52 protein-coding genes and 1 pseudogene (1 of these 53 running past the window's edge) are annotated in these 55712 nt (G+C 66.9%); 20 read left to right on the top strand and 33 right to left on the bottom strand.

All coding sequences use genetic code 11. The features are described from left to right. From ACP7AX_RS13245 to ACP7AX_RS13235, 3 genes are all read left to right on the top strand, one after another. Nucleotides 1–155, top strand: partial view of a metallopeptidase family protein gene (locus ACP7AX_RS13245; RefSeq protein ID WP_131684647.1) — the end only. 274 nt of this gene lie to the left of the window's left edge; 155 of the gene's 429 nt are visible here — the last part of the coding sequence; the start codon falls outside the window, past its left edge; it ends in the stop codon at nt 153–155. 10 nt (nt 156–165) lie between these two features. Next, nucleotides 166–1086 carry a cation diffusion facilitator family transporter gene (locus tag ACP7AX_RS13240; protein WP_131684648.1) on the top strand — a complete coding sequence of 307 codons (921 nt, stop codon included), beginning with the start codon at nt 166–168 and terminating at the stop codon, nt 1084–1086. A 205-nt stretch (nt 1087–1291) separates the two neighbouring features. Continuing rightward, entirely contained in the window at nt 1292–2779 is a 1488-nt protein-coding gene (locus ACP7AX_RS13235; protein WP_426226896.1) for a C40 family peptidase, read from the top strand. A gap of 27 nt (nt 2780–2806) precedes the next feature. On the opposite strand, the gene ACP7AX_RS13230 is transcribed toward ACP7AX_RS13235, so the two are convergent. The 5 genes from ACP7AX_RS13230 to ACP7AX_RS13210 form a co-directional block, all read right to left on the bottom strand. Beyond that, on the bottom strand, nt 2807–3604 hold the full coding sequence (locus tag ACP7AX_RS13230; RefSeq protein ID WP_426227051.1) for an ABC transporter permease: 798 nt from the start codon (nt 3602–3604) through the stop codon (nt 2807–2809). Between the two features lie 193 nt (nt 3605–3797). Next, nucleotides 3798–4766: an ATP-binding cassette domain-containing protein gene (locus ACP7AX_RS13225; protein ID WP_131684650.1), complete on the bottom strand. Its 969-nt coding sequence runs from the start codon at nt 4764–4766 to the stop codon at nt 3798–3800. Continuing rightward, on the bottom strand, nt 4763–5956 hold the full coding sequence (locus ACP7AX_RS13220; RefSeq protein ID WP_426226894.1) for a hypothetical protein: 1194 nt from the start codon (nt 5954–5956) through the stop codon (nt 4763–4765). The genes ACP7AX_RS13225 and ACP7AX_RS13220 overlap by 4 nt, the downstream gene beginning before the upstream one ends. 97 nt (nt 5957–6053) lie before the next feature. After that, on the bottom strand, nt 6054–8846 hold the full coding sequence (locus tag ACP7AX_RS13215; RefSeq protein ID WP_426226892.1) for a PEP/pyruvate-binding domain-containing protein: 2793 nt from the start codon (nt 8844–8846) through the stop codon (nt 6054–6056). Between the two features lie 21 nt (nt 8847–8867). Continuing rightward, nucleotides 8868–9905 (bottom strand): universal stress protein, encoded by a 1038-nt coding sequence (locus tag ACP7AX_RS13210; protein WP_426226890.1) that lies wholly within the window; start codon nt 9903–9905, stop codon nt 8868–8870. A gap of 419 nt (nt 9906–10324) precedes the next feature. Here ACP7AX_RS13210 and ACP7AX_RS13205 point away from each other — a divergent pair, with 419 nt between their 5' ends. After that, entirely contained in the window at nt 10325–10963 is a 639-nt protein-coding gene (locus ACP7AX_RS13205) for an FAD-binding protein (RefSeq protein WP_426227049.1), read from the top strand. 6 nt (nt 10964–10969) lie between these two features. Here ACP7AX_RS13205 and ACP7AX_RS13200 read toward each other — a convergent pair whose 3' ends face one another. The 4 genes from ACP7AX_RS13200 to ACP7AX_RS13185 form a co-directional block, all read right to left on the bottom strand. Next, nucleotides 10970–11623 carry a copper resistance protein CopC gene (locus ACP7AX_RS13200; protein ID WP_426226888.1) on the bottom strand — a complete coding sequence of 218 codons (654 nt, stop codon included), beginning with the start codon at nt 11621–11623 and terminating at the stop codon, nt 10970–10972. A 70-nt stretch (nt 11624–11693) separates the two neighbouring features. After that, a complete protein-coding gene (locus tag ACP7AX_RS13195) occupies nt 11694–14084 on the bottom strand; it encodes an ATP-binding cassette domain-containing protein (protein WP_426226886.1) in 2391 nt (796 codons plus the stop codon). After that, nucleotides 14081–14491: a VOC family protein gene (locus ACP7AX_RS13190; RefSeq protein WP_131684656.1), complete on the bottom strand. Its 411-nt coding sequence runs from the start codon at nt 14489–14491 to the stop codon at nt 14081–14083. Before ACP7AX_RS13190 ends, ACP7AX_RS13195 begins: the two co-directional genes overlap by 4 nt. 9 nt (nt 14492–14500) lie before the next feature. Next, nucleotides 14501–14944 carry a helix-turn-helix transcriptional regulator gene (locus ACP7AX_RS13185; RefSeq protein ID WP_426226883.1) on the bottom strand — a complete coding sequence of 148 codons (444 nt, stop codon included), beginning with the start codon at nt 14942–14944 and terminating at the stop codon, nt 14501–14503. A 164-nt stretch (nt 14945–15108) separates the two neighbouring features. Here ACP7AX_RS13185 and ACP7AX_RS13180 point away from each other — a divergent pair, with 164 nt between their 5' ends. Next, nucleotides 15109–16551 carry an NCS2 family permease gene (locus tag ACP7AX_RS13180; protein ID WP_426226881.1) on the top strand — a complete coding sequence of 481 codons (1443 nt, stop codon included), beginning with the start codon at nt 15109–15111 and terminating at the stop codon, nt 16549–16551. Nucleotides 16552–16626: 75 nt separating this feature from the next. Here the strand turns inward: ACP7AX_RS13180 and ACP7AX_RS13175 are convergent, their stop codons facing one another. Then, nucleotides 16627–17931, bottom strand: coding sequence for a cation:proton antiporter (locus ACP7AX_RS13175; protein WP_426227047.1), 1305 nt, complete (start codon nt 17929–17931; stop codon nt 16627–16629). A 176-nt stretch (nt 17932–18107) separates the two neighbouring features. Between ACP7AX_RS13175 and hutG the strand changes: the two genes are divergently transcribed. Next, a complete protein-coding gene (gene hutG, locus ACP7AX_RS13170) occupies nt 18108–19082 on the top strand; it encodes a formimidoylglutamase (protein ID WP_426226879.1) in 975 nt (324 codons plus the stop codon). Here the strand turns inward: hutG and ACP7AX_RS13165 are convergent. Both ACP7AX_RS13165 and ACP7AX_RS13160 read right to left on the bottom strand, forming a co-directional pair. Beyond that, nucleotides 19079–19744: a response regulator gene (locus tag ACP7AX_RS13165; RefSeq protein WP_131684660.1), complete on the bottom strand. Its 666-nt coding sequence runs from the start codon at nt 19742–19744 to the stop codon at nt 19079–19081. The genes hutG and ACP7AX_RS13165 overlap by 4 nt on opposite strands. Next, complete coding sequence (locus tag ACP7AX_RS13160; protein ID WP_426226877.1) at nt 19741–21333, bottom strand: sensor histidine kinase; 1593 nt, start codon at nt 21331–21333, stop codon at nt 19741–19743. Before ACP7AX_RS13160 ends, ACP7AX_RS13165 begins: the two co-directional genes overlap by 4 nt. 249 nt (nt 21334–21582) lie before the next feature. On the opposite strand from ACP7AX_RS13160, the gene ACP7AX_RS13155 reads away from it, so the two are divergent. From ACP7AX_RS13155 to ACP7AX_RS13135, 5 genes are all read left to right on the top strand, one after another. Beyond that, nucleotides 21583–22593 (top strand): tripartite tricarboxylate transporter substrate-binding protein, encoded by a 1011-nt coding sequence (locus ACP7AX_RS13155; protein ID WP_131684662.1) that lies wholly within the window; start codon nt 21583–21585, stop codon nt 22591–22593. Beyond that, nucleotides 22590–23102 (top strand): tripartite tricarboxylate transporter TctB family protein, encoded by a 513-nt coding sequence (locus tag ACP7AX_RS13150; RefSeq protein WP_131684663.1) that lies wholly within the window; start codon nt 22590–22592, stop codon nt 23100–23102. The genes ACP7AX_RS13155 and ACP7AX_RS13150 overlap by 4 nt, the downstream gene beginning before the upstream one ends. Further along, the gene (locus ACP7AX_RS13145) at nt 23102–24712 is read left to right on the top strand and encodes a tripartite tricarboxylate transporter permease (RefSeq protein WP_426226874.1); all 1611 of its coding nucleotides are present in this window, start codon (nt 23102–23104) and stop codon (nt 24710–24712) included. The genes ACP7AX_RS13150 and ACP7AX_RS13145 overlap by 1 nt, the downstream gene beginning before the upstream one ends. A gap of 123 nt (nt 24713–24835) precedes the next feature. Continuing rightward, nucleotides 24836–25237: a universal stress protein gene (locus ACP7AX_RS13140; protein ID WP_131684665.1), complete on the top strand. Its 402-nt coding sequence runs from the start codon at nt 24836–24838 to the stop codon at nt 25235–25237. A gap of 96 nt (nt 25238–25333) precedes the next feature. Further along, entirely contained in the window at nt 25334–25591 is a 258-nt protein-coding gene (locus ACP7AX_RS13135; protein ID WP_426226872.1) for a hypothetical protein, read from the top strand. 124 nt (nt 25592–25715) lie between these two features. On the opposite strand, the gene ACP7AX_RS13130 is transcribed toward ACP7AX_RS13135, so the two are convergent. From ACP7AX_RS13130 to ACP7AX_RS13115, 4 genes are all read right to left on the bottom strand, one after another. Next, nucleotides 25716–25952, bottom strand: coding sequence for a hypothetical protein (locus ACP7AX_RS13130; protein ID WP_426226870.1), 237 nt, complete (start codon nt 25950–25952; stop codon nt 25716–25718). A gap of 162 nt (nt 25953–26114) precedes the next feature. Further along, nucleotides 26115–27761, bottom strand: a complete 1647-nt coding sequence (gene hutH, locus ACP7AX_RS13125) for a histidine ammonia-lyase (protein WP_426226868.1) — start codon at nt 27759–27761, stop codon at nt 26115–26117. A 5-nt stretch (nt 27762–27766) separates the two neighbouring features. Next, entirely contained in the window at nt 27767–29461 is a 1695-nt protein-coding gene (locus ACP7AX_RS13120; protein ID WP_426226866.1) for a urocanate hydratase, read from the bottom strand. A 198-nt stretch (nt 29462–29659) separates the two neighbouring features. Next, the gene (locus ACP7AX_RS13115) at nt 29660–30481 is read right to left on the bottom strand and encodes an IclR family transcriptional regulator (RefSeq protein WP_426226864.1); all 822 of its coding nucleotides are present in this window, start codon (nt 30479–30481) and stop codon (nt 29660–29662) included. Nucleotides 30482–30642: 161 nt separating this feature from the next. On the opposite strand from ACP7AX_RS13115, the gene ACP7AX_RS13110 reads away from it, so the two are divergent. Further along, a complete protein-coding gene (locus ACP7AX_RS13110; protein WP_426226862.1) occupies nt 30643–30897 on the top strand; it encodes a DUF664 domain-containing protein in 255 nt (84 codons plus the stop codon). A gap of 73 nt (nt 30898–30970) precedes the next feature. Here the strand turns inward: ACP7AX_RS13110 and ACP7AX_RS13105 are convergent, their stop codons facing one another. Continuing rightward, nucleotides 30971–32464: a DUF222 domain-containing protein gene (locus ACP7AX_RS13105; RefSeq protein ID WP_426226860.1), complete on the bottom strand. Its 1494-nt coding sequence runs from the start codon at nt 32462–32464 to the stop codon at nt 30971–30973. Between the two features lie 98 nt (nt 32465–32562). Further along, nucleotides 32563–33543, bottom strand: coding sequence for an NAD(P)-dependent alcohol dehydrogenase (locus ACP7AX_RS13100; RefSeq protein ID WP_426226858.1), 981 nt, complete (start codon nt 33541–33543; stop codon nt 32563–32565). A gap of 242 nt (nt 33544–33785) precedes the next feature. Here ACP7AX_RS13100 and ACP7AX_RS13095 point away from each other — a divergent pair, with 242 nt between their 5' ends. After that, nucleotides 33786–34058: a LysE family translocator gene (locus ACP7AX_RS13095; protein WP_426226856.1), complete on the top strand. Its 273-nt coding sequence runs from the start codon at nt 33786–33788 to the stop codon at nt 34056–34058. A gap of 143 nt (nt 34059–34201) precedes the next feature. Here the strand turns inward: ACP7AX_RS13095 and ACP7AX_RS13090 are convergent, their stop codons facing one another. Next, a complete protein-coding gene (locus ACP7AX_RS13090) occupies nt 34202–35068 on the bottom strand; it encodes an SDR family oxidoreductase (RefSeq protein ID WP_426226854.1) in 867 nt (288 codons plus the stop codon). A gap of 141 nt (nt 35069–35209) precedes the next feature. Here ACP7AX_RS13090 and ACP7AX_RS13085 point away from each other — a divergent pair, with 141 nt between their 5' ends. Both ACP7AX_RS13085 and ACP7AX_RS13080 read left to right on the top strand, forming a co-directional pair. Next, nucleotides 35210–35602, top strand: a complete 393-nt coding sequence (locus ACP7AX_RS13085; protein ID WP_426226852.1) for a winged helix-turn-helix transcriptional regulator — start codon at nt 35210–35212, stop codon at nt 35600–35602. A gap of 208 nt (nt 35603–35810) precedes the next feature. Next, nucleotides 35811–36086 (top strand): hypothetical protein, encoded by a 276-nt coding sequence (locus ACP7AX_RS13080; RefSeq protein WP_426226850.1) that lies wholly within the window; start codon nt 35811–35813, stop codon nt 36084–36086. 57 nt (nt 36087–36143) lie between these two features. Here the strand turns inward: ACP7AX_RS13080 and ACP7AX_RS13075 are convergent, their stop codons facing one another. Both ACP7AX_RS13075 and ACP7AX_RS13070 read right to left on the bottom strand, forming a co-directional pair. After that, nucleotides 36144–36893 carry a 3-hydroxybutyrate dehydrogenase gene (locus ACP7AX_RS13075; RefSeq protein ID WP_131685239.1) on the bottom strand — a complete coding sequence of 250 codons (750 nt, stop codon included), beginning with the start codon at nt 36891–36893 and terminating at the stop codon, nt 36144–36146. A 57-nt stretch (nt 36894–36950) separates the two neighbouring features. Then, nucleotides 36951–38333, bottom strand: a complete 1383-nt coding sequence (locus ACP7AX_RS13070; protein ID WP_426226848.1) for an MFS transporter — start codon at nt 38331–38333, stop codon at nt 36951–36953. A 130-nt stretch (nt 38334–38463) separates the two neighbouring features. Between ACP7AX_RS13070 and ACP7AX_RS13065 the strand changes: the two genes are divergently transcribed. Beyond that, nucleotides 38464–39381, top strand: a complete 918-nt coding sequence (locus ACP7AX_RS13065) for a LysR substrate-binding domain-containing protein (protein WP_131685241.1) — start codon at nt 38464–38466, stop codon at nt 39379–39381. 28 nt (nt 39382–39409) lie between these two features. On the opposite strand, the gene ACP7AX_RS13060 is transcribed toward ACP7AX_RS13065, so the two are convergent. The 3 genes from ACP7AX_RS13060 to ACP7AX_RS13050 are packed head-to-tail and all read right to left on the bottom strand — an operon-like array spanning nt 39410 to nt 43379. Further along, entirely contained in the window at nt 39410–40348 is a 939-nt protein-coding gene (locus ACP7AX_RS13060; RefSeq protein ID WP_426226845.1) for a spermidine synthase, read from the bottom strand. A gap of 59 nt (nt 40349–40407) precedes the next feature. Then, nucleotides 40408–41961, bottom strand: a complete 1554-nt coding sequence (gene rfaE2, locus ACP7AX_RS13055) for a D-glycero-beta-D-manno-heptose 1-phosphate adenylyltransferase (protein WP_426226843.1) — start codon at nt 41959–41961, stop codon at nt 40408–40410. After that, nucleotides 41958–43379: an aldehyde dehydrogenase family protein gene (locus ACP7AX_RS13050; protein WP_426226841.1), complete on the bottom strand. Its 1422-nt coding sequence runs from the start codon at nt 43377–43379 to the stop codon at nt 41958–41960. Before ACP7AX_RS13050 ends, rfaE2 (ACP7AX_RS13055) begins: the two co-directional genes overlap by 4 nt. Before the next feature lie 124 nt (nt 43380–43503). On the opposite strand from ACP7AX_RS13050, the gene ACP7AX_RS13045 reads away from it, so the two are divergent. Beyond that, nucleotides 43504–44661 carry a glycosyltransferase family 9 protein gene (locus ACP7AX_RS13045; RefSeq protein WP_426226839.1) on the top strand — a complete coding sequence of 386 codons (1158 nt, stop codon included), beginning with the start codon at nt 43504–43506 and terminating at the stop codon, nt 44659–44661. A gap of 4 nt (nt 44662–44665) precedes the next feature. Here the strand turns inward: ACP7AX_RS13045 and ACP7AX_RS13040 are convergent, their stop codons facing one another. The 7 genes from ACP7AX_RS13040 to ACP7AX_RS13010 all read right to left on the bottom strand — a co-directional run bounded on the left by ACP7AX_RS13040 (nt 44666) and on the right by ACP7AX_RS13010 (nt 51495). Continuing rightward, nucleotides 44666–45391 carry an SDR family oxidoreductase gene (locus ACP7AX_RS13040; protein ID WP_426227045.1) on the bottom strand — a complete coding sequence of 242 codons (726 nt, stop codon included), beginning with the start codon at nt 45389–45391 and terminating at the stop codon, nt 44666–44668. A gap of 66 nt (nt 45392–45457) precedes the next feature. Further along, entirely contained in the window at nt 45458–46837 is a 1380-nt protein-coding gene (rfaE2, locus tag ACP7AX_RS13035; RefSeq protein WP_426226837.1) for a D-glycero-beta-D-manno-heptose 1-phosphate adenylyltransferase, read from the bottom strand. Then, the gene (locus ACP7AX_RS13030; RefSeq protein ID WP_426226835.1) at nt 46834–47550 is read right to left on the bottom strand and encodes a D-sedoheptulose-7-phosphate isomerase; all 717 of its coding nucleotides are present in this window, start codon (nt 47548–47550) and stop codon (nt 46834–46836) included. Before ACP7AX_RS13030 ends, rfaE2 (ACP7AX_RS13035) begins: the two co-directional genes overlap by 4 nt. Continuing rightward, a complete protein-coding gene (locus ACP7AX_RS13025; protein WP_426226833.1) occupies nt 47547–48800 on the bottom strand; it encodes a glycosyltransferase in 1254 nt (417 codons plus the stop codon). The genes ACP7AX_RS13030 and ACP7AX_RS13025 overlap by 4 nt, the downstream gene beginning before the upstream one ends. 51 nt (nt 48801–48851) lie before the next feature. Then, entirely contained in the window at nt 48852–49874 is a 1023-nt protein-coding gene (locus ACP7AX_RS13020) for a glycosyltransferase (RefSeq protein WP_426226831.1), read from the bottom strand. Further along, complete coding sequence (locus ACP7AX_RS13015) at nt 49871–50959, bottom strand: glycosyltransferase family 9 protein (protein ID WP_426226830.1); 1089 nt, start codon at nt 50957–50959, stop codon at nt 49871–49873. Before ACP7AX_RS13015 ends, ACP7AX_RS13020 begins: the two co-directional genes overlap by 4 nt. After that, a complete protein-coding gene (locus ACP7AX_RS13010; RefSeq protein ID WP_426226827.1) occupies nt 50956–51495 on the bottom strand; it encodes a D-glycero-alpha-D-manno-heptose-1,7-bisphosphate 7-phosphatase in 540 nt (179 codons plus the stop codon). Before ACP7AX_RS13010 ends, ACP7AX_RS13015 begins: the two co-directional genes overlap by 4 nt. A gap of 96 nt (nt 51496–51591) precedes the next feature. On the opposite strand from ACP7AX_RS13010, the gene ACP7AX_RS13005 reads away from it, so the two are divergent. Further along, nucleotides 51592–52563: a glycosyltransferase family 9 protein gene (locus ACP7AX_RS13005; RefSeq protein WP_426226825.1), complete on the top strand. Its 972-nt coding sequence runs from the start codon at nt 51592–51594 to the stop codon at nt 52561–52563. Between the two features lie 71 nt (nt 52564–52634). On the opposite strand, the pseudogene ACP7AX_RS13000 reads toward ACP7AX_RS13005, so the two are convergent. Beyond that, nucleotides 52635–53276: pseudogene (locus ACP7AX_RS13000) on the bottom strand (sigma-70 family RNA polymerase sigma factor); the annotation flags it as partial. Nucleotides 53277–53671: 395 nt separating this feature from the next. Continuing rightward, nucleotides 53672–54349 (bottom strand): hypothetical protein, encoded by a 678-nt coding sequence (locus ACP7AX_RS12995; RefSeq protein WP_426226823.1) that lies wholly within the window; start codon nt 54347–54349, stop codon nt 53672–53674. Nucleotides 54350–54538: 189 nt separating this feature from the next. Here ACP7AX_RS12995 and ACP7AX_RS12990 point away from each other — a divergent pair, with 189 nt between their 5' ends. Next, nucleotides 54539–55507, top strand: a complete 969-nt coding sequence (locus tag ACP7AX_RS12990) for a hypothetical protein (RefSeq protein WP_426226821.1) — start codon at nt 54539–54541, stop codon at nt 55505–55507. Further along, a partial coding sequence (locus tag ACP7AX_RS12985; protein ID WP_426226819.1) for a phage holin family protein occupies nt 55507–55712 on the top strand: 206 nt, incomplete at its 3' end. The genes ACP7AX_RS12990 and ACP7AX_RS12985, both read left to right, overlap by 1 nt.

The raw sequence follows: 55712 nt of genomic DNA, 5'->3' as shown, positions 1-55712 counted from the left end.
TGCCGGACCGGATCACCATCTTCCGGCAGCCCATCCTGGACATCTGCACCTCCCGCGATGAAGTGATCCACGAGGTGGCGGTGACGGTGGTGCACGAGGTTGCCCACCATTTCGGCATCGACGACGAGCGGCTGCACGAGCTCGGCTGGGGCTAGCCTTGTAGGCATGGGACACGACCACAGCCATACTCACGGGATCACGGCAACCGGCCGGCACCGCAAGCGTCTCGTCGCCGTCCTGGCCATCACGCTGGTGGTGGTGGTTGTGCAGCTAATTGGTGCGGCGCTTTCCGGATCGCTGGCGCTGCTGGCCGATGCGGGGCACATGCTCTCCGATGCCGCAGGCGTGACCATTGCACTCCTGGCCGCGTGGATCGCGGGCCGCCCGGCGAGTGACCAGCGGACCTACGGCTACCAGCGGGCAGAAGTCTTGGCAGCCCTGGCCAACGCGCTGATCCTGGTGGTCATCTCCGTGGTGATCTTCACCGAGGCGATCCGGCGGATAGGTGATGCGCCCGAGGTCCACACGGACATCATGCTCGCTGCCGCAATCCTGGGCGCTGTTGCCAACCTGGTCTCACTCCTGATCTTGCGCGGCGCACACCAGGACAGCCTGAACGTCCGCGGCGCCTACCTCGAGGTCCTCGGTGACCTTCTTGGCTCGTTCGCCGTGATTGTGGCTGCCGTAGTCATCCTGTTCACCGGCTACCAGGCCGCCGATACGATTGCGTCGGTGCTGATCGCGCTGATGATCCTGCCGCGCGCATGGAACCTGCTGCGTGATGTGGTGGACGTCCTGCTGGAGGCCACCCCCAAAGGCGTGGAGGTGCAGATGATCCGCGAACACATCCTCAGCGTTGACGGCGTGGTGGACGTGCACGATATTCACATCTGGACCATCACCTCCGGCGTCCCGGTCTTTTCGGCCCACGTGGTGGTGGAGGACGGTGTTCTGAACGCCCGCGGCGCAGACCAGCTGCTGGACAAACTCACCACCTGCCTCGGCTCCCATTTCGACACGGAGCACTGCACGTTCCAGCTGGAGCCCGCCAGCCATTCAGAACACGAGTCGCGCCAGCACGCCTAATGCCTCCGCCGTGGCGCCCCTTCGCATTCCAGACACGCCGTTTCAGATGTGTCGGAATCACACTCTTGTTGTTTATGTTATTGATGTGACCAGTGTTGCTAAAGTGCAGACGGTCACGTAGCCTCGGACTGCTGGGAGATCAGTAGAGGGGCTTTGTGCCGCCACCGGACCTCGCTCCCCAGCCTTACCGTGCGAGGTTCTGCGAATGCGTTTGACTGGATCAGGCCTGACGGCGGCCGTGCTGTGCTCCGCCGTCGTACTGTCCGGAACCCTTGCACTACCCGCCCAGGCGGATCCCGCTCCCCAGCTTCCCGGTGTCATCGCAACGGCCGTCCAGCGGCCGGCGTCGCCGGAGGTTCCCTCGGCGGAAGACATCGCGGCCGCGAAATCCAGTGAAAGCGCGACGGCGGATCAGGTCACCTCCATCGAGCGCCTCCTGGCCGATGCCGCCAGTGCCCAGCAAGCCACCTTCGCGCTGACCATGCAGGCAAACAACGCCTACGGCGAATCCCTGGTGGAACTGCAGGACCGCCGACTGGCAGCGGACGTTGCCTCCGCCAAAGCGAAGACCGCCGCGGACCTGCAGGACAAGACCCGCAAACAGGTGGGCCAACTGGCAGGCGATCTGTACCGCAACGGCGGGCTGAACCCCACCCTGACCACCTTCGTCAGCGGCAACGGCGAAGCGCTGCAGCAGGCCGCGACGCTGGAAGCCATCTCGGCCAGCCGCAGCCGCGCTTTTGAATCGGCGGACACAGCGGCTGTTGCAGCCCGGTCCTTGACTGCTGCCGCCGAGGACGCCAACCGGGCCGCAGACGAAGCCGCTCGAACGGCCGAGGCCCGCAAAGCCGACGCGGAAAGGGCCAACGCCACACAGGTGAAGGCCGTGGCCGAAGCGCAGGCACAGCGGACCGTCCTGGTGGACCAGCTGGCGCAGCTGAGGAACACCACCGTTGCGCTGGAATCGGCCCGGGTGGATGGGCTGGACCGGCAGCGCGAAGAAGCGCGGCTCGCCGCCATCACAGCGTCTGTGGACCGGGCAGCTTCCAGCCAAGGTGGAACAGCTCCCGCAGGAAGTGCACCTGCAGCGGTCGCTCCGCCTGCGCTTCCTCCTGCCGGCCAAGGGACGGGAACCGCCGCCGCACCTGCCGCTCCGGCTGCTCCGCCGGCTGCCGCACCGGCTCCAGCGCCTGCGCCGGCACCCGTTCCTGCTCCTGCCCCAGCCCCCGCGCCCGCTCCCGCGCCGGCACCTGCTCCGGCTCCCGCACCCGCTCCCGCACCCGCTCCCGCACCGGCACCTGCCCCCGCGCCGGCACCCGGCGGGTCCAATGAGACCGCCATTTCCGTGGCCATGTCCAAGGTGGGCGCCCCGTTCTTCTACCAGTACGGCGGTACCGGCGCCTACGGTTTTGACTGCTCCGGCCTGGTGCAGACGGCATTTGCAGCCGCCGGCAAGTACCTGCCCCGGACCGCGGCGCAGCAGTATGCGGCCGCCCCTGTCCATGTGCCAATTTCGCAGGCCCAGCGGGGCGACCTGCTGGTCTGGGGTTCGGCTCCGGGTTTCTACCACGTGGCCATTTACCTGGGTAACGGCCAGGTGGTCCAGGCGTTGAACCCGGACGAGGGAATTGGCATCACGCAGCTCAGCCGAATGGCCGGGATGCAGCTCCACCCCTACGCCGCCCGCTACTGACCTGGATCGTGGCCCAAGGTCAAAATCTCAGGACAGGACGTCTTTGGTGACGAACCTGCCGTACGCGAGCGCTCCGAACACGGCGATGTAGCCGGCCTGCAGCAGTGCATTATTGACGAACGAATCCCACAGCACCGGCTGGCGGAGGACATCGGCAAAACCGAACCAATAGTGGGTGAACAGCCAGGGATGCAGCCACTCAAGCTGGGGCAGCTGGTCCGCGATCTGTGAGGCCACCGAGACGACCACCGTGGCCGCCATAGCGCCCACCGGAACCACTGTCAGCGTGGAAATGAACAGCCCGATCGCCGACAGCCCCGCGAGTGATACCGCAAGGTACGCAGCGATCAGGACCAGCCGCAGTGCAGCCTCCGGAGGCTGCACCACATCCCCTGACAGGAGCGTCACGGGCCCGATAGGGAACAGCGCCGCTCCGATGGCCGCCCCGGCGAGGGCCACGGTGATGGGCGCGGCCAGGCAAAAAGCCAAGGCCCCTGCGTACTTGACCAGCAGCAGCCGGACCCTCCCGGCGGGCGCCACCAGCAGGTAGCGGAGGGTGCCCAGGCTTGCCTCGCCGGCAATGGTGTCGCCGGCCACCACTCCGATGGTGAGAGGCAGGAAAAGCGGCACGGCCACCAGCAGCGCCGTGACGGCCACGAACAGCCCGTTCTGCGTGATCCTGTCCAGGAACGCCGGCCCCCTCCCCGGCGGCACAGCTGACGAAAGCCGGACCGCGACGGCGATCAGCACCGGTATCGCGGCCAGCGCCAGCAGCATGGCCAGCGTCCGCCGGCGCCGGAAAAGAGTCTTCAGTTCAGATGCCAGGAGGGACAGGCTCGATCCGCGGCCAAGGGCACCCACGAGGCCGGACGCACCTGCCTCACCAGGGGCACTTGCTTCGCCGGGAGCACTTGCTTCGCCGGCACCATTCACGGCACCGTTGGCATTTACGGCACCTGGAGCATTCACCGCACCGGGGGCACGGCCCGGTTCCGGAGCTTCTGCTGTTTCAGGACCGCTACTGGGCAACGTCGAACCCCTCCCCCGTCAAGGCAACAAAGCGTTCCTCAAGGCTTTCCCGTTCCACTGCAAAGCCACGGACCCGCACCCCTGCCGCCACGAGCTCGGCCACGATGTCCTCCGGGGCGTCAAGCCGGGCAGCAGCCGCAACGGCGGTCAGCACCTGCCCGTCCGCCTCCGGGTGGGCAGCGCCTGGGGTCAGGCCCAACCGCAGCAGAACTGCGGAGGCCGTCCCGGCGTCGGGCGTTATCAGGCGGATCCGCGTCTCGCCCGCCTGGCGAAGCTCGGCCAGCGGACCCTGGGCCACCAGCCTGCCCGCGCTCATGATGGCCGCATGCGTGCAGATCTGCTCCACCTCCGCCAGCAGGTGGCTGGAGACGAAGACCGTGGCGCCGTCTGCGGCGAGGGACCGGACCAGGCTCCGCACCTCGCGCGTCCCCTGCGGATCCAGTCCGTTGGTTGGCTCATCCAGCACCAACAGGTCCCGTGGTGACAGCAGCGCGTTGGCGATTCCCAGCCGCTGCTTCATCCCCAGGGAATACGCATGCACCCTTTTGCCGGCCGCGTGCGCGAGTCCCACCCGCTCGAGTGCGGCCGCCACCCGTGCGTTCCGGGTGGCAGGCGCCGCATGCCGGCTGGCGGCGTCGAGCCGGTGCAGATTGGCCGTGCCGGACAGAAAGGGATAAAAAGCCGGCCCTTCCACCAGAGCACCGACGCGCGGGAGGACATCGTCCAGCCGCTGCGGCATCTGATGGCCCAGGACGTTGACTGTCCCGGCGGTCGCCGCGGCGAGGCCCAGGAGCATCCGGATGGTGGTGGTTTTGCCTGAACCGTTGGGGCCCAGGAAGCCGAACACGGCGCCGTGCGGCACCGAGAGGTCCACACCATCAACTGCCAACTGCTGGCCGAACCGTTTGGTCAGGCCGCGCGTTTCTATGCTCAGGCCGGGTGCCCCGGCGGCCCTCACGCCGCGCCGGCGGCGGCCTGAAGCCGCTCGGCCGGAACCATCCCCACAAAGATCCTGCCGTCGTCGGTCAGCAGGACGTTGACCAGCGAGGTGGACAGGAGCCGCCCGCCGGGTACGACGACGGCGGCCTGGGACAGGAGCGGATCCTTCAGTAAGGCCTCAGTCAGCTGCGCCCCCTGGCCGTCCGGCGGTGCAGGGAACCCGATCACCGATTCCCAGCCCTTTCCGGTCACCGTGGGCTTGGGCGCACCGGCATCCCGCTGGTGAACTGCACTTCCGGGTACATAATCCGGCGGGAGCATTCCCGGGGTTGCCGGCTCACCCTGGAAGCCAGGCGTGCTTTGCTGGTGCGGCATCATGGGACCCTGCGGCAGCGGAAGCTCCTTGACCGTGGCACCCGGAGGTGCCGTGAAGTTGAACATCGCATCCTCCGGCGCCGCCAGGGTCAGGCTGGTGAACCCTGCCTCGAATGCCGGTTCCTGCTGGCCTCGGGCTGAAACAGTTACCTTGAGCGGCATTCCGGTCGCGCCGTCAACTGCGATCACCGCCCTCTCCACCAAGGTTCCCTCCGTCCGCGGCGCCAGCACCAGGCTGTACGCGGACCGTCCGGCCACTTGGACATCGGGGCCAACCGTCACCGACGTGGAACTGTCGGCTGCGTCAAGGAACCGCTTGGCGAGTTCTTCGGGGGTGGGAATGGCATGGGTGGAGGGAACGGGGGCGTCCGGCGCCGGAAGGGGCAGGTCGCTCGCTTTGGCCGGCAGGGTCAGGTGCGCCGCGCTGTTGTCCCTGGAGTTGTAGAACCACACATCGCTGTCCCGGCGGATGACATCGCGTTCGGCGAGCCTGTCCACCACCTGGATACGGACCTTCGTAGGCCCGTCCATGAAGATCCGGGCTGTGTGTTCGCCGGTCAGAAGCTCAGCGATGGAGGCGGCTCCACCGGCAGATGCCGGCCCTGATGTGGGACCCACCGCGGGCAGATCCGGCAGTCCCAGCTCGGAGGACTGCTCCAGGGTGCCGGAGAATGACCTGGTGCTGTGCTGGCCCAACAGGGTCAGGACCTCGGCGGCGGATTTCTGGGGCAACGGATCGCCCGCGCGCGCCGGAATGGATCCCACCAGAACACCGGCGGCTATCACTGCAGGTACAGCTGCTGCGGGAACCCAGCGCAGCCATGTGCGTTTCATGCCCAACCCGCTTCATCCTTGGAGCCCATAAGTTCAGATTACGCCTGGCGGCCGCCCCGCACACCCCTGACGGTGCATCAACCGGAGCCCCGCCCGGTTATGCGGGCAGCACGGTGCCCGCGCCGCCGTCGACCGTGATTTTCTGGCCGGTGGAAAGCCGCAGGGTGGCATCCGGAACGCCCACCACTGCCGGGATGCCGTACTCCCGTGCCACTACGGCCCCGTGTGAATTGGGCCCGCCCATCTCCATTACCAGGCCACCCGCCGTCAGGAACAGCGGGGTCCAGCCGGGATCGGTGGACGGCGCCACCAGGATCTCGCCCGGTTCCAGGTGCGCTCCCACCGGGTCCAGGATGACCCGGGCAGCCGCGGTGACCGTTCCCGCCGAGGCAGGACTCCCCGCGAGCGCGCCCGGCACTGCCGGCACCCCCTGTGTTCCGGCCGGCTGCAGCGTTTCCGGTTCCGTACCGTCGGAGAGGAGCACCCGCGGGATGTGGCGCCGCTCCAGTTCCTGCGCGTACGCGGCCCGCCGCCGGGCCACCAGGGCACGCAGGTCAGCCGGCCGCGCTCCCTCACCACCTGCGGGCGCACCACCGCCAGGCGTACCACCGGCAGGCGCACCGACGGTGTGCAGGACACCGTGCGCCAAGCCGGCCCTGGCTTCCACCAGGTCCAGGAAGAAGACGTCGTCCGCCTCGGCCACCACCCCGGCCTCAACCAGTGCCGCGCCCACCACAGCCAGTTCCTTCCGCACTTCGGCAAGCCCCACCACCAGCAGATACTTCGGCAACTCGCGGAGCCCGGCAAACAGCCGCGCCCGCCGCAACGCCGCACGCACCACGAGGGCCCGGAGCCGGCCCCGGGCGCGTGCCTCAGCCACCAGGCGGTCCACACACGCCTCCGCCTCCTCGGCGGCATTGCTGAACTGGACGTCCGGAGCTACGGACAAATCTTCGAGCCGAAGGTAGTTGGCGAGGACGCCAATAATGTGGGTGGGGTCATCCGACCAACGGGGCATGCCGACGTCGATCTCCGCCACCGCGCGGTGCCCGTACCGGCCCATAAATCTCGCCAGGCCGGCCTGCAGCTCCGCCGGAAGCTCACCGGAGCGGTAGTCTGCGGCAACCTCTGCCGGTCCCCGGCCCACCACGGCGGCGCGGGATCCGCCGTCGTTCCTGATGACCTGGGCGAGGCGCCAGAGTTCAAGGTCCATTTCGGTGGTCACGTTGTTCGGCAGCCCGCGGAGCACCACCTGCAGGTCATCCCAGCGGCCGCCACCCAGCAGTTTCCCCGCCAGGGCCAGCGCGGCGAAGCCGAGGGCAGGAAGCGGCAGGATGGCCGGAACCACAGAGAAGATCCGGCCGCCGAGCAGGTGTTCAGCATGGTCCAGGCGTTGCAGCGGCGTGGCGTCGGCCGGCGGTTCAAGGGTGTCGCCGAAGCCGCGCGCGAGACGGTTCGCCCGCCGCAGCGCGGCTGCCGGGCGGAATACTGCCCGGAGCAGCGTCTCCGGAACCCGTGCGTGCACCGCTGCCGGCACCACGTGGCGCAGCAGGCCCAGCGGGGTCCGGCGGGTCACGGAGAACCGGGGGTCCTCGAACACCTTCCGCAGGACCGTGGCAGAGCGGGCTTCCATCACGTCGAAGACCCGCGGAATGATGCGCCGGCCCGTGGTGCTGCGGACCACCGCGGTCAGGTCGAAGTAGAGGCGCTGGGCAGCCTCCGCATACGGTGAGGGGCCGTTGCGCGGCTCGGGAACGTCGAAACGGGCTGCGCGGGCCACCGAGGACGCCAGCACCCTGAACGTTGCCAGTCCCATCGGCGTGATGGGCCGGGTCAGGCCCTGCGCCAGGCTGAAACAGAGGTAGACCCGGGTGCCCGGCCGGGTTGCCGCGCGCTCGGGAATGGGGAAAAGGGTGGTGATGGGCCGGGACTGGACGAGCCACACCCGGCCGTCCCCGGCGATGGCCCACTCAATGTCCTGCGGCGCTCCGAAGTGGTTCTCCACCCGCAGGCCAAGGGCGGCCAGTTCGGCGGCCTGCGGATCCGTGAGGCAGGCCGCTGCACCGCCATTGGAGGCAGCCACCGTGCGGGTTCCGCCGCCGGAGATCGGCCGGACGGCGATGCGCTTGTCACCGAGCCGCCGTTCCAGGACTGCCCCCGTGGCCGGGTCCACCACAAAGTGGTCCGGGTTGACCGCCCCGGACACCACGGCCTCCCCCAGGCCCGGGCTGGCATCGATCACAGCCTGCTGGCGGCGGCCGGTGAGCGGGTTGGCCGTGAACAGGACACCCGCGGCAGTAGCGTCAACCATCCGCTGGACCACCACGGCAAGTGCCACGGCGGTTGGATCAATCCGCCGGGTTGCCCGGTAGCTGACGGCGCGGTCGGTCCAGAGCGAGGCCCAGCAGCTGCGGACAGCATCCACAACGGCGGCGGCCCCCACCACATTGAGGTAGGTGTCCTGCTGCCCGGCGAAACTTGCCGACGGAAGGTCTTCGGCGGTGGCGGACGAGCGCACCGCAACGGGAACATCGTTCCCCAACGCCGCATAGGCCCGTTCGATCGCCTCAACAGTCTCCGCCGGAACAGGAGCGCTGAGGATCACCTCACGGGCCCGGGCGGCCAGCGCTGCCAGGGCGGCGAGATCGTCCTCAGCTGTGCTTTGCAGAGCCGTGTGGATTCCCTCCAGCTGGCCCTGTACGTGTGCGTCCCCGGCTGTTGCGCGGCGGTAGGCCTCCGTGGTGAGGCAAAAGCCGTCCGGGACAGGGAAGCCTGCTGCGATCAGCACCCCGAGGTTCGCTGCCTTGCCTCCCGCCAGGGGCAGCATGCCCGGCCCGATGTCCGCCAATCCCAGGATTGGCGGTGAACCTCCCGTGCCAGGCATTTCCATGCCTCCTGCTGCGGAACCTACTCAGGCCGCGCCCAGGATGGGCCCAAAGTTCGCCCGGTCCGCCAGGCGTGGGTCCTCCCGGTCCGGAACAACCAGCACCGGGCTTTTGGCGTGGTGCAGGACGCCCGCGGAGGTGGAACCCAGGAGCATTCCGGTGAAGCCGCCACGGCCACGGGTGCCCACCACCACAAGTTCCACCTGCCGGCTGGCCTCCACCAACGCATCCACGGGTGATCCGTCCTTGAGCTCCGCTTCCATCGGCAGGACGGGGTAGTGGCTCCTCAGCCAGGCCATCCCGGCGTCGAGCTGTACCTGGATGTCGGCCAGGAGGGCCTTCCGGTCCATGGGCGCCGGCACCCAGGCCAGGGATCCACTGTACTGCGGCACCGCGCAGAGCACCCGCAGTTTTGCCCCGAGCCGCTCGGCCTGGGCCGCTGCCTCGAGCACGGCGATGCGCGCCTGCTCGGATCCGTCAACGCCGACCACCACCGCGTTCTCCACGGGGTGGTGCCCGGCTTTGGCCTGTTCAGCCCTGATGCGTTTGTCATCGGTGGTTTCGCCCAGCCGGTCCGCGCAGATCAAAGGCACCGTGACGGTGGGGCATTTGGCGTGGGCGGGCAACGCGCTGCTGACTGAACCCAGCAGGCGTCCCACAAACCCGCCGCGCCCACGGGTGCCCACCACCAGCAGTTCGGCGGTCTCGGACAGCTCCAGCAGCACGCCCGAGGCGTCACCGTTCTCCACGGAGGCATCGACTTCGATGTTGTAGCCGGAAACCTTGTCCAACGCCTGCTGGACCACTGCCTCGGCGCCCTCACGGATCACTGAATCGTCCACGGTTGCGTAGCCGCCATCCAGCCCGGACGCGGCAAAGATCGGTACAGAGTAGGCCGTGACAATATGCAACGGCCGACGGCGGCGCTCGGCTTCCCGGGCCGCCCACACCAGTGCGCACTGGCCGTGATCGGACCCGTCCACGCCCACAACGATTCCACCCGGGTGGGCCGGCGTTCCGGCGCTGCCCCGTTCCGGATCCGGATGCATCTCCTGTGCGCCCATTGGGCCGCCTCCTCGCGATACTGCCTGATGTTGCGGCTATTCTGCCAGAAGCGGGGCGCTCCTCCTGCACCAGGGTAAGTGTCACCGCCCGGACCGGGAATTCCCTGCTTCCGCTTCTCACTATTCTCGGTCCGTGAACACTTAGCAAGCTATCCGCAGCTCCCGGGCGCACGTTATCCACAACCCGCCCCTGACCGGGTGGAAAGCGCATTCAACGCGGGCGGGAATGTTTGGGTTTGGGCTACCCATGGGCGCAAATGTTCTGTAGTCTTCGAGGCACTGCCGGTCCGGGGCGCCCTTGAGTGAGGAAGCATCCCGGGCCGGTTCTGCGGCCGGACTTTGGGGGTAAGGTGGCGCATGCGGGCGACGACGCCCGCGCCAGCCGAAATCTTCGAAGGAGGGAAACTGTAGTGTCAAGCATGCCTGTGAATGGCGGGACCGAACGGACCACCACGGTGATCATCGGCACGGGGCTTTCGGGCCTGGCCGTTGGAGCCGAACTGCGCCGGCGCGGCGTGGACGCGATCGTGGTGGACGGACTCGACATCCTGGGCGCCGGGCAGCCGGCCAATACAGCTTCACTGCAGCGCTGCGACGCCGCGGATTCAGACTCCCTCCGGGAACGCAACGAAATCCTCCGCCACCTGCGCAACTACGCAGCGAGCCACGACATGGACGTCCGCAACACCACCCGGGCAGTCCAGCTGACCATGGTGGGCGGAACCGCCGGCGGCGGGCATGACGGCACCACAGAACCCTTCGTTCCCCGCCAGTGGGAGGTGCACACCCCCAACGGCATCCTGCTGGCCGACAACATTGTGCTGACCCGCTGCGCCCACAGCCAGCTGCGGCGCATGCTCAGCGACTTCGGCATCACCGTCCGCAGCAACCTGGTGGCTGCCATGCGGACCATCGGCATTTACCTCGTGGGCGTGGGCGAGCTCATCACGCCGTCACCCAAGGAGGTGCTGCGCCAGGCCAAGACCGTGGGGCAGGCCATCTCCGCGAAGGTGCAGCCGGACGCCGGTCCGGCCGCCCTGACCGGCTTCGCCGTCTAGGAGCGCCTAACCCCGATCGCCATCACTGCCTGTGTCATCGGTGCCTGTGGCGAGCCTGCGTTTCGCCAGAACACCGATGGCCACCAGCAGTCCCAGCGCCACCGCGGCAAAGACCACCAGGCTCCAGGGGAACGGTTCAGACGCGCCAACGGCCGGCAGCGGGGTCGCTGTGGCTCCCGGCTGGGGGGTTCCCATGGTGGGGCCGGCAGCCGCCGTCGTCGTACTGGTTCCGGATGACGCGGCCGACGGCGATCCCGCGGGCGGTGCTCCCGCCGCACCGGCGGTGGCGGTGAACCCGAATGTCCCCTCGATGGGGTGCGAATCCGAGCTGACAACGCGCCACGCCACAGTGTAGGCGCCCGCCGGAGCCCCGGCCTTGAGCTTCTGGGACGCCACGTTGTCGACGATTTCGACGTTCCCCTCCGCCCACTCGGCGCCGGCTGAATCCTTGACGGAGAACTGCGCGCCGATGCCCAGCGGGTTTTTGTTGAAGGAGACGGACACCGTCTCAGGCGGGGTGGCCAGCGTTGCGCCCTGGGCAGGGCTGCTGGACTCGGCGGCGTCGTGCGCCGATGCGGGAGCGGAGGCGCCCAGGAGCACGGCGGCAAAAAGCACAGCCCCGAGTAGAGCACTCAGCAGCTGACGGCAGGTGGATCGCATGGGTGGACTGCTCCCTAGAATTGGCGTCCTTCCAGCCTAGGCGAACTTCCGGCGCAGCCCTGCCCGCCCCCTAGGCACCCACGTAGGCCGCCAGATGCTTGCCCGTGAGGGTGGACCGCCCGGCCACGAGGTCAGCCGGCGGGCCCTCGAAAACGATCTTGCCGCCGTCGTGTCCGGCGCCGGGACCCAGATCGATGATCCAGTCAGCGTGCGCCATGACCGCCTGGTGGTGTTCGATGACGATCACTGACTTTCCGGAGTCCACCAGCCGGTCAAGGAGGCCCAGCAGGTTCTCCACATCGGCGAGGTGGAGGCCTGTGGTGGGTTCGTCGAGGACGTAGACATCCCCCTTTTCCGCCATCTGGGTGGCCAGTTTGACGCGCTGCCGTTCGCCGCCGGACAGCGTGGTGAGCGGCTGGCCGAGGGTGAGGTAGCCCAGCCCGACGTCCACCAGCCGGTCCAAGATTTTGTGGGCGGCCGGCGTCCGGGCCTCACCTTCGCTGAAGAACTCCTCGGCCTCAGTCATGGACATCGCCAGGACCTCGGCAATGTTGCGGCCGCCCAGCGTGTATTCCAGCACCGATGCCTGGAAGCGCCGGCCCTCACAGTCCTCGCAGGTGGATTCGACTGTTGCCATGACACCCAGTTCGGTGAAGATGACACCGGCGCCGTTGCAGGTGGGGCAGGCACCTTCGGAGTTTGAGCTGAACAGTGCCGGCTTGACGTTGTTGGCCTTCGCGAACGCCTTGCGGATGGGTTCCAGCAGCCCGGTGTACGTGGCGGGGTTGCTGCGGCGCGAGCCTTTGATGGCGCCCTGGTCGATGACCACCACACCGTCCTGGCCGGCCACCGAACCGTGGATCAGCGAACTCTTCCCCGAGCCGGCCACCCCGGTGACGACGCAGAGCACACCCAGCGGGATATCGACGTCGACGTGCTGGAGGTTGTGCTTGGAGGCGCCACGGACCTCCAGCTTCCTGGCTGAGGAACGTACTTTGTCTTTCAGGGCCGCCCGGTCGTCGAGGTGGTGCCCGGTGATGGTGCCGCTGGCCCGCAGGCCCTCGACGGTTCCTTCGAAGCAGACGGCCCCGCCTTTGGTGCCGGCGCCGGGGCCGAGGTCAACCACGTGGTCAGCGATGGTGATGGTCTCGGGCTTGTGCTCCACCACCAGCACGGTGTTGCCCTTGTCCCGGAGCTGCAGCAGGAGCTGGTTCATCCGCTCGATATCGTGCGGATGCAGTCCGATGGAGGGTTCGTCGAACACGTAGGTGACGTCGGTGAGGGAGGATCCGAGGTGGCGGATCATCTTGGTGCGCTGCGCCTCCCCGCCGGACAGCGTTCCGGCCGGCCGGTCCAGGGAGAGGTAGCCGAGCCCGATTTCGGCGAACGAGTCGAGCAGGTGCTGCAGGCCCTTGAGAAGCGGTGCCACCGAGGGCTCCTTGAAGTCACGGATCCAATCGGCGAGGTCGCTGATCTGCATTTCGCACAGATCGGCGATGTTCTTGCCCCTGATCTTCGCGCTCCTGGCCTCGGGGCTTAGCCGCGTTCCGTCACACTCCGGGCAGGACTGGAACGTGATGGCGCGCTCCACGAAGGCCCGGATGTGGGGCTGCATGGCGTCGACGTCCTTGGAAAGCATCGACTTCTGGATCTTCGGAATCAGGCCCTCGTACGTGAGGTTGATTCCCTCCACCTTGATTTTGGTGGGCTCCTTGTAGAGGAGGTCGTCCATCTCCTTCTTGGTGAACTTCGCGATCGGCTTGTCCATGTTCAGGCCGGCGCCGGCGAAGATGCGGCCGTACCAGCCGTCCATGCTGTACCCGGGGACGGTCAGGGCGCCCTCGGCGAGCGACTTGCTGCTGTCATACAGGGCAGTGAGATCGAAATCGGAGACCGAACCCATGCCCTCGCAGCGCGGGCACATGCCGCCGAGGTAGACGGCGTTCTGGACCACGCTCTTTTCAACCCTGCCGCCCTTCTCGGTGCTCATCACCCCGCTGGCTTTCCGCGTGGGGACGTTGAAGGAGAAAGCGGTGGGCGGGCCGACATACGGCTGTCCCAGCCGGCTGAACAGGATCCGGAGCATCGCATTGGCGTCGGTGGCGGTGCCCACCGTGGAGCGGGGGTTCGCACCCATCCGCTCCTGGTCGACAATGATGGCCGTGGTCAGGCCTTCGAGCATGTCGACGTCGGGCCGGGCCAGTGAGGGCATGAACCCCTGCAGGAAGGCGCTGTAGGTCTCGTTGATCATCCGCTGCGACTCAGCGGCGATGGTGGCGAAGACCAGCGAGCTCTTGCCTGACCCCGATACCCCGGTGAACACCGTCAGGCGGCGCTTCGGGATCTCCAGGCTGATGTCCTTGAGGTTGTTCTCGCGCGCACCCTGGACGCGGATCAGGTCATGGGTATCGGCAGCGTGGACCGCGGGTGGCTGGAGGTCCGTGGTGGTGTCCGCAGTCATCGTGCCTCGTTAATGCGGATCATGTTTCCGGCGGGATCGCGGAACGCGCAGTCCCGGATGCCGTAGGCCTGTTCGATGGGCTCCTGGACCACTTCGGCGCCGCTTGCCTGCAGCTTCTCGAAGGTTCCATCCAGGTCAGGGGTGGCGAGCACGATCCGCGCGTAGCTGCCTTTGGCCATCAGTTCGGTGATGGTCCGCCGTTCGTCTTCGGTGAGGCCAGGGTCCGCCGTCGGGGGTTCAAGGACGATGGAGGTCTGGGGCTGGCCCGCCGGCCCGACTGTCAGCCAGCGCATTCCGCCGTAGCCGACGTCGTTGCGCACCTCGAAACCCAGGGTGTCCCGGTAGAACGCCAGGGACGCCTCCGGATCGGTATGGGGGAGGAATGTCCAATGAATTGTGAGTTCCATGACGCCAGTCTAGGCGCGGCTCTGAGCCCGCGCTTCTCTATTCCTGATCGGTCTGGTGACCTGTTTGACGACGCAGGAAGGCATGCCCGCCGCGTGGCCGCCGGCCACGCGGCGGTAACTGCTCGGCGACATCCCCACCAGTTCCGTAAAGCGGGTGCTGAAGGTACCCAGGGATGAGCATCCGACGGCGAAGCAGACGTCCGTGACGCTGAGGTCTCCGCGGCGAAGCAGGGCCATCGCGCGCTCGATCCGCCGGGTCATCAGGTAGCCGTAAGGCGGCTCGCCGTACGCCAGGCGAAACTGCCTGCTAAGGTGCCCGGCGGACATGTTCACGCCCCGTGCGAGCGCCTCGACGTCGAGGGGTTGAGCGTACTCGCGGTCAATCCTGTCCCGGACGCGCCGCAGCAGCGCGAGGTCGCGAAGATGCTGCTGTTGGGCCGGATTGCTGTTCATTTGCGTGATAGTGCCACGCCCCGGCAGGGATGTCCAGCACTTTTCGGACCGCCCACAGGACCGCAGGTAGCGAAGTTCACAGTGTGTTTGGGCTGCTGTGGTCCGGGAGCCGGGCCGCCGCCAATTAGGATCAAGTATCCCCAAAAGACTCCCCCGGAGGACTAATGCTTAAGCAAGGCTCTGCCCTGGACCGGTACTTCAAGATCACCGAGCGGGGGTCCAACCTCTCCCGCGAGATCCGCGGCGGGTTCGCCACCTTCTTCGCGATGAGCTACATCGTGGTCCTCAACCCGCTCATCCTCTCCGGCCCGGACTCCAGCGGAAACACACTCGGGTTCACCGCCGTGGCCGCCGTCACCGCCTTCGTGGCAGGCATCCTCACCATCCTGATGGGCGCCTGGGCCAAACACCCCTTCGCCCTGGCCACCGGCCTGGGCGTCAACGCGTTTGTGGCCGTGACCGTGGCAACCAACCCGGGCCTGACCTGGCCGGACATGATGGGCCTGGTGGTCATCTCCGGTGTGACCATGCTGATCCTGGTCCTGACCGGATTCCGCACAGCGGTCTTCAAGGCCGTTCCCGATGGGCTCAAGACCGCGATCGTGGTGGGCATCGGCCTCTTCATCGCCCTGATCGGCCTGGTCAATGCCGGCTTCGTGCGGCGCATCCCGGACGTAGCCGGCACCACCGTTCCCGTGGGCCTGGGGTTCGACGGCAAGCTCCTGGGCTGGCCGACGGCCGTGTTCGTCTTCGGCCTGATCCTGACCATCGCCCTGGTGGTCCGCAAGGTCAAAGGCGCCATCCTGATCGGCATCATCACCTCGACGGTCATCTCGGTCATCCTTGAGATGACCCTGCACATCGGCCCCAGCTTCGACGGCAAGGTCTCCAACCCACAGGGCTGGTCGCTGGTGGCCCCCACGTTCTCTAAGTGGTCGGCTCCGGACCTGTCCCTGATCGGCAAGGCCAACCCGTTCGGTGCGTTTGAGCACCTCGGCTTTGTGGCCGCGACGCTGCTTGCCTTCGTGATCCTCCTCAGCATCTTCTTTGACGCCATGGGCACGATGGTGGGCCTCGCGACCGAAGCCGGGAACATCGACGAGCACGGCAACATCCCCAACGTTGACCGGGTGCTGCAGGTGGACGCCCTCGGCGCCATCGTAGGCGGCGGCGCGTCAGTCTCCTCGAACCAGATCTACGTGGAGGCGGGTGCCGGAATCGGCGAAGGCGCGCGGACCGGCGTGGCTTCGATCGTGACCGGCCTGCTGTTCCTGGTGGCAATGTTCTTCACCCCGCTGATCAACCTGGTGCCGTTTGAAGCAGTGGCGCCTGCCCTGGTGGTGGTGGGCTTCATGATGGTCTCCCAGGTGGGCAAGATCGACTGGCAGGACTGGGGCATCGCGATCCCGGCCTTCCTGACGTTCACCCTGATGCCGTTCACCTACTCGATCGCCAACGGCCTGGGCGCAGGCTTCATTGCGTTCGTCCTGATCCGCACCGTCCAGGGCCGGGTCAAGGAAATCCACCCGCTGATGTGGGCCGTGGCCGCGGCCTTCCTGCTCTTCTTCGCAGTAGGGCCCATCGAGGCCGCGCTGGGCATGCTGTAACAGCACTCCGCATGCTGTAACGGCACTGGGGCTGCCGTAACAGCTGGTCCGCCGCAACCTCCCGGTGGATGGCCCCTACACGGGAGTGTTGGGGGCCATCCCCTCGTCGCCGGTTTCCGCCAAGGCCCTGCGCTCACGCAGCTTGTCCAGGCGGTTCATCAGCGGCGAGGTGGTGGCGCCGTGAATGACGATGGACAGCGCCACCACCAGCCCCACAAAGCCCCACAGCCATTCCGCCTGGTCCGAGAATTCGCCTTTCCCCAATGCGTAGGCGAGGTAGTACAGGGAGCCGATCCCGCGGATTCCGAAAAAGGACAGGGCAATCCTTTCCCGCGGCCCGGTTTTGCCGCCCATGAGCCCCACCCAGCCGGCAAGCGGGCGGACCAGCAGCAGGAACGCCAGGGCCACCAGAACCTCAACCCAGCCCATCCGGTCAAGCAGTCCACGCGCGATGGCGCCGCCCAGAAGGACAAGGATCACCACAGTCATCAGGCGTTCCAATTGCTCCACATAGGAGTGCAGGATCTTGTGGTAGCCATGCGTATGTTCCGCGGAGCGGATGGTGACGGCGCAGACAAACACGGCGATGAACCCGTATCCCTCGATCATCTCGGTGAGGCCGTAGGCCAGGAATGTTGCCGCCAGGGCGACGAAGCCTTCTGCGTGGTTGGACAGGCGGAGGCTTTCCTTCCGGGCAGAAAAGAAGAGCCGGGCCAGGACTTTGCCGATCAGGAATCCGACCAGGAGGCCGGCCGCCAGCCGCCACACGACGTCCACGCCGAACCATTCGGGGAACCATGCAAGGGGTGAGGACCCCACGATGCTGATGGCGATGGCGAGGTACACGAACGGGAAGGCCAGGCCGTCATTCAGGCCGGCTTCGGAGGTCAGGCCGAACCGGACTTCGTCCTCGTTCTCACTGCCCTCATCCTCATCCGCAGGCTCCCCCACCTGGACTTCCGAGGCCAGGACCGGGTCCGTGGGGGCCAGGCTGGATGCCACCAGCAGCGCCGCGCCCAACCCGAGCCCGAGGAACCACATCCCCAGCAGGGTCAGGGTGATAATGCATAGCGGCATCGCAATACCCAGGAGACGCCAGGTGGTGGACCAGGTTTTGCGTCCTACCGGCCGGTCCAGGGCCAGGCCGGCACCCATCAGGGAGATGATCACGCAGACCTCCGCGACGTGCAGGGTGAAGTCGCTGTGTTGGAGCGGATCAGGGTCAGGGAGTGTGGGAATCAGGGAAAAAGCTGCGATGCCGGCGCCAAGGAACACCATGGGCATCGAAAAGGGGGCGTTGCGCAGGGCCTTGGGGAGGACCGCTGCGACAAATACCGCCAGGCCTGCGGCGGCAAAAAGAATACTCGGGGCTTCCAGCATGGGCTGCTCTCGGAAATCGGACATTCGCGTGGAGGGGTTGCTCCACAATAGTCCTGTTGCGTGCCAGGGCGACCGTCCGCAGCGGCTTTCCCCGACTGCGTCCGGCATCCGTTATGCCAGACAGAACGGCGGCGGTGCCGCTGGTTTTCACACCCGGCATGGGGTGAAGTGGAGCCATGGTCCTTCCCTTATCTCCTGCCGATCTCCCGCCCGAGCCCTGGACGGGGCGGTTCGATGGCGAGGGCCAGGAACACCGGCGCTGGTGGCAGGCGGTCTCACCCTATTCCAGGGGCGTCCCGGTGCCCCCCGGATCTGCAGCTGAGGGCCAGCCCGGCTCCCGCCCCGCAGTGATGCTCGGATTCTGCAGTGATGAGGGGGTCCGGCGGAACAAGGGCCGCCCCGGTGCGGCCCTCGCCCCGGCCGCTCTCCGGGCTGCGCTTGGCCCGCTGGCCTTCCACCTGGAACGGGAGGTGTTCGACGCCGGTGACGTTGTAGTGTCAGGCGGTGCCCTGGAAGACGGCCAGGCCCGTGCCGGTCAGGTCATTACGGCAATGCTCGACGCCGGGAATCTCACCGCTGTCCTGGGCGGCGGCCACGAGACCGCGTACGCCAGTTACCTGGGCATTGCCGCGTCCGCAGCCGTCCAGGGCCGCCGGCTGGGTGTGCTTAACCTTGACGCCCACTTTGACCTGCGCGATGAGCCCATACCCAGTTCCGGAACGCCGTTCCTGCAGATGGCGCACGCGGAAGCCGCCGCGGGGCGCGAACTCCGGTACGCCGTCGTCGGGATTTCAGAACCCAACAACACCCGGGCTCTGTTCGATACCGCCCAACGCCTTGGCGTGGAGTACGTGCTGGACGAGGACTGCACAGCGGCGCGGGTGGAATCCTTTGTGGCCGGGTTCCTGGCCGGCGTGGACGTGCTGTACCTGACCATCGATCTTGACGTGCTGCCCGCTTCGGTGGCTCCCGGGGTCAGCGCGCCGGCCGCTTATGGGGTGCCGCTGCCGGTCATCAGCGCGGTGTGCAGGCAAGTGGCGCAGAGCGGGAAACTGCTGCACTTCGATGTGGCAGAGCTGAACCCCGCCTTCGACATCGACGGCCGGACAGCGAGGGTCGCAGCACGGCTGGTGGACACTCTGCTGCGCTAGCTTCTGAGCACGTAGCGCCGCTCGGGCCGCCCTACGCCGTACTTGAGCCGGACCTCCAGGGCTCCCTCGTCGTGCAGGTACTCGAGGTACCTGCGGGCGCTGACCCGGGAGGTGCCCAACTGGACTGCCACCTCGGCGGCGGAGAGATCGCCGTCGGCCTCCTTGAGGGCCGTCTCCACCAGCTTCAGTGTCTCGATGCTGCAGCCCTTGGGCAGCGGCCGCTCGGTCCGGTCCAGGCCGAAGACCCGGTTGACGTCCGACTGTTCCGCCACGTCCTTGGACGAGTCCAGGCCCTGGTAGGCGTTGCGGTAATGCTCCAGCCGTTCCTGCAGGTCAGTCTGCGAGAAGGGCTTGATCAGGTAATGCACAATCCCGCCGCGGAGCGCCTTGCGGACCGTCTCCACTTCGCGCGCGGCACTGATCACCAGGACGTCCAGTTCCGGCGCTACTTCCCGCAGCTTCTGCATCAGGTCCAGGCCGTTGATGTCCGGCAAATGGATATCCAGGAGCACCAGGTCCGGCTGCAGGCGGGCGGTTTCCGTCAGTGCCTGCGCGCCCGTGTGAGCCACACCGACGACGGCGAATCCCGGCGTGCGCTGGATGAATCCCGCGTGGACTTTTGCCACCATGAAATCGTCGTCAATGATCAGGACGTTGATCATGGCTTCGGCCTCCTTCGGTTGAGCTTGGCGGTAAAGACCGCGCCGTGGTCGTTTGCCACCGTAAGGTCGCCGCCGCCGCGGCGGCAGACCACCCTCGAGAGGGCCAGGCCGAAGCCGCGGCCGCCGTCGGACCCGGGCTGCGGCCCGCCGGGCTGCTTGGTGGTGAAACCCTGGCGGAAAATCTCCTCACGGCCGGCGTCCGGGACTCCCGGACCGTTGTCCCGGACGGTCACTGTGACGGTGTTTCCATGTTCTTGCACCAGCACACTGACGTTTCCCGCCGGGAGCCCGGCGACGGCGTCGAACGCGTTGTCCACGAGGTTACCGGCAACGGTGGCCAGGTCCCGCGAGAGATCGTCATCCACGCGGCCAAGGGCGGATTCGGGGTCGAGTTTGAGCGTCACACCGCGTTCGGTGGCCAGGCTGGATTTGGCGATCAGGAGGGCGGCGAGCGCGGGGTCCTGGATCCGGCTGGTGACCTCATCGTTGAGCCGGGTCCGGTCAACGGTTGCGCCATTGACGAACTGCACCACGGAATCGTACTCGCCGATCTGGATCAGCCCGGAGATCACGTGCAGCTGGTTGGCGAATTCGTGAGCCTGTGCGCGGAGGGTATCCGTGGCCGTCCGCGTGGCGCCGAGCTCACGTTCCAGCGAGGACAGTTCGGTGCGGTCGCGCAGCGTGGTGACTGCGCCGATATCCCTGCCGCGGGACCGGATCGGCACGCGGTTGAGCACCACAAGCCGCTCGCCCACCAGCACCAACCGGTCCGGGTCCACCTGTTCCTGGGTGAGCACCTCTTTGAGGGCGGGATCCACCGCGAGCGCGGCGAGGTCCTTGCCCACGCAGTCGGCAGGCAGCCCGAGCAGTTCGCGGGCGCTGTCGTTGGCCACCGTGACACGCTGGTGCGGATCCAGGGCCACCACACCCTCCTTCAGCCCGTGAAGCATGGCCTCGCGGTTTTCCACCAGCCCGGTGATTTCGCTCGGTTCCATGCCGAGTGTCTGCCGCTTCACCCGGCGGGCCAGCAGCAGGGAGCCCGCTACTCCCAGCACGCTGGCGATGCCGAGGTAGGTCAAGAGGTTGGGGACCGCGTCCCCCAGCCGCTCAAGGACGGACGGGTAATGCCGGCTGATGGAGGCGATCCCGATCATCTCGCCGCTGTCGTCAAGAACTGGGACGTGCGCGGAGAGCGATTGCGATCCGGAGTTGGCCACCGGGCCGGTCCAGGCACGGCCCTCCATGACCCGGCTGTCGCCCAGGTCAAGCGGCTGGCCGAGCAGGCCCGGATCGGATGAGGTCACCACCGTGCCGTCCAGCCTGGCAATCGCCACGTGCGAGGACCCGGAGACGGTCCGCACAGACTCGGCCACCGCGGGAAGGGCTGAGCCCACCCTGGGCTCGGCTGCGGGCAGCAACTCCCGCACTGTGGGATTGGCGCCCAGCGCTTCTGCCGCAGAGAGGGCCCGCCTGCCTTCGATCCGTTCAAAATCGGCCGCCGATTGTGCGAGGGAAATCGCTGCCACGGCCACCAGGACGGCGAGGACGATCAGCAACTGCAGCGCCAGGTACTGCCCAGCGAGGGACATTCCTCTACGTCGAGACACTGTGGTTCTTTCCTCTGCTGCGGTGCGTGGGTAGTGACGTGCGGGACCCTCGCGGGGTACCGGAACTATATCCCAGCGTACGGGCCTATCCGGGCGCGGTGGGCCGCCGGAAACGTGTACGCAATGAACTTAACTTTCTCTGCGTACACAAGAGTGATGCCCGTCACTCCCGGGCCTAACATCGGATCACCAGTCAGTTTTTTGTTGATTATTCTCAGAGAAGAGGAACACATGCGCCAGATCCGCGCATTGCGTATTGCCGCCGTCGCCGCCGGCATCGCCCTGATGGCCACCGGCTGCGGTGCCACCGGGAAAAGCTCCACCGATTCCGCAACCACGGGTGCCGCCGCAGGCCCCTTGACCGATCTCCAGATCATGGTTCCAAACACCCCCGGCGGCGGGTACGACACCACCGCCCGTGTTGCCGCAAAGGTGCTCGACGACGAGAAACTCGCCACCAACACCGAGGTCTTCAACCTGGCCGGTGCCGGCGGGACCGTTGGGCTGGCCCGGATTGTCAACGAAAAGGGCAACGGTGACCTGACCATGCTGATGGGGCTGGGCGTGGTGGGCGCAAGCTACACCAACAAGTCCGAGTCGAAGCTGACGGCCACCACCCCGCTGGCCAAGCTCATTGAAGAGCCCGGCGCCATCATGGTCAACAAGGATTCGCCCTACAAGACCATCGATGACCTGGTCACCGCGTGGAAAGCCGATCCCGGTTCCATCAGCGTGGGCGGCGGCTCCTCCCCCGGCGGTCCGGACCACCTGCTGCCCATGCAGCTCGCCGGCGCAGTCGGAATCGACGCCACCAAAGTGAACTTCGTATCCTACGACGGCGGTGGTGACCTCCTCCCGGCCATTCTCGGCAACAAGGTGGGCTTCGCAGCCTCCGGCGCCGGCGAGTACCTCCAGCAGATCCAGTCCGGCGAGGTCCGTGTCCTGGCGACCAGCGGCGACAAGCGGCTCGAAGGAGTGGACGCACCCACCCTCAAGGAGTCCGGCATCGACCTGGTGTTCACCAACTGGCGCGGCATCGTGGCCCCTCCGGGCATCAGCGATGCGGACAAGGCCGAGCTGATCGCCACTCTGGAAAAAATGCACGGCACGGCTGCCTGGAAGGAAGCACTCAAGACCAACAGCTGGTCCGATGCCTTCATCACCGGGGCCGAGTTCGAAACCTTCCTCGCCGAGCAGGACAAGCGGGTGGCGGACGTCCTCACGAAGCTTGGTTTGGCGTGAGTTCCTCACCAACACTGGCCTCACGGCTCAAAGGCCGCTCCGAGCTGGGGGTCGCCCTCCTGCTCGGGGCGGTCGGGGCCTTGGTCATCTGGGACGCCGCACGAATCGTCACCCCCTACTCCCAGACTGACCCGGTTGGCCCCCGCACCCTCCCCTTCATGGTGGGCGGGCTGCTCCTGATCTGCGCAGTCATGCTGGCCGTCAATGTCCTCCGCGGCGGCCAGGGTGAAGCCGAAGGCGGCGAGGACGTGGACCTGACCCACCCCGCCGACTGGAAGACCGTCCTGCCCCTGATCGGGGCCTTCGTCGCCAACATCCTGCTGATCGACTGGGCGGGCTGGGTGATCTCCGGGACGGTCCTGTTCTGGGGATGCGTCTGGGCGCTCGGCAGCCGCCACTACATCCGTGACGGCCTCATCTCAGTAGTGCTGTCCCTGCTGACCTTCTACGGCTTCTACCTCGGCCTGGGCATCGCACTGCCGGCCGGCCTCCTGGAAGGAATCCTCTGATGGACGTCTGGTCCTCCCTGATGGACGGTTTCGCCACCGCCCTGACCCCCATGAACTTCCTCTACGCAGTGATCGGCGTGATCCTGGGTACCGCCGTCGGCGTCCTCCCGGGCCTCGGCCCGGCAATGACCGTAGCGCTGCTCCTCCCCGTCACCTACGCCCTGGAACCCACCAGCGCGTTCATCATGTTCGCCGGCATCTACTACGGCGGCATGTACGGTGGCTCCACCACCTCCATCCTGCTGAACACACCGGGCGAATCGTCGTCGGTGGTGACAGCGATCGAGGGCAACAAGATGGCGAAAGCCGGCAGGGCCGCCCAGGCCCTGGCGACGGCGGCCATCGGCTCGTTCGTCGCCGGAACCATCGGCACCACCCTCCTGGCTGTCTGCGCCCCGATTGTGGTGGAGTTCGCCGTCAGCCTTGGCTCGCCCAGCTACTTTGCCATCATGGTCCTGGCACTCCTCGCGGTAACCGCCGTCCTGGGTTCATCCAGGCTGCGGGGCTTCGCCGCCCTGGGCCTCGGCCTCGCGATCGGCCTGGTGGGCATGGATTCCGTGACCGGCCAGCGCAGGCTCACCTTCGGCCAGCCCCTGCTGGCTGACGGCCTGGACATCGTGGTGGTGGCAGTAGCCATCTTCGCCGTGGGCGAGGCCCTCTGGGTTGCCGCGCACCTCCGCCGCAACCCGCTGCAGGTCATCCCGGTGGGACGTCCGTGGATGGGCAAACAGGACTGGAAGCGTTCCTGGAAGCCCTGGCTCCGGGGAACTGCGTACGGTTTCCCCTTCGGCGCATTGCCGGCAGGCGGGGCCGAGATCCCCACGTTCCTCTCCTACGTCACGGAGAAACGCCTCAGCAAGCACCCGGAGGAGTTCGGCCACGGCGCCATTGAAGGCGTAGCCGGGCCGGAAGCAGCCAACAACGCCGCGGCCGCCGGAACCATGACCCCGCTCCTGGCCCTGGGCCTGCCCACGAACGCGACGGCGGCAGTCATGCTGGCAGCCTTCACCTCCTACGGCATCCAGCCCGGACCACAGCTGTTCGCCAGCGAAGGGCCGCTGGTCTGGGCCCTGATCGCGAGCCTGTTCATCGGCAACTTCCTGCTGCTGCTCATCAACCTGCCGCTGGCACCGCTGTGGGCCAAACTCCTGCAGCTCCCCCGGCCCTACCTCTACGCAGGAATTCTGTTCTTCGCCACGCTGGGCGCCTACTCGGTGAACCTGCAGGCGTTCGACCTGATCATCCTCCTGGCGCTGGGTGCCCTGGGGTTCATGATGCGCCGCTTCGGACTTCCCGTGCTGCCGCTCATCCTGGGTGTCATCCTGGGGCCACGCATCGAAGGCCAGCTTCGCAAGACGCTGCAGCTGAGCGCGGGGGATCCTGCCGGCCTCTGGAGCGAGCCGATCGCCGTCGGCGTCTACATCATCATCGCGCTCATCCTCGTGTGGCCGTTCCTGTTCAAGCTGATCCGGCGGAACCGGCCAGCAAGCCTCCTGTCCGCAAACTCCACGCGCGGGTCTGAGCCGAAGGAAGCCGGCAGCAACGTCAGCCACGGCAGCCACCGGGCCGACGGGTCCACTCGTGATGGCGACGGGGACGGCGACGGCTAACCGGCCTTGGCACTGGCCCTTGCCGCCCTTGCCCTTTGCGTTTTGCCCCACAGCCCACTGACCCCTGCCCCACAGCCCACTGCCCCACAGCAGATAATCACTGACACAGATAGAGGAACAGCCATGACGATAGTGGTGGGATACGTCCCTACGCCCGAGGGCGAAGCAGCCCTCACCCAGGCAATTTCGGAAGCCCGGAAGACCAGCACCATGCTGCTGGTGATCAACTCCTCAAAGGGCGATGCCCTGGTGGACAACAGGTACGCCCAGGAACCCGAGATCCAGACCATTGAGGACCGCCTTGCAGCTCAGGGTATTGACCACCAGATCGTCCAGCCGGTGCGCGGCCACGACGCCGCCGCAGAGGTTCTGGAAGCGGCCGAGCAGCACAACGCAGAGCTGATTGTCATCGGACTTCGCCGCCGTACCCCGGTGGGCAAACTGATCATGGGCAGCACGTCCCAGCGGATCCTTCTTGAGGCCGATTGCCCGGTTCTGGCGGTCAAAGCGGGGGCAACGGCCTGACCCAGCGGCCGGATAGAGACCAGTCATCTGACATCTCTAGTGGCGGATCCGGTATGCTTGACCGAGCCTTTGGCACGAGTACAGAAAGTTCGGCACATGAATACAGCTATCTTGGAACGCCCCCTGGCCGCCGTCGCGGCAGACGAAGCGGCATCTTCCCGGTCCCTCGACCTGCAGTTTTCCACTGCCCACGAGATGCACGAAGGACTGGACAACGCTGTTGCCACGCTGATCGAAACCGCGAAGGAGGCAGCCTGCGGAATCTTGGTCACCCGGCTGCACCCCGGCCGTTACACGGTGGCCGTCGATGAATCGGTTCCCTTCGGTGAGACCTACGAAAGCATCGCGGCCTGACCCTGCGGCTTTCAGAGCAAACCGTTTCAACGCAACACCCGCTTCAACGCACAACCCGCTTCAACGCAAAAAAGTCCCTGCAGTCCGGTAAACACCGGGCTACAGGGACTTTTTTGCGTTTTAGTCAGCTCCTGCGGACCTCAACCCCGTCAGATTTCAGGAAGGACTCCTTCTCTGACGGGCTGGCCGGTACGAGCCACAGCACGTTCCCGCTCTGCGATACTTCCTCCACTACGCCGTCTGCGATGACATGCGCGTGCTTAATGATTTCCACCCGGTCCCCGGCCTGGAGTGTTCCCCAATCCGAAATGATGGCCGAATGGGCATTACGCCTCGAAAGAACAGCCCCACGTGCTTTCATGTGAACTTCTACCCCTTTGTATTACGTCCTGCGCCACAGCATCCTTGATGTGACTTTTCCTACACCTTCAGTTCTACTACAGTTCCTGCCGGCTAAATGTGCGTGTTGCATCATATTTCGAGATTGCCGGTTTCTACCGTTCGGATCGCAGCATATTCCCCGTTAGGCAAGCATTCCTACGGCAGCCTCGGCAGCCGCGCGGACCTGTCCCGAGGCAACCAGCCGATCGGCCGCTTCCAGTTCCGGGGACAGGAACCTGTCCGTGCCGGGGCCCTCGACGACAGTCCGCAACACCTCGATCACTGCGTTCCCCGCCGGGCCCGGTACCAGGCCGCCGCCGGAGTGCTGCGTCCGGATGTCCAGGGCACGCGCCGAGGTCACCAGTTCGATGGCCAGGACCCGGCGCAGGTTCTCCACGGACTTGCGGAGCTTGCGGGCGGCGTGCCAGCCCATCGAAACGTGGTCCTCCTGCATGGCCGAGCTCGGGATGGAGTCTACCGATGCGGGAACGGCCAGCCGCTTGTTGTCTGAAACCAATCCCGCCTGCGTGTACTGCGCGATCATCAGGCCCGAATCGACACCGGGATCGTCGGCGAGGAAGGCGGGAAGCCCGTGGGACCGTGCCGGGTCCAGCATCCGGTCAGTGCGTCGCTCTGCGATGGAGCTCAGGTCCGCCGCAGCGATAGCGAGGAAATCCAGAACGTAGGCCACCGGGGCGCCGTGGAAGTTCCCGTTGGAGCTGACACGCCCGTCCGGGAGGACCACCGGGTTGTCGATCGCGGCAGCGAGTTCCCGGGATGCCACCAGGGCGGCGTAGTCCACGGTGTCCCTTACCGCGCCGGCCACCTGGGGTGCGCAGCGCAGGGAGTACGCGTCCTGGACCTTGGAATCACCCACACGGTGGGAGGCCACGATCGGCGAGTTGGACAGCACCCGCAGCATGTTGTCAGCACTCGCAGCCTGCCCCGGGTGCGGCCGGAGCGCAGCGTGCAGCTCCGGCAGGAACACCTGGTCAGTACCCAGCAGGGCCTCAACACTCAGCGCGGCGGTGATATCCGCCGTCGTCACCAGCTGGCGAAGGTCCGCGATGGCCATCAGGAGCATGCCCAGCATGCCCTCGGTACCGTTGACCAGCGCAAGGCCCTCCTTCTCGGCGAGGGTCACGGGTTCGATGCCGTGCCGGGCGAGCAGTACGGCGACAGGTTCCCCGCCGCGGCCGCCGTATGTCACGCCGTCGGGCCCTTCCGCCTCACCCTCGCCCATCAGGACCAGGGCACAGTGCGACAGCGGGGCGAGGTCGCCGGAACAGCCGAGCGAACCGAACTCGCGGACCTCAGGGGTGATGCCGGCGTTGAGCACGTCCACCATGGTCTGCAGCACCACGGGGCGGACGCCTGTGCGGCCCGAAGCGAGGGTCTTGGCGCGCAGGAACATAATGCCGCGAACCACTTCGCGCTCCACCGCCGGGCCCATGCCGGCAGCGTGGCTCCTGATCAGGGACTTCTGGAGCTGGGTGCGAAGTTCGTTGGGGATATGCCTGTTGGCCAGCGCGCCGAAGCCTGTGGAGATTCCGTACGCCGGAGTCTCGCTGTTGGCGAGGTCATCGATGTGGGCGCGGACCTTTGCCACTGTTTTGAGGGCTTCCGGAGAGACTGTCACCTTGGCGTTGTGGCGGGCGACGGCGACAACTTCCTCGGGCGTGACGCCGCTGGAGCCGAGGGTAACGGTGAGCGGTTCGTGGGTTGGGCCCACGCGGACAGGGTTCCCTGGCCGAGTTTGCGAGGTCAGGGAGTTCGTGGGGAGGGTCATGATTCCTACTTCTGGTCCATGGGGATGCGGACGCCGCGTTCGGCGGCGACCTCGACGGCGCGTTCGTAGCCGGCGTCTGCGTGGCGGATGACGCCCATGCCGGGGTCGTTGGTGAGCAGGCGTTCGAGTTTCTGTGCCGCTAGGTCTGTGCCGTCCGCGACGGATACCTGGCCGGCGTGGATGGAGCGGCCGATTCCGACGCCGCCGCCGTGGTGGATCGAGACCCAGGTGGCGCCGGAGGCTGTGTTGAGCAGGGCGTTGAGCAGGGGCCAGTCGGCGATGGCGTCCGAGCCGTCGGCCATGGCTTCGGTTTCGCGGTACGGGGAGGCGACGGAGCCGGAGTCGAGGTGGTCGCGGCCGATCACGATGGGCGCCTTGACCTTGCCCTCCTTGACCAGCTGGTTGAACAGCAGGCCGGCCTTGGCGCGGTCGCCGTAGCCCAGCCAGCAGATCCGGGCCGGCAGCCCCTCGAACTCCACCCGTTCCTGGGCCGCGTCGATCCAACGGTGCAGGTGCTTGTTCTCGGGGAAGAGGTCTTTGATGGCTGCGTCGGTGACGGCAATGTCCTCCGGGTCACCGGAGAGCGCCACCCAGCGGAACGGGCCCAGGCCTTCGCAAAAAAGGGGCCGGATGTAGGCGGGGACGAAGCCGGGGAACTCGAAGGCCCGGTTGTAGCCCCCCTTGCGGGCTTCATCGCGGATGGAGTTGCCGTAGTCGAAGACCTCGGCCCCGGCGTCCTGGAACTCCACCATGGCCTGAACATGCTTTGCCATGGAGGCCTGGGCTTTCTTGGTGAAGCCTTCCGGATCGGCCGCGGCCTCGCGGTGCCATTCCTCCACCGTGATGCCTTCGGGCAGGTAGCTCAGCGGATCGTGCGCGGAAGTCTGGTCAGTGACGATGTCCACGGTGAGCTCGCCGGCGTTGTGGCGGCGCAGGATTTCGGGGAAAACCTCCGCGGCGTTGCCGAGGTAGCCCACTGACCAGCCGCGGCGCTCTTCCTTGGCTTTGAGCACCTTGGCGATGGCGGCGTCGAGATCGGTTTCCACCTCGTCCAGGTAGCGCTTGCCGGCTCGGCGGCGCAGGCGGGTCTCGTCGACGTCGACGATCAGGCAGGCGCCGTCGTTCAGCGTCACCGCAAGCGGCTGGGCGCCGCCCATCCCGCCGCACCCGCCGGTGAGCGTCAGGGTTCCGGCGAGGGTGCCGTCCTCATCACCGGTGAGCTTTCGGGCGATCGCGGCGAAGGTTTCGAAGGTGCCCTGCAGGATGCCCTGGGTGCCGATGTAGATCCAGGACCCTGCGGTCATCTGGCCGTACATCATCAGGCCCTCGGCCTCGAGGCGGCGAAATTCGGGCCAGTTGGCCCAGTCGCCGACGAGGTTGGAGTTGGCCAGCAGCACACGCGGCGCCCATTCGTTGGTGCGGAAGACGCCCACCGGTTTGCCGGACTGGACCAGGAGGGTTTCGTCCTTTTCCATGGTTTCCAGGGTGCGGGTGATCGCGTCGAACGCGGCCCAGGAGCGGACGGCCCGGCCGGTGCCGCCGTAGACCACGAGGTCATCGGGACGTTCGGCGACCTCCGGGTCCAGGTTGTTCATGAGCATGCGCAGCGGCGCTTCGGTCTGCCAGCTCTTGGCGGTGAGGGTGGTGCCCCGGGCTGCTTTGACCGGGCGGGCACCGGTGGTGAAATCGGCGGGTGCCATGGTGGCTCCTTCTCCTGTTGTGCCGGTAAGAGGTTCTGTATCAACTAAAGCCCCTCGCCAACGGCGGCAACAGGGCATTGCGGGCGGTGCTGTCCGGTATTACAGACTGCTGACCACCCGCCGTTGTCCTTTCACTTTTGGTACCTACTCCGCCGCCATGGCAACTAAAAGTGATAGCGCAAGGGTGGGTGCGTAGGGCTACTGGGCCGGGCGGCCGTGAATGCGGACCGAGAGTTCGTCCGCTGCTTTCTGCACCCGGGCGGCGAGCCTCGGCCACTGGTCCGCCGGCAATTTGTCTTCCAGAAAGGTCACGGCGACTGCCGCCGTCGGCCATCCAACATGGTCCGTCACCACCGCGGCGATCGAGCCGAAACCGGGTGTCACCTCACCGTGCTCCGTGGCGTAGCCGCGCTGCCTGACCTGATCGAGATGCGAAGACAGGGCGGAGTACTTCATGATGGCGCCTTCCACCTCATGCCGGGCAGTAAACGCCGCAGCATTTGGATAGAGCGCCCGGACCTGGGACTTCGGGAGTGCGGCAAGTATCGCGCGGCCGCTGGCGGTGAGATGGCTCGGCAAACGGACGCCGACGTCGGTTACCAGAGACGGGCGGTTTTTGGCCCGTTCCTCCACGATATAGAGCACGTCCCGCCCGTGGAGCACCGCCAGGTGCGCGCTCTCGCCGATGACGTCCACCAGCGACGCCAGCAACGGCCGGCCCAAACGCGAAAGTGGCTCCTGCCGCGAATAGGCCGAGCTGAGTTCAAAGGCGCTGATTCCTAGCCCGTAACGCTGCTCCTCGTGCAGATGGAGGACAAACCCGTTCGCCTCCATCACGCCAAGGAGGTGGTAAACGCTGGACCGTGGCAGGCCCAGCGACGTGGCAATGCTCGACGCCGCCATCGGCCCCCGCTTCGAGGCCAGCAGTTTGAGAATGCGCAGGGTGTTCTCGGCGGCCGGGACCTTCGATGCCACCTTTGGCTCACGGCCTGTTTGGGGTTTAGCCTCCGCATTTGCCATCGTGGGTCTCCATCATCTGCCGAGCTGGTCTGTGGTGCCGGAACCCGGCGAGCTGTCCGGGATCCCGTACTCAACCTTGCACCCCGTATTGGAGTCCAGTGAGTCATCAGACCATAGCTCCTGTCTGGAATACCAGACGTGGATGCAGCCGGGGCGGTGCCGTGGTGGCCGTGGAGCGGCGTCAGGTCACGCTGCACCAGATTTTGGTTCGCATGGTTGTGGAAAGGGCGCATCACCTGGGCCATGCGGACATCCTGCGCGAACTCATCGATGGCGCAACTGGCCAGCGGCCGGGCGATCTGAATCTGACACAGCACACCCCGGAGGAATGGGCCGCACACCGATCCGCTATCGAGGACGTCGCGCATACCGCCTTCGATGCGACGCAGAAGACTCAATACCGCGACAACCCCTAAACGCTGCGGGGCCCAACGCTGAGATGGCCTGAACGCTGATGGGTTCGTCACTCTGGGCAAAGATCGCCCCGAATCACTCGCGCTCGGTAGATACCAGTTCAGGTTCTCCAAACGTGCTGCGACCTGACTCCCGATCTCGTAGCAGGTCCTGCAAGTTGTCTGGTAGTTGGGGTGGTTCCCAGTCGGGTTCTTCGGTGGCGTAGCTCCTGCCGGTGGGTGAGATCCAGCCTGGTGGGTGGTCTTTGGTGGCGGGTCCGGGTGTCCAGCCTCCGGTGTGCCTGAGCCGATGATGCCGTGGACACGGCTGGGAAAGGTTACTGACGCCGGTGGTTCCGCCGTGGGCCCAAGCGAGCAAATGGTCCGCTTCGTTGTCCAGGGAATGGTTGCTGCAACCAGGAAACGGGCACTTCCCATCACGCATCCTGAGCCACTGCCGCTGGGCCTTGGTCACCCGGTAACTGGTCCGGCCGATCTCCAACGGCGCACCATCCCTCGGGTCTATGAGCACCCGGTGGAAGGACTCGGCGCCCTCGGCGATGAGCCTGCGGGCCATGGTGATGGGGATCGGCCCGAACCCGTCCAACACCGCAGGCTCATCCGTGATTCCGAGGAGGGACATGATGGGGACGGTGACCAGGACCTGCGCCCGCGGTACAGGGACACCCGCGGCGAGACTGTCCTCGGAGCCGCCCAGGAGCCAGGCCGCGGCGGCGTCGGCCCGCAGCTGGGTCATGGTGCGGTCCTCATCCGGGCCCTGCAACGCCCGCGCCGCCGCGGTGGCCCGGTTCCAGATCCCCACGGCCTCGTCCGCGGGCAGGTACGCCGAAAGCCAGGCCATGCAGTCCCGGTCCGGCCGGTATTCCAGCCGCCGGTCCGCCACAGACTTCAGGTGGCGTTTTTCGATGCTCACCGGGTGGTGGCGTTCCCGCCACGTCCGGGCCTTCTGCCGGAACCGGGAAGCGATCAGTTCCCCGGCGGGACACCCGCGCGCCGGGTTGGGCGCCTCAGGGTCCAGGAAATGCGCCTCCAACGCCCTCGCGGCGGTGTGGTCGAGGTTGGTGGTCTCGTCCACCATCACCCGGGCATGCTGCCAGGAGAGGGAACCTTCCGTCAGCGCGGACAGGGTCAACGGCAAACCAGCCGTGAGGGTCTGGGATTCGGCCAGCAGGGCACCGGCGGTCCGCTCACCGACAGTCAGGGCGCACGCGACCTCGGCGACCAACGACATTTCCTGAGCCGTGGCCTCCTGCGGCGACTGCCCCGGCGGGTCCAACGCTGCACAGACTTCGACCAGTTCCGCGAGGACCCGGACCTTCTCCGCCGCGGTCCGGGCCTCAAGCCGGGCAATCCCAACCAACCGGTCCAGGCAAAAATCCTTCCGCCGGCGCAACGGATCCGACGGGAACAAAACCTCGTCTTGAGGCTCGTCCTGAACCGCATCCCGAGGACCGTCACCACCGTCGCCGGGACGAACGGGGACAGCGACAGCGGCGGCGACAGCGACAGCGGCAGCGGCAGCGGACGCCATGATGCGCTCCAGAACCTCGTCCGCCGTCGTGCTTTCCATACCCCCATCATCCTGCGAGGCACCGACAATCAAGGCGCGGAGGAAGGCCTATGTGGATAACTCTGGCGTCAGTAAATTACCTTGGATGTTCTGCCCAGTCATGCTCCTGAGATACTGACAACCACCTTGCCGCGGGCCTTGCCATCGTGCAGGTAGGCCACAGCGGTGGGGGCTTCCGCGAGGGGGAAAACCCTGTCCACAGCGGGTTTTACACTACCGGCTTCGATCAGGGTGGTCAGTGCCTCAAGATCACTGTAGTTCTCCTTCGCGACGAGCGCCTTGAGTTTCTGTCCGGAGAACAGCGCGACCAGCGGCGCACCGAGGGACCGCTGGAACCCGCCGGTAAGCTTTCCGCCACCTTCGCCCCCGACGATCACCAGAACTCCCTTGGGCGTGAGCGCACGCCTAAGGAGTGACAGGGGCCTGTTGCCGGCGGTATCCAGGATGACGTCGTAGAGCACTCCTGCTTGGGCAAAATCCTCACGCGTGTAATCGATGACGTGGTCGGCGCCGAGGGAATGCACCAGATCCACTTTGCCTGTGCTGCAGACTCCTGAGACCTCTGCCCCGAATGCCTTCGCAATCTGCACGGCGAACGAGCCCACTCCCCCACCGGCCCCGATGATCAGCACCTTGTGGCCTACAGCGACGTGCCCCGCATCCCGGACCGCCTGCAGTGCTGTACCGGCCGAGATGGGTGCAGCCGCGGCCTCCTCGAAGGTCAGGTTGGCAGGTTTTCGCGCGACGAGTGCTTCCTTGGCGCAGACGTATTCGGCGAAAGACCCTTCGCACATGCCGAACACCTCATCGCCGGGCTGGAACCGGGTCACGCCGGCCCCGACGGCTTCCACCAAGCCGGCTACCTCCCGTCCACGCACTGGCACCTTGGGCTTCTTCAGGCCGTAGCCGAAGAGCCGGAGCAGGTACGGCAGTCCGGTCATAAGGTGCCAGACTCCCTGGTCCACACCGGCGGCACGGACCCGGACAAGCACTTCGCCTGCACCCGGTACGGGCTGCGCCACCTCCCGCAGCCTGAGCACGTCCGAATTCCCGTAGACATCCTGCACGATAGCTTTCATGATGCGTCTCCTCCATGATCCGGGTACTGGAAAACGTCCTCCAGCGGAACGCTGGGCACGTGGGCGCGCTCAAACACGAGCCGACGGATGGCGTTGGTCACCCTGGTTTGGTTTCACCAGGGCTGGAACCCTCGTCGGCAGACGTAAACCAATCTGACATGCCAATGCAAAGAAAACCAGACAGGGTCGCATGAGTCTCCGACGGATCTGAATTCATCGCAGCGGCATTAACCACTACTGCGGTGGCACAGTCGACGGTGCTGTTCAGTGTCATCAAATGCGCCGGTGCGGGCTATCTCGTGTATCTCAGCGTTCAGGCGATCCGGCACCGGGGCGGACGTACGACGACGGCGGCCGGTCCAGTGCCGCCGTCGTCCACCTGGCGCGTGCTCGGCGAGGGATTCCTGGTGGGTGCCACGTACCTCACGTCGACCGTTTTCGTCGTGGCGGTGCTGCCGCAGTTCGTTGACTACCGGGCCGGCTCTTTACCCTTAGCGCCGCCGGCGGAGTCATGATGATCGGCCTCGGCGGAGCGCTGGCACTGGCGGGCAGCAAGTCCTGACACCGCCAACGCTCCCCCACCTCATGAACTGGTCATGAAAATGTGAGAGAGCGTTGGGTCAAAACCTGCAGGAAGTGAGAGAGCGTCCGGGAAGGGTCAGACGGCGGCGAGGGCGGAGCGGATGGCGGCGGGCATCGGGGTGGTGGGGCGGCCGATCAGGTCGCGGAGGTCGGAGCCGCCGACGTGCAGGTCGCCGCGTGCGATGCCGAGGTCCGAGTCCGCCAGGATATCGGCGAAGGCCTGGGGCACGCCGAAGCCTGCCAGCAGCCCGGCGTAGTCCCCGGCCGGGAGGTCCTGGTAGGCCACGGTCTGGTTGGCCGCGGTGCTGATCTCGGCGGCCAGCTCAACCAGGGTGAAGGAGTGGTCCCCGCCCAGTTCATAGACCTTGCCGGCCTGGTTTTCAGCCGAAACAAGCACAGCGGCGGCGGCCTCGGCATAGTCCAGGCGGGACGCAGCGCTGACCTTTCCGTCTCCGGCGCTGCCGGCGAGGGCGCCCTGCGCCAGCGTGCCGGGAAGCTGCTCGGTGTAGTTCTCGAGGTACCAACCATTGCGGAGGATCGCGAACGGGATCCCCGAATCCTTGAGGATGGCCTCGGTTGCCTGGTGTTCGGCGGCAAGCTTCATGCCGGTGGTATCGGCGTTGGCGATGCTGGTGTAGGCGATGAGCTCCACGCCCCCGGCCTTTGCAGCCTCAATGACCGTGCGGTGCTGCTCAACCCGCTGGCCAACCTCGCTGCCGGAAATCAGGAGGACTTTGGTGGCGCCGTCGAGGGCTGCGGCAACGGAAGCGGCATCCGTGTAGTCCATGGCCCTGACCTGCACGCCGCGTGCGGCGAAGTCGGCGAGCTTCTCGATGGAGCGGCCAGCGGCCACAATCCCGGCTGCCGGGATGTTGCGTTCCAGCAGTGCCTCGACGACGTGGCGGCCAAGCTGTCCGGTTGTTCCGGTGATAACGATGCTCATGGGTGGTTCCTTTCACCATCTGTAAGGGGGTCACCCTGCACAACGAGGAACACGGCCGATAACTTCCTGATGGAGAGTACGCACTTTAAAGTAAGGTACTTACCCAGAAGTTAGGTACGGCCTTTTCGGTAAGCTGAATGCATGATCACCAACAGCATGGAAGCAAGCCGCTTGCCGGCTCCTCTGCCCGTGGACTTTGCCGACGGCGTGTTCCCAGCTGGGTGCCCCAGCCGCACAGTGCTGGACCACATCACCTCCAAGTGGGGCGTCCTGGTCCTGCTGTCACTCTCTGAGGGCGAGCAGCGCTGGAGCGAACTTCGGCGCCGGGCCGAAGGCATCAGCGAAAAAATGTTGGCGCAGACCCTGAAGACCCTTGAACGGGACGGCCTGGTGCTGAGGAAGGCCCAGGCGGTGATACCGCCCCGCGTGGACTACAGCTTGACCGGGCGCGGCTATGAACTGACCGCATTGCTGGTCCCGCTGGTCACCTGGGCCTACAACAATGCCGATGACATCATGAACGGCCAGCGCTGACGCCCCGAATGGGAGCGTTGAGCTGGTGAAACCACCAAGTGGTGGCCGAAACAAAAAATGAGTACATGTTACTGGTGTGACTGGTGTGAATAGCGCATAGCGTATTCCTAAGGTGCCAGCCAGGAATTGGAGGACCATCCTCTGCTGGGAGCGTTCCGGCAACTGCACCAGAGCGAGCGGCCAGGAGCCGCTCCAAGGAGTGGTTTCAATGGTGAAAACGCATATCCAGGACCTTGCCAGCATGGGCCGTCCCGTGAGCCCTGCGGCCCTGATCGCAAAGAATCTGGCCCGAATCGCCGCCCGGGTCCGGAGAATCACGGCGCCGCGGAGCCCCTACCGGGTGGGCGACGCCGTGGTGGCAGAGGATCCGTTCAACGGCCGGCGCGAGGGGATAGTGGTATCCCGCCGCGGTCCGAGCGTTGGGGTCGGAACCGCGGCGGGAATTTTCTACTTCGATCACCGCCAGCTCAAGCCGCAGGAATAGCCCCGCCGGGCGGTGGCCCTGCCGGAGAAACCTCGGCAGGGCAAGCCAGCCGCCTGATCAGCGGGCGGACCAGCCGCCGTCCATGGTGTAGCTGGCGCCGGTGACCATGCCTGCGTGATCTGATGCCAGCCAGGCCACCAGGGACGCCACTTCCTCGGGCTCAACCAGCCGCTTGATGGCGGCCTCGGTGAGCATGACCTTGGCGAGGACCTCGGATTCGGGGATCCCGTGGACCTTGGCCTGATCGGCGATCTGCGTCTCCACCAGGGGTGTGCGGACGTAGCCGGGGTTGATGCAGTTGGACGTGACCCCGTGCTCCCCGCCCTCCAGCGCCGTCACCTTGCTCAGCCCTTCCAGGCCGTGCTTGGCGGATACGTACGCGCTTTTGAACGGGGAGGCACGGATCCCGTGCACCGAGGACAGGTTGATGATGCGGCCGTACCCACCGGCATACATGTGCGGAAGGGCTGCCCGGATCAGCAGGAACGGCGCCTCCAGCATGAGGGTGATAATCCGGCGGAATTCCACCGGATCAAAGTCCTCAATAGGGCTGATGCGCTGGATCCCGGCGTTGTTCACCAGGATGTCGCAGTCCAGGCTCAGGGTGGCGAGCTTGTCCACGTCCAGCAGATCGATGGCCCAGGCGGTGCCGCCCACCTCGTCGGCGAGGGCGGAGGCGCCGGCAGAGTCGACGTCGGCAACCACCACCTTCGCCCCGCGTGCGGCGAGCTCGCGGACACACGCTGCGCCGATCCCGCTGGCGCCGCCGGTCACGAGGGCCTTGCGGCCGTTCAGTGTGTTTTCCATAGCAGATCCCGTTCCCATCGTGTCCCTCAATCTTCCGGCGTCAGCAGCTCAAGCAGCTCAGCGTGAGCTTGGCGTGAGCAGCCCCTCCCGCTCGGCGTCGGCCCTGTCCACGTCCTCCAGGGCGATGCCCTTGGTCTCCTTCAGGCTCAACACTGCCACCGTGGTGATAGCGCACGCCACCACCAGGTAGATGGCCGTGGGGAGCCAGGATCCGGTGTCCTTGAGCCACTGGGTGGCCAGGAGCGGCGCCAGCGAACCGGCGAAGATCGAGGTGACCTGCGAGCCCAGGGACACACCGGCGTAGCGCATCCGGGTGGGGAAGAGCTCGGCCATGATGGCAGGCTGTCCGGCGTACATAAACGCGTGGAGGCATAGGCCGATCGTCACCGCGAGGACGATGACAAACGCGTTCCGGGTATCGAACATCGGGAAGGCGAAGAAGGGCCAGGTGGCGCCCGTGATGGCACCTACGAGGTAAACCGGCTTCCGGCCCCAGCTGTCAACGAGCCGTCCAACCTGCGGGATGACCAGGAAGTGGATGACGTGGGCGATCAGGAGTGCCAGCAGGAGCGAGGAAGTGTCGTACTTGTGGACGCTCTTGAGGTAGACAATCGCGAAGCTGACCACCAGGTAGTACATGATGTTCTCCGCGAAACGCAGCCCCATGGCCTGCAGGATTCCCTTGGGGTACTTGCGGACCACTTCGAAGACGCCGTAGCTGACAGCCTGTTCCTTCTCCACCAGCGCCTTGGCCTCGAGGAAGATGGGGGCCTCGGTGACGTGGGTGCGGATGTAGTAGCCAACGAACACGATCACGGCGGAGAGCCAGAACGCCACGCGCCAGCCCCAGCTGAGGAAGGCCTCCGGGCTGAGGGTGGAGGACATGATGTAGAGGACCAGGGTGGCCAGCAGGTTGCCCACCGGAACGGCGGACTGGGGCCAGCTGGACCAGAATCCGCGGGACTTGTTGGGGCTGTGCTCGGCGACCAGGAGGACGGCGCCGCCCCATTCGCCACCGAGGGCGAAGCCCTGGATGAAGCGGAGGAACACCAGCAGTGCCGGCGCGAGGTAGCCGATGTCGGCGAAGCCCGGGAGGCAGCCCATCAGGAACGTGGACACACCAATGATGATGATGGTGAGCTGAAGCGTGGGTTTGCGGCCCAGCTTGTCGCCGATCTGGCCAAAGACGATGCCACCGAGCGGGCGGGCCACAAAGCCCACAGCGTAGGTGATGAAGGCCTGGATGATGCCGTCCAGCTCGTTGCCGGTGGCGGGGAAGAAATACTTGCCAAAGACAAGGGTTGCTGCTGTGGCGTAGAGGAAGAATTCGTACCATTCCACTACCGTGCCCACCATTGATGCGGCCACGATCTTCTTGAGTCCGGATCCCTTGGGTGCGGGTCCGGCGGCATTATCTGCCGAGCGCTGCTCTACGCTCATTGAGTTTCTCCTTAGTGTCCACTTTGACACGTGCCGTGATCCACAGCACTAATGGCTTCATCGAGTATCACTGCACAAAGTTGTGCATTCAATGGCCAATCCAGCAGGAGCCATGTGCATAATTGCAGATATGAAGGCCAATCCCGATGACCTGCTGGTGCTCCTCGAAGTGTCCAGGTCTGCAAAATTTACGACGGCGGCGCAAGCCTTGGGGCTGAACCACACCACCGTGTCACGCCGGATCGCCGCGCTTGAGAAGGCGCTCGGCGGCCGGGTCCTGGCCCGGGCCGCGGGCGGCTGGGAGCTCACTGAGCTGGGCAGCGAAGCGGTCCGGGTTGCCGAGCAGGTGGAGGCCGCAGTAAATGCACTGGGTCCCGCCGGCCAGGCACCGGACCCCATCACGGGCGCCGTCCGGATGACGGCTACTGACGGCTTCAGCGCCTACATCGCCGCCCCGGCCGTGGCCCGGTTGCGCAGGGACCACCCCGGGCTCAGCGTCGAGGTGGTCACCATGACCAGGCGCGCGCTGCAGCAGCGCTCGGGGCTGGACATCGAAGTGGTGGTGGGCGAGCCGCAGGTCCACCGTGCCGAGGCGGTACGGCTGGGTGAATACATGCTGGGGATGTACGCATCCCGCGCTTATTTGGCTGAGAACGGAACTCCTGCCAGCGTGGCGGAACTGACGGAACACCCGTTGGTGTACTTCGTGGATTCCATGCTCCAGGTTGACGATCTCGACGCTCCGCGCCGCCTGGTGCCGGCCATGCGGGACGGACTCACCTCCACCAATGTGTTTGTCCATGTAGAGGCTACTCGCGCCGGTGCAGGCATCGGTTTCCTGCCCTGCTTTATGGGCGATCTGCACCATGACCTGGTCCGTCTGCTGCCGGACGAATTTGCCGAACTGCTGCCTTATTGGATGGTGCTCCGGCCCGATTCCATGCGGCGCCCTGCCGTGGCCGCCGTGGTGCAGGCACTGAGGGACCAAACCTTGGCGCATCGGGAAGCGCTGCTGGGCCGGGCAAAACCCCGATCGATTGCTCCGTAACCGCCGTTTTAAGGCGCCACACGGGCGGTTACGGAGCAGTCGTTGGGCGTGGCGCGGGGTCGTGGCGCACTGGCGAACCGGAGGCAAAGGCGCGGACCTGCGCGTCAGTCCAGATGTGGGCCGGGACGGCACCGCCCAGGAGCCGCCGGGCCAGTTGCGGATCGCCGTCGAGCGGGCTGTCGCTCCCGGCCATCACCATATTCCCGTAACGACGGCCCTTCAGCATGGCGGGATCGGCGACGATGAGGGTGTGCTCGAAGGTGGCAGCGATAGTGGCTGCGTCCTCGCGGGCGTTTTTCAGGTCCGGGGCGTCGCCTGAGTTCACCACATAGATCCCGCCGGGCGCCAGGACCCGCCTGATGTGGCCATTGAACTCCGCCGTGGTGAGCGGACGCGGCGTCAGGGATCCGGCAAAGACGTCGCGGATGATGAAGTCCCGGCTGTCCTCCGTCAGCGTCTCGGTGACAGCGCGGGCTTCGCCCACCCGGAGCCGCAGCAGGGGTGCCTTGGGGAGGTCGAACCAACCGCGGACGTACTCGGCAAGTTTGCCGTCCAGCTCCACCACTACCTGCCGTGAGTCAGGGTAGGCCGAGTGGAAATAGCGGGCCAGGGAACAGGCGCCACCGCCCAGGTGCAGGCCGCGCAGCTTGTGGGAATCCGATGCCTTGGACTGCCCGCCTTTGGGCTGCTGCGGCCAGCGGGACTCGATCAGGGCCGCCATCCAGCGCATGTATTCAAAGTCCAGGAACAGCGGGTCTTCGAGGTCGATGTGCGAGCTCATCACACCGTTGATTTTCAGGAGCCAGCCGTTGGAGTTGTCCTGGTCCGCGATCAGCTCACAGTCGCCGGTATCGATGTAATAGACGCCCTCAACGGGGCCGTCCGGCCGCGTTCCCTTGGGCACCTCGATGACACCCGCCCCCGGACGCTGGCTGTTCCGGCCGCCTGACTTGCCGCGTTTAGCCATTATCCGTGTGCCGCTTCAGTCATGGTTCAACCCTAAAGGACGGGGCTTCGTGCGGCAGCCTACTCTGCCTGTGCGGCACCCTTGCCGGCCTGGATGCGCTGCACCACGGCGGACGTTGACCGTTCCGCAACGTAATCGAGAATAGCCACCCGCCCGCCGTATTCTTCCACCACGTCCGTCTCCGCCAGCATCTCCGGGGTGTAGTCCCCGCCCTTGGCATAGACCTCGGGCTGGAGCTGCTGGATCAGCGGGCTGGCTGTAGGGGTATCAAAGACCGTCACGTAGTCCACGCAGCTGAGCGCGGCGATCACGGCAGCGCGATCGGCTTCGCCGTTGATGGGCCGGCCGGGCCCTTTGAGCCGCCGGACGGAGTCATCGCTGTTCAGCGCCACCACCAGAACGTCGCCCAGTTGCTTGGCCTGGGTCAGGTACCGCGTGTGGCCGCTGTGCAGGACATCAAAGCAGCCGTTGGTCAGCACGATCCGTTGGCCCTGGGCCCGGTGCGCCTGCACGTGGAGGGCAAGTTCGTCCGCCGGGAGGGCGGTATCCGCAAAGCTCTCCAGGTGCCGGCTCAGCTGCGCTGTGCTGCACACCGAGGTGCCCGGCTGATGCACCACCACATCCGCGGCGGCCTGTGCCAGATCCAGGCTGGCAGTCAGCGGCAAACCCACCGATCGGCCCAGGGTAAGGGCGGCAACAAAGGTATCGCCGGCGCCGGACGCCTGTTTCTCCGCTGCGGGACGCGCCCAGGTCCGGTGGCTGCCGCCGTTGCCCGAAAAGAGCACCGTCCCGTCCCGGTCCAGCGTGACCACAACGGCCCGCGCTCCCGTGGCCTGAAGGAGCGCATCACGGTGCCTGGTCACCACGCCCACCCTGCCTGGACCCTCCGGAAGGCGCAGGTCCAGCAGCCGTGCCGCTTCCTGGGCGTTGGGTGTGACCAGATCCGGCTGCAGCGCTGCCCAGGGCCGGGGATCGTGGGCATCCACCACGGTCAGCGGGCGGGTCTGCGTTGACTGTTCCGGGGCGGTTTCCCCGGCGGCGAGCGCCGTGCGGATTGCCGCCTTGACCGGATCAGCCAACACCCCGGTTCCGTAATCACACACCATCACCGCGTCCTGATGTTCGACGGCGGCGGCAACCGAGGCTGCCAGCGCAGCCAGCGCCTCGGCCGGGACGGTGCTGGCAGAGTCATCAATGCGGAGCATCACCTGGCCGCCGCTGCTGATCCTGATTTTGGTGGTGGTGACCATGGCCGGATGGCTGTGCAGGTGCATGGTGTCGATCCCGGCATCCTCAAGGATGCGGCGAAGCGTCGCCCCGGCGTCGTCGTTCCCGATAATGCCGGCCACGGCCACCCTGGCACCGAGGGCGGCCAGGTTCATGGCTGTGTTGGCCGCGCCTCCCGGGGCAAATTCCCGGGCGGCGATATCCACCACCGGTGCGGGGGCCTCCCGGCACAGCCGTTCGATGGCGCCGCTCCACCAGCCGTCGAGCATCACGTCGCCGATGACCAGGATGGCGGGGCGTTCGGCAGCCAGGCGGCGGGGAAGCCAGCCGGACAGGGCACGCTGGCTGGCGAGGTCCTGCCGCCGTGCGGTGTCCCGCGGTGTCATGACGCACCCGCTGCGGCCTGCTGCGGCGGAGCGGCCAGGTGGACCACTTTGACGCGGGAGAATTCGTCCAGCAGTTCCGGCCCATATCCAAAGCCGTGGCCGCTCACGCCACGGGGCTGCGCAGAACCTCCCGGGGCGCCACCGAACACGGCGTTGATCTTGACGGTTCCCACCGGAAGGGTGGCAATGGCCTGCTGGGCGTGTGCGATGTTTCCGGTGAGCACGGTGGCTGCCAGCCCGTATTTTCCGCTGGCGGCCTGGCGCAGCCCTTCCTCGAAGCTCGCCACCACCTGCACCGGTGCCACCGGCCCGAACGTCTCCTCGGTCATCACCTGCATGGTATCCGTGCAATCCAGCAGCACGGTGGCCGGGTAGAACGAACCGGGCCCCTCGGGCACGGACCCGCCCTCCACCGCGTGCGCCCCGAGTTCCCGGGCCTGGGCCACGTGCGCCTGGACTTCGTCCCGCATCCGGGTGTCCACCAGCGGGGCCACACTGCCTTTGCTGTTGCGGAGCGCGGCCTCGGCTTCGAGAGCAACACAGAATGGCCGGGCAATATCCGCATGGACGTAGATCCGCTCCACAGAGGTGCAGATCTGGCCGCTGTTGCTGAACGCTCCAATGGCCGCCTGCTCCGCCGCCCAGAGGGGGTCCACGTCCCGGTCCACCAGCAACGGGTCGTTGCCCCCGTTTTCGCGGATCACGTGCGCGCCACTGCGCAGGCCGGCTTCGGCGATGCGCGCCCCGGCTGCGCTGGACCCGACGTGGGCAATGACGTCCACCCCTGCCTGGGTAAGGAGCTTCCCCACGCCTGCCCCGCCGGAAAGGGTGTTCAGCACGCCGGGCGGGAACGCGGGCGCCAGCACCTCACCCAGCGCCTCGCCAAGCCGCGGGCACCGTTCGCTGGGCTTGTGGATTACCGTATTGCCGGTAACGAGCGCCGCGCCGATCAGCCCGCACGCAACTGCCACGGGGTCGTTCCAGGGCGTCAGGAGGACGGCTACTCCGCGGGGCTCGGCGAGGGTGTAGTCGGAGGCGAACCTGTTGCCGTTGAGGCTGCGCCCCCGGTGCACCGGGCCCACTTCGGCGTATTGGATCAAGGTGGACACGCCGGCGTCGATCCCCGCGAGGGCTTCGCTTTCCGGGCGCCCGGTCTCGCTGGCGTTCAAGCCTGCCAGGACGGCTTTGGCAGCGTCCAAGGCCCGGGCTGCGGCGTGGAGCCGGGAACCACGTTCGGCGGTTGGGACAGCCGCCCATCCGCCGGCCGCCTTCCGCGCGACCTTCACGGCATGGGCCACCTCCGCCGGTTCGGGCTCGGGGACGGACCACAGGAAATCACCGGTCCGCGGATCCTTGATGACGATCCCGGCGTGGTTGGATTCTGTCTGAGCGGCAATCGGCATGGCTTTCGTATCCATGGAATTCCTCCCCTAGGCGTTTCTCCTTGCTGTCCCGTACCCCGGGATTGGCCCTTTACACGGCGGTAGCCAGGCGGTCCGTCCGTCCGTAGGGTGGCAGCAGGCCCAAGGAAGGAGCAGGAGCATGGAGGATTTTGGGAACGGAACCGCGGAGACGCCGGGCGTCGGCCCGGTGCTGGACAAGTTTCCGGACATCACCCGGATCGCCTTGTTGCGCGGCGGAGGACTGGGCGACCTGATGTTTGCCCTTCCAGCCGTCTCCGCGTTGAAGGCCGCCTACCCGGGCTCCACGGTGACGTTGCTGGGGACGCCCCTGCAGGACGCCCTGGTGTCCGGCACCTGCACTCCGCTGGACGACGTCATGGTCCTGCCGTTCGCCGAAGGAGTGCGGCCGGGCAAGGAAGATCCCGCCGCCGCCGAACGTTTCTTCAACACTGCGCGGGAACGGCACTTCGACCTGGCTGTGCAGCTCCACGGTGGCGGCCGCTTTTCCAACCCGTTTCTGCTGCAGCTTGGGGCCCGGCATACCGTGGGGTCCGCCACCCCGGATGCGGTGCCGCTGGAACGGACACTTCCCTACACCTACTACCAGCACGAACCGTCGCGCGCCCTGGAGGTGGCCGGCCTGGCCGGCGCGGAGCCGGTGCTGCTGGAAGCCAGGCTGAACCCGCGGGCGGAGTTCGTGGCGCAGTTGCCCGCCACGCTGGACACGGTACTGCCGCACGGGGACGCGCCCCTGCTGGTCATCCATCCCGGTGCCAGTGACCCGCGCCGCCGATGGCCGGCCGAAGCTTTCGGGGCGGTCGCCCGGGCAGTGGCCGACGACGGCGGTACGGTCATGGTGATCGGTGACACCGGCGAAAAGGGGCTGGCGGACGCCGTGGTGAGTGCCGCCGTCGGGCGTTCCACCGGGAACGACGTAAGGAACGGCGAGGGGCCTGTCATCAACGTGGCCGGCCGGCTGGAACTGGGCGAACTGGCAGCGCTGCTGGCCAGGGCAGACGTGGTTCTCGCCAACGACAGCGGTCCGCGTCACCTGGCGCAGGCACTGGGGACACCAACCGTAGGAATCTACTGGGCCGGAAACGCCCTTACCTCAGGCCCACTCGGGCGGGGCAGGCACCGGATCCACCTGTCCTGGGTGACGCGTTGTCCGGCGTGCGGCGCCGACGTTACGCAGGTGGGCTGGACCGCGCCGCGCTGCCCGCACAACGATTCCCTGATGGCGGGAATCGGGTCAGACGCGGTCACTTCGGATGTGCGGAGCCTGCTGGCACAGTAGCGGGTCACGGCCAGGAGCCCTCCTCCTCATGGCAGATCAGCATCTCGCGAACCTCGCAGCCCGCTGGCTGGGACAGCACAAACAGGATGGCCTGGGCCACGTTCCCGGGGTCGTTGAGCCGGAGATCGTCCTGCGGCTTGTACTGCTCGGTCCTGTCGTCAAAGAAGCGGGTCTTCATGCCGCCGGGGATCATGGTAGTCACGCCGATCTCCCCGCCGGTCTCGGCCGCCAAAGCGTGGCTGAAGCCCACCACGCCGAACTTGGAGGCACAGTAGGCTGTCGCATCAGCCACTGCCCGCTTGCCCAACGTGGACGCGACGGTGACCACCCTGCCGTGGGAGGCCACCAGGTACGGCAACGCTGCGCGGACCACCGAGACGGTGCCGAACAGGTTCACGCCGATCACCTTCTCCCACTCCCCGGCGGCAACGTCCGCCAGTTTGCCGCACCGGTCAATTCCGGCTGCCGTGACCACGGCATCGAGCCCACCCAGCGACTCCGCGGCCTCCCGGACGGTCAGTTCCACGGCAACGCGGTCCGCAACATCGACCTCAAAGGCCTTGACGCCGGAGACGCTGCTGATGTCCCGGTCCAGGACCACGGGCGTCCCGCCCGCCTTGAGAACGGCTTCGACGACGGCGGCCCCAAGCCCGGAAGCCCCGCCGGTCACGAGGACACGCCCGGGCCCGGGCCCGGACGATTCGGATTTCTGCGATGGCTCAGTGCTCACTGATAGCTCGGTGGTCACGGGGTTCCTTTCAATGGAGGGAAGGGTTTACGGGAAGGTTCTGGCGGCCTAGCTGACTTTGGCGAGGGCATCGGCGAGGACCGTGGTGGAGCGGGCCGGCTGGTAGGGGACGGTAACGCAGCGGCCGCCCCAGCTCTCCACCAGCTCCGCTTCTGGCAGCCGGGCACCCTTGTAGTCGCCGCCCTTGACCCAGATATCGGGCCGGAGGCGGTCCAGAGCTGCTTCCGGGGTGTCTTCCTCAAAGATGAGGACCGCGTCCACGCACTCGAGTGCCGCAAGCAGTTCAGCCCTGTCCTGCTGGTTCATGATGGGGCGCTGGTCCCCCTTGAGCCGGCGCACCGAATCATCGGAGTTCAGGCAGACAATCAGGCAGTCCCCCAGCTCCCGCGCTGCAGTGAGGGATCTGACGTGCCCGGCGTGCAGCAGGTCGAAACAGCCGCCTGTGGCCACCACCGTGCCGCCGTTTTCCCGCACCCGGCGGGCCAGCAGCAGCGGTTCGGCCGTCCGGTGCCGTGGCCTCCCGTGGGCCGGCGGATCCGGCAGTGAACCCACCCCGCCGGCTGCCAGGAAATCCGCCGCCTCGTGAACGGCCAGGACGGAGGCGTCCTCAAGGTCCCGGCCACCGAGGAGGTGGACAGCCAGGCTCGCCGCCAGCCTGTCCCCGGCACCGCAGGGATCGCCGGCCTCAACCCGGGGCGCCGGGACCGGACGGGGAGTACGGTCCCGGTCCCGCAGCAGGAGCGCCCCACGCTCCCCTGTGGTCACCAGGACAGCGCGGCTGCGCCATTCATCGAGCAGTATGCCTGCCACTTCGGCCGCACCGTCCGCGGCCGAGCCGAACAGCCCAGAGGCCCTGGAACCGGCGGCCTGGTGTGCTTCGGCCAGGTTGGGTGTGACCACCGAAACCCCGGCTACCGGCAGGGCGCCGGAGGGATGCGGATCCCACACCACCGGGACGTCGTCGGCCAGCCCGGCAAGCAGTTCCCTCAGCCGGGGGTTGGCTGCCAGGCCCCGGCCGTAGTCCGCCACAATCACGGCGCCGGCCTTTTCAACAGCCCGCAGCATCGCGGGGGTCACCTCCGGGACGGGCACCCCGCCGCAGCCCTGGTCGAAGCGGACAACGGGGTGCGTTCCCGCCCGAACGCGGGTCTTGACGGGCGTCGGGGAGGCGCTGGGACCAGCCACCAGCCGCACCCCGGCGAGCGCCGCCTCCAGCTGCCGCCCGGCGTCGTCGTCCGCCAGTACCGTCACCAGGGTGACGGGCCAGCCGTCCTGCACCAACATCCTGGCCACAAGTCCTGCACCACCCGCCCGGCGCCGGATATTGGCGACATCCACCACGGGTACAGGGGCGTCCGGGCTGAGCCGCGTTGCCGTCCCGGTCAGGTCAACGTCCAGGATCACATCCCCCACCACCACGATTCTCATGACTGGCCGCCCAACTCCGGGGTCCAGTATGCGGAGCCGCGCCGCCCGACCTCCAGATCGAACGCCCGGCAGATGGCGTGCAAAGCGATCAGGTGGCCTTCCTGCGCGTTGGCGTTGAGGGCATCGATCACCACCGCTTCGTCACACGCGGTGGCCAGCGGGTTGGGACCCGGCCCGGTGAGCGCCCAGGTAGTGATGTTCAGCTTCGCGGCCGTTTCCGCGGCACGCAGCAGGTTGGGGCTTTGACCGCTCGTTGACAGCAGGACCAGCACATCCCCGGACCGGCCGTGGGCACGGACCTGCCGGGCGAACAGTTCCTCAAACCCGTAGTCGTTGGCGATGGCCGTCACCGCAGAGCTTTCCGCATGCAGCGAGATCGCGGAAAACGGAGCGCGCTCGCCGTCGAACCTGCCCACCAGTTCCGCAGTCAGGTGCTGGGCCTCGGCTGCTGAGCCGCCGTTGCCCGCAGCCAACAGCCGCTGGCCCCTGAGCAGCCGGTTGGCCAGTTCAACACCCCACCCGGCCAGCCTGCCAGACTGGGCACGCAACGAATCCAGGGCCGGCAGGACATTGTCCAGGTGGAGCTGCACGGCCTCGGCGGCCGCGCCGTCCAAGGTGTCCAGGGCATCGAGCCCGGGCAGGGTTTCCGGGAAGCGCACCTCGGCGTCCAGGGCCTCGAGGTCGTCCTCGCGTAGGGAGAATTCGGCGGTCACAGCGCGGCTCCTTCCATCCGGACCGTGCCGGCAGGCATTCCTGCGACTGCCAGCTGGTAGGCCTTTTCCGTTTCAGCGGCCACGCGGTCCCACGAATACCGCGAGCGCGCACGCTGTTGTCCCGCGCTGCCAAGCCCCGCCCGCAGTGCCGGGTCACCCAGCAAAAGGGCCAGCGCGGAGGCGATCGCCTCCGGATCCCGGGGCGGGACGTGGAGCCCTGTCCGGTGGTCCACTACGGTGTCGCGGAGTCCTCCGACCGCGGCCGCCACCACGGGGACGCCGCAGGCCATTGCCTCCAGGGGGACAATGCCGAACGGCTCATACCAGGGTGTGCAGACCACGGCGTCTGCGCTCCGGAAGGTCGCCGCCATGTCCCCGCGGGGTACCTGCCCCCGTAGCGTCACCCGGTCCGCGACGCCCAATTCACTGGCGAGCGTCAAAAGCCTGCGCACTTCCGGATCTGATTCAAGGACCCCGGGGTCGGCGCCGCCGCCCACTATGAGGAGTTCGACGTCGTTATACCCTTCGGCGGCCAGGAGCGGCAGTGCGCGGATCACCAGGTCAACCCCCTTGCGCGGGACGAGCCTGCCCACGGAGAGGATGCGGTGCCGGCGGGGGCGGGATTCTGCGGGGCCGTGGGCGGAGAAGAGGCCCAGATCCACCCCGCAGGGCGCGATCGATACCTTGCCGGTGTCAATGTCCATGGCCTTGAGCTCGAACACTTCGTCCGGGCAGGTCGCGATGATCCGGTCCGCTGCGCGTCCAACCCGCGGCTCCAGCCAGTGCCGTTCCAGGGGGCTGGTGTCCTCGACTCCCTGGTTCCTTCGCTTGACCGTACCGAGCGCGTGGAACGTCTGGACCACGGGGATCCGGTAGCCCGACTCTTCGCGCCTCGCAGCGTCAAGCGCTGCCAGGCCGGACATCCAGAAGTGGCCATGCACCACATCCGGCGGCCGCTGGCCCCAGTCGTTGGCCAGGCCGTCGGCCAGTTCCCCCATATAGGGGAGCAGCTCGTCCTTGGGCACATGCCCCACGGGGCCGGCCTCCACGTGGACCACTTCGAGCCGCGGCCCTGCCTTGACGCGCGGCGGGAGATCCGGCGAGTCCTTCCTGGTGTAGACGGTGACCGTGTGTCCGCGCCTGGCGAGGGCCTCCGACAGGGCAGCCACATGCACGTTCTGGCCGCCCGCGTCCACGCCGCCCAGTGCGGCCAGCGGGCTGGCGTGTTCTGAAACCATGGAGATCTTCATGGGGTCTTCCTCTCTCGCACCGGAACAAGGATCTGCTCTTCCAGCCGTTGGTTATCGGAGTGCCTGCTTTTCTGCCTCGGGGTAGTGCTCGTGGTTGCGGGAGTACCCGGACCGGGGCCGCAGGTCTGCAAGGACGGTGTCCCAGTCGGCCAGGAAACGGGCCAGGCTGTACCGGTCGAGGGCCGCCTCCCGGGCCGCCGCGCCCCGGCGTCGGGCTTCCTCCGGATTGGCGATAAGGCGGGCAGCGCTCCGGAGCAATTCGCCGACGTCGGCGGAGACCGCTCCCGCCTCGGGCGGCACCGCCCGGGGTGCTTCAGTGGTTGCCAGGGCAACAACCGGCATGCCGAGATGCATTGCTTCCAGGAGGGAAAGTCCCAGCGATGTCCACCGCATGGGGTGGACGTAGACCCGGCAGCGGGCCAGCTCGCGGTGCAGTTTGCGCGGTTTCAGGTCCCCCCGGACATGCAGCCGGGCACCCTCGAACCCTGACGCGGCGAGCAGGCCCTCGGTCTTCATCCCGAACACGTGCACCGGCGCCACGGCGGCGAAAGCCGGCAACAGGTCCGTTCCGGTGACGCGCCCGCGCCGAACCGGTTCATTGACCACCACGGCGAGCTCGGGCAGTTCGCCGGTGTAGAGCGGTCCCGGGTCCGGGATGCCGTGCTCGATCACCAGCGCCGGTGCCGAACCGTTGTCCCACGCGAGCTTGTTGAAATGGGTCACGTGCACCACCGGAATGCTGTCCTGATCGGCCAGCGGGTGCCGGGTATAGGGAAAGTTGCCCTTCGGAGTGTTGTGCTCCAGGTACACGGCCGGGAGATCGACGCCGGGACGCCGCCCCAATGCCAGCTGGACGGCCTCGATTTCCTCCGGCCGCTGAAGGACGACGGCGTCAATGCTGCCGGCGTCGATCTCCGCCAGCGGTACCTGGTGCACTGAGTCCGGCCACGGCCTTCCGGCGCGGCCGAGCCCCCACGGTCCGCCTTCGGGGAGCACCGGCAACAGGTACTCATGACCGCCCCGGACGAAGGCGTCCGTCCATGACCCGTGGACATGCCAGAGGAGGATTCTCATCGGCTGCGGTCCTTCCTGCGCGTACTGAGGTGGGTGCTGAACGAGGAGACGCCCCCGATCAGGCGCTCGACGGCGTGCATCACATCTTCCGGCGATACCGAATCCAGGCACGGGTGGCCCGGTACCGGACAGATCCTTGCCCGGGTGAGCCGGCAGGGCGCGTCCTGGTCGCCAAGGAGCTCAAGGGGGACGCCGTACGGGGCCCAGCGCACGGCAGGCACCACCGGGGAGAACAGGCACGCCACCGGCGTTCCTACGGCGGCGGCCAGGTGGGCTGGCCCGGTGTTCCCGGCCACCACGGCGTCAGCTCCGGCGAGCACTCCGGCCAGGGTCCGCAGGTCCGTGCGCCCGCCCAGGTCAAGGGCCGACGGTCCTGCCACCGTGGCCGTCAGCGACGTTTCGTCCGGGCCGCCGGTCACCACAACCCGGTACCCGGCGCCGGCAAGGAGTTCGACGGCGGCGGCATGGTGCAGGGGTGGCCACGCCCTGGCCGGGACCGCGGCTCCGGGGTGGACCACCACGTAGGGTTCCTCACCCACCAGATCGTTCACGGGAGGCCCCGGCTTTACCTTGAGTTTGCCGTCGTCGCCCAGGGGCAGCGGGAAGCCGGCCGCCCTGGCGATACCCAGTGCCCGTTCGGCTTCCGGCTGGTCCTCCGGAAAGTCCTCGCCTGGCCTTAGCCGGACATCCAGCAGGGAGCCGGCGTAATCGGTGGAGACGCCACTGATCCGTTCCACGCCCGCCAGCCGCAGGAGCAGCGCCAGCGGCAGCGGGGACTGGTGGAAGGAGGTCAGGATAACGGCCTCGGTGATCCGGGAGTTCCGCACATACTCAATCAGCCGGTCAGCGTGCGGCCCGGTCATCTTTGGTGCCGGGTTCATGATCCACGGACTGTCCCAGCTGTAGACCTCCGCGACGCCGGGAAGCATCGACGCGGCGGCCTCGCCCTGGCGTCCGCACAGCATCACCACATGGTTGGGCCGGCTTCCGTCCTGCTTGCGGCCGTTGGCCACCGCCCGCACCGCCGGCCCGGCCAGCAGGACGTCACCAAGGCTATCGAGCCGCGCCACCAGGACAGGTGTCATGATGCCTGCTCCAGCAACAGGTCAATGGCGTGGGTGAGGTCGCGGGCAACGAGCTTTGCTTCGTCAACCTCCTCGGTCCGGGTAACCGGCGTAGGCACCAGGATTCCGCGTGCACCGGCGGCCGCTGCGGCCTGGACGTCACTGCCGATATCGCCGACGAGCGCAGCCTCCGAGGCCAGGATTCCCAAGCGACTGCACGCGCTCTGCACCATCCCCGGCGCCGGTTTCCGGCAAGGGCAGCCATCCTCCGCCGAGTGCAGGCACACCTCCCACACGTCAAAGGGTCCCAGGAGTTCCTCCACCCGTGCGTTGACACTGACCACGTCCTCAGCAGTGAGAATCCCCCGGGCTACGCCTGACTGGTTGGTGATGACGCCCACGGCGTAGCCGCCGGCACGGAGAAAATCCAGTACTGCCTTGGCGCCAGGCATTGCCCGGACCAGCGAGGGGTCGCCGTTGTAAGGCACATCGACCACCAACGTTCCATCGCGGTCGAAGAGCACAGCCTTGAGCTGAGGAGTTTCGGAGCTTCCCATACGGACGTAGTTCCCTCGCTTTGCAACTCCTAAACAGCGCGCGGAGCAATTCCCCGGAATAGAATCCACTGACACGGCAGTGCGGAAGGCAGGGCGATGGACCACATGCAGGATGAACATCCGGGTGACCGCCCCGTCCTGCTGGTGCTCCGGGCCCTCGGCCTCGGCGATCTTCTCGTGGCAGTTCCCGCTCTCCACGCCCTCCGCCGCGCCTACCCGCGCCACCGGCTGCTTTATGCCGGACCGCAGTGGCTGGCCCCGGCGCTGGACCTGGTGGGCGGCTACGAGCTGCTGCCCCAGTCCGGGCTTACCGGTGGCCTCTCGGCACTGCCCGACGGCGTGGGAGCCGTGGATATCGCCGTCAACCTGCACGGCAAAGGCCCCCAAAGTACTGAGCTGCTGAGCGCCGCCGGCCCAAGGCTTCTTATGGCTCATGGCGGCCCGATGGGCGGCAGCGTGGCTGGGCCCCCGTGGGTGGAGGAATTGCACGAGCGGGCGCGCTGGACGCGCCTGTTGCAGTGGTACGGAGTCGACGCCGACCCCCTGGACTGTGCACTGCGCCGCCCCTCTTCCGCTGCACCTTTTCCGGACGCCACCGTGGTTCATGTGGGTGCCGCCTTTCCGAGCAGGCTGTGGCCCGCGGAGCGCTTCGCAGAAGTGGCCAGGCGGCTGTCTGACACCGGCCATCAGGTGGTGTTCACGGGAAGCGCCGGCGAGCGTCCCCGGGCCGCTGAAATCTGCGCGCTGGCCGGGGTTCCCGGCTCCGCCGTTCTGGCAGGCCGGCTGGACCTGCAGACCTTTGCCGCCTGCATTGCCGGCTCGCGGCTGGTGATTTCGGCAGATACCGGAGCAGCACATTTGGCCTCCGCGTATGCGCGGCCGTCGGTCATCTTGTTCGGGCCTGTAGGCCCGGAGCGCTGGGGTCCGCCTCCCGGGCCTCACCGGGTGCTGACACGGGACCGGCTTCGCCGCGGCGATCCCTTTGCAGACACCCCGGACCCCGCCCTGCTCGGCGTTTCTGTCGAGGATGTGCTCAGAGCCGCGTCGGAGCTCGAGTCAGGACACTGAGAGCTGTCAGCCAGCTTGTGCTGCAGGTCTACGAGTACCTTGGCCAGTCGCCGGGAAACCTGCATCTGGGTCATTCCCAGCCGCCTGCCCAGCTCCACCTGCGTCTCTTCGCAGAAGTACCGGCGGTAGAGCAGTTCGCGGTCGGCGGCATCAAGTTCCTGCATCGCCTCGCGAAGGCAGGTGAGATCCTCCAGACGTTCGAACGGTACATCCGGGCAAGCGAGGACCTCCGCGATCGGCGGCGCATCGCTGTGCGGATCCACGGCGTCGAGCGAGTCCGGGTGGAGGCTGTTGGAGGCGCTGATGGCTTCCTGGACCTCGGCGCAGTCAACGCCGAGATGACCTGCGAGTTCGGAGATGTTCGGATTTCTTCCGAGGGCCTGGGCCAGCTCGGGCTCGGCGCGAAACAGCTGTGAACGGAGGTCCTGGATGTGCCGGGGCGGGCGCACCATCCAACTCCGGTCCCGCAGGTACCTTTTCAGCTCTCCAGTGATGGTGGGCGCGGCATAGGCAGGAAAACTATCTCCCTTTGCCTGATCGAAGCCCCGCGCAGCCTTAACCAGGCCCAGGTAGGCCACCTGGTTCAGATCTGCGCGCTCCCGGCCGCGGGCTTCGAAACGGGCGGCAAGTGCTTCAGCAAGGTCCAGATAGTCGAGGACCAGTTCGTTTTCAAACGCTTCCCGAAGGCGGCCGCGGCCGTGCGCCGGCGTCATTGGCAGTGCCTCCAGCGGCACTTCCGGCGGCGCTTCCAGGGACGCTTGCGGGGACGCTTGCGGGGACGCTTGCGGGGACGCCTCCAGCGGCACCTCAGACGGCGCGGACCGGACTGGTGCAGCTTCGCCGGCGAACGCAGAAAGGAACTCTGGCATTGTCGGTGGCTCCCTCGGGACTGGATCCGAAAGCCTGTGGCAAGACTTAGCAGTAGGAAATCATAAGCTTGCTTATAAAACAATGCCTTCCCGGGAAGCGGCGGTCCAGGCAGCCGCAAACACGAACCACGCGGGGCCACTTTCCGCCCGATAAATCGCCGCCTTTATCGGGCGGAAAGTGACCCCGCGTTGCTTCTGTGACCGCGTTGCCTCAGTTCGGGCCGCGCGTCCGGTTTGGGCTAGATGCCCGACGCCGGCTTGTCCCTGGCAGCCCGTTCGGCTTCGGCCCGGCGCCGGTCTGCGTCGGTCATCTGTGCCCGCTGTTCGTCAGTCATCCGCGGGCGGCCCGACTCGCGGTCCTGCCCATCGGCAACAGTGTCCGCAGGACCTGCCGCGGCGTCCGAGTGGCGCCGGGGCGCCCTTTCCGAGCGGTCGGCGTCGGCAGCTTCAGCACGGCCTGAACGATCATCACGAATATTCTCATTCCCGCTGGCGGCGGTTCGGTCACGATCCGCGGCGTCCGGCTGCTGGGCGGCGGCCCGCCGTTCACTGGCCCTGCCACCGCGGTCCGAGTGCACGTCCGGATCAATCTCGTCAGCCTTGCGCGTGTGCTCGGCCACGTTCTCACGGAGTGACCGTGCCTCGGCAGCTTTCTGGTCAGCATCCTGCTTCAGCCGTGCCGCTTGGACCTGGGCCTGCTCAGCATCGGCGCGGGCCCTTGTGGCCCGGGCTTCATTTTCACGGGCGTCGAGTTCGATGTTCTCGGCCTTCTGGCGGATTTCTGCGGCCTTTTCGCGGTGCGATTCGTCCCGCTTCTCCTGCAAGGCCCGCCGGCGGCGTCCGGTAACCAGCAGCAACACGATAAGCGCCACCACCACAATCGCAATAACTATCCAAACCCAGGGTGCAACGTCCAAAGCTACCCACCTCTTTCCACTCCGTTGTGACCGTGTCCTGCGATGCCAAGACGGCAGGCGGTTACGGCCCGTTTGAAAATCTATCAGTAAGGGTACTTACGTTCTGTTAGTAATCATGCTTACTATTTTACGGCCAGTATTGCTGGTTCTTGATCAACAACCGGCCTTCTTTGGAAAGAGAGAGCGAAGATGACAGAGAACCAATGGCCTGAGGATTCGGATTACACGGCTCCCCCGGCCACAACAGGGACCACAGGTGAGCGCAGAGCCACCACGTTCCCCTCGGCAGCATCAGCCTCACCGCAACAAACTCCGGTGCCGGGCAGCTCCTCAGGGACGTCCCGGAAGGATGCTGTTAAAGAGGAGGCCGGAGACGTCGCGCGGACTGCAGCCGAATCGGCACAGAGCGTTGCTCAAACGGCAAAGACCGAAGCGGCCAACGTAGCGTCAGAGGCCAAGGCGAATGCGAAGGACCTGCTCTACCAGGCCCGCAGCGATCTCACCTACCAGGCCGGGGCGCAGCAGCAGAAGGTTGCCAGCGGCCTCCGGTCAGTCTCCGACGAACTGCACGCCATGGCACAGGCCTCCGACCAGCCCGGCGTCGCCTCAGACCTGGTCCGCCAGGCTGCCGAACGTTCCCAGGCCGTGGCCTCCTGGCTTGACGTCCGCGACCCCGGTTCATTGCTCGACGAAGTCAAAAGCTTCGCCCGGCAGCGTCCCGGAACCTTCCTCCTCCTGGCGGCCGGCGCGGGCATTCTTGCGGGGCGGTTGACCCGCAGCTTGAGCGCCGGGGCACCCGAAACCACCACGAACAGGGCCGCCTCAAGCTATGGCACCGGCCCCGGCCCCGGCACGTACGGCACCACTGCGGACGGCTACGCGCAGGCGGGCGGCGGGACCATTCCTACACCGCCGGTTCAGCTCCCCGGCCCGGCCACCACCACGGCAGGATACGACGGCGGCACGCCCGGAAGCGCATATGGCGACGCCGCGCGTCCCGCCAGCGCCCTGGACAGCCCGCAGCTCGTGGAAGAGCCGTGGTCCGGCAACCGCCTCGCCGATGACCCCTTGGGCGAGCGGCAGCTGGCTGATGACCCCATGGCCAACGATCCGCTGACCCGGGACCGCTCCACGGACGGCCAGACCGGCAGGCCATGATGAGCAGTCAAATACCTGAAACGCCGCCATCGGCGGCGCATGAGAAGGCGGATAACACCTCCCTTGGTGACCTGCTCGGTGAGGTGACCCGCGATCTGTCCACGCTGATGCGCCAGGAAGTGGAACTCGCCAAGGCCGAACTGAAGCAGTCCGCTTCCAAGGCCGGCAAGGGCGGCGGCATGCTCGCCGGCGCCGGCGTCGCAGG

This window comes from Pseudarthrobacter sp. DSP2-3-2b1 (assembly GCF_049895945.1).
In the GTDB taxonomy this organism is placed as follows: domain Bacteria; phylum Actinomycetota; class Actinomycetes; order Actinomycetales; family Micrococcaceae; genus Arthrobacter.
This window is presented reverse-complemented; position numbering and strand designations above follow the sequence as displayed.

Bases quoted from the DNA above. Each gene is read 5' to 3' on its own strand.
- rfaE2 (WP_426226837.1), bottom strand. From the start codon at position 46,837: ATGAGAATCGTGGTGGTGGGGGATGTGATCCTGGACGTTGACCTGACC.
- ACP7AX_RS13180 (WP_426226881.1), top strand. From the start codon at position 15,109: ATGCTTAAGCAAGGCTCTGCCCTGGACCGGTACTTCAAGATCACCGAG.
- ACP7AX_RS13120 (WP_426226866.1), bottom strand. From the start codon at position 29,461: ATGGCACCCGCCGATTTCACCACCGGTGCCCGCCCGGTCAAAGCAGCC.
- ACP7AX_RS13135 (WP_426226872.1), top strand. From the start codon at position 25,334: ATGAATACAGCTATCTTGGAACGCCCCCTGGCCGCCGTCGCGGCAGAC.
- rfaE2 (WP_426226843.1), bottom strand. From the start codon at position 41,961: ATGACACCGCGGGACACCGCACGGCGGCAGGACCTCGCCAGCCAGCGT.
- ACP7AX_RS13195 (WP_426226886.1), bottom strand. From the start codon at position 14,084: ATGACTGCGGACACCACCACGGACCTCCAGCCACCCGCGGTCCACGCT.
- ACP7AX_RS13065 (WP_131685241.1), top strand. From the start codon at position 38,464: ATGAAGGCCAATCCCGATGACCTGCTGGTGCTCCTCGAAGTGTCCAGG.
- ACP7AX_RS13140 (WP_131684665.1), top strand. From the start codon at position 24,836: ATGACGATAGTGGTGGGATACGTCCCTACGCCCGAGGGCGAAGCAGCC.
- ACP7AX_RS13115 (WP_426226864.1), bottom strand. From the start codon at position 30,481: ATGGCAAATGCGGAGGCTAAACCCCAAACAGGCCGTGAGCCAAAGGTG.
- ACP7AX_RS13080 (WP_426226850.1), top strand. From the start codon at position 35,811: ATGGTGAAAACGCATATCCAGGACCTTGCCAGCATGGGCCGTCCCGTG.
- ACP7AX_RS13100 (WP_426226858.1), bottom strand. From the start codon at position 33,543: ATGAAAGCTATCGTGCAGGATGTCTACGGGAATTCGGACGTGCTCAGG.
- ACP7AX_RS13025 (WP_426226833.1), bottom strand. From the start codon at position 48,800: ATGAAGATCTCCATGGTTTCAGAACACGCCAGCCCGCTGGCCGCACTG.
- ACP7AX_RS13235 (WP_426226896.1), top strand. From the start codon at position 1,292: ATGCGTTTGACTGGATCAGGCCTGACGGCGGCCGTGCTGTGCTCCGCC.
- ACP7AX_RS13175 (WP_426227047.1), bottom strand. From the start codon at position 17,931: ATGCTGGAAGCCCCGAGTATTCTTTTTGCCGCCGCAGGCCTGGCGGTA.
- ACP7AX_RS13060 (WP_426226845.1), bottom strand. From the start codon at position 40,348: ATGGCTAAACGCGGCAAGTCAGGCGGCCGGAACAGCCAGCGTCCGGGG.
- hutG (WP_426226879.1), top strand. From the start codon at position 18,108: ATGGTCCTTCCCTTATCTCCTGCCGATCTCCCGCCCGAGCCCTGGACG.
- ACP7AX_RS13070 (WP_426226848.1), bottom strand. From the start codon at position 38,333: ATGAGCGTAGAGCAGCGCTCGGCAGATAATGCCGCCGGACCCGCACCC.
- ACP7AX_RS13015 (WP_426226830.1), bottom strand. From the start codon at position 50,959: ATGACACCTGTCCTGGTGGCGCGGCTCGATAGCCTTGGTGACGTCCTG.
- ACP7AX_RS13050 (WP_426226841.1), bottom strand. From the start codon at position 43,379: ATGGATACGAAAGCCATGCCGATTGCCGCTCAGACAGAATCCAACCAC.
- ACP7AX_RS13090 (WP_426226854.1), bottom strand. From the start codon at position 35,068: ATGAGCATCGTTATCACCGGAACAACCGGACAGCTTGGCCGCCACGTC.
- ACP7AX_RS13155 (WP_131684662.1), top strand. From the start codon at position 21,583: ATGCGCCAGATCCGCGCATTGCGTATTGCCGCCGTCGCCGCCGGCATC.
- ACP7AX_RS13130 (WP_426226870.1), bottom strand. From the start codon at position 25,952: ATGAAAGCACGTGGGGCTGTTCTTTCGAGGCGTAATGCCCATTCGGCC.
- ACP7AX_RS13205 (WP_426227049.1), top strand. From the start codon at position 10,325: ATGCCTGTGAATGGCGGGACCGAACGGACCACCACGGTGATCATCGGC.
- ACP7AX_RS13075 (WP_131685239.1), bottom strand. From the start codon at position 36,893: ATGGAAAACACACTGAACGGCCGCAAGGCCCTCGTGACCGGCGGCGCC.
- ACP7AX_RS12990 (WP_426226821.1), top strand. From the start codon at position 54,539: ATGACAGAGAACCAATGGCCTGAGGATTCGGATTACACGGCTCCCCCG.
- ACP7AX_RS13160 (WP_426226877.1), bottom strand. From the start codon at position 21,333: ATGTCCCTCGCTGGGCAGTACCTGGCGCTGCAGTTGCTGATCGTCCTC.
- ACP7AX_RS13045 (WP_426226839.1), top strand. From the start codon at position 43,504: ATGGAGGATTTTGGGAACGGAACCGCGGAGACGCCGGGCGTCGGCCCG.
- ACP7AX_RS13185 (WP_426226883.1), bottom strand. From the start codon at position 14,944: ATGAACAGCAATCCGGCCCAACAGCAGCATCTTCGCGACCTCGCGCTG.
- ACP7AX_RS13200 (WP_426226888.1), bottom strand. From the start codon at position 11,623: ATGCGATCCACCTGCCGTCAGCTGCTGAGTGCTCTACTCGGGGCTGTG.
- ACP7AX_RS13145 (WP_426226874.1), top strand. From the start codon at position 23,102: ATGGACGTCTGGTCCTCCCTGATGGACGGTTTCGCCACCGCCCTGACC.
- ACP7AX_RS13215 (WP_426226892.1), bottom strand. From the start codon at position 8,846: ATGGAAATGCCTGGCACGGGAGGTTCACCGCCAATCCTGGGATTGGCG.
- ACP7AX_RS13210 (WP_426226890.1), bottom strand. From the start codon at position 9,905: ATGGGCGCACAGGAGATGCATCCGGATCCGGAACGGGGCAGCGCCGGA.
- ACP7AX_RS13220 (WP_426226894.1), bottom strand. From the start codon at position 5,956: ATGAAACGCACATGGCTGCGCTGGGTTCCCGCAGCAGCTGTACCTGCA.
- ACP7AX_RS13240 (WP_131684648.1), top strand. From the start codon at position 166: ATGGGACACGACCACAGCCATACTCACGGGATCACGGCAACCGGCCGG.
- ACP7AX_RS13190 (WP_131684656.1), bottom strand. From the start codon at position 14,491: ATGGAACTCACAATTCATTGGACATTCCTCCCCCATACCGATCCGGAG.
- ACP7AX_RS13020 (WP_426226831.1), bottom strand. From the start codon at position 49,874: ATGAGAATCCTCCTCTGGCATGTCCACGGGTCATGGACGGACGCCTTC.
- hutH (WP_426226868.1), bottom strand. From the start codon at position 27,761: ATGACCCTCCCCACGAACTCCCTGACCTCGCAAACTCGGCCAGGGAAC.
- ACP7AX_RS13105 (WP_426226860.1), bottom strand. From the start codon at position 32,464: ATGGAAAGCACGACGGCGGACGAGGTTCTGGAGCGCATCATGGCGTCC.
- ACP7AX_RS13085 (WP_426226852.1), top strand. From the start codon at position 35,210: ATGATCACCAACAGCATGGAAGCAAGCCGCTTGCCGGCTCCTCTGCCC.
- ACP7AX_RS13010 (WP_426226827.1), bottom strand. From the start codon at position 51,495: ATGGGAAGCTCCGAAACTCCTCAGCTCAAGGCTGTGCTCTTCGACCGC.
- ACP7AX_RS13165 (WP_131684660.1), bottom strand. From the start codon at position 19,744: ATGATCAACGTCCTGATCATTGACGACGATTTCATGGTGGCAAAAGTC.
- ACP7AX_RS13005 (WP_426226825.1), top strand. From the start codon at position 51,592: ATGGACCACATGCAGGATGAACATCCGGGTGACCGCCCCGTCCTGCTG.